Source organism: Streptomyces sp. YGL11-2 (assembly GCF_050054615.1).
Taxonomy (GTDB): domain Bacteria; phylum Actinomycetota; class Actinomycetes; order Streptomycetales; family Streptomycetaceae; genus Streptomyces.
The window spans coordinates 3,668-61,338 of the sequence record NZ_JBNHIN010000002.1; the positions used below are offsets into that span (position 1 = coordinate 3,668).

The following is a 57,671-nucleotide window of genomic DNA, read 5'->3' on the forward strand; positions in this document are numbered from 1 at the left end:
GTGGCCGCCGGGGCCCGCGGCGGCCACGCCGACCACCTCACCGTCACCGTCACCGGCTCCGGCTCGGCCCGGACGGACGGCGCCTTCGAGCTCTACTGCCACCCCGCTCGGGGCAACCACTTCGACGCGGCGCGGGCCTGCGCCAAGCTCGACAGGATGACGCGCTGGGGCCGCGACCCGTTCGCGCCCGTGCCGCAGGGCGCGCGGTGCACGATGATGTACGGCGGTCCCGCCAGAGCGCATGTCAGGGGGACCTGGGCGGGGCGCCCCGTCAACGCCGAGTTCCGGCGCACCGATGGGTGTGAGATCGAACGCTGGGGCCGCTTCGAACCCATGCTCCCGTCGACCGCTTTGTGACCCGGTTCGTGCCGCAGTAGCGCGCCAGGTCAGGACGAGGGGCACATGTCGGGCGTGCGGTGAGTCGCGCAGTGGCGCGGCATAACCTCCCCGTCATCCGCCTCCGCGTCGCGGGGAAGTGCCCGTAGACTCCATCCCAGCGACCCGCCCCGGCGAGTCGGCAAGGTGCGGTAACAGGGAGGAAGCGTCGTCGTGAGCAGCAGGCCATCCCGAGGCGCTGCTCGCCTCGCAGCCATACTCGACGCCCTCCCCGACGCGCTGTTGCTCGTCAACTGCAACGGCACGGTCGTCAACGCCAACACCATCGCGCTGGAGACCTTCCAGGCGCCGGGCACGGCCCTCGTCGGGCGCGGTCTGCTCGACCTCCTGCCGTCCTTCGACTCCAAGCGCATCCCCGGCTCCATGCGGCGCCGGGACGAGGAGGTCGAGGACCGGACCAAGCCGACGCGGATGGTGGCGCGGCGCACCGACGGGTCCGAGCTGCTGGTCGAGGTGACCAGCGCCAATCTGGAGGACGGCCGCACCCCGTACGAGTCCGCCTTCGAGGCGGCGTACGCCGACCACCGCAACGGCTACACCGGCGACGAGCTGCTGATGCTCGTCGTGCGGGACCTGACCGGGACGCTGGACACCGAGACCGAGCTGGCCCGCCAGCAGCGGCAGACCGAGATGATCCTGCGGGCCGCGGCGGAGGGTGTCGTCGGGGTCGACTCCGAGGGCAAGGTCGTGCTCGTCAACCCGTCCGCCGCGCAGATCCTGGGCTACCGGGCGAGCGAGCTGGGCGGCAAGGAACTGCACCCGCTGATCCACCACTCGCGGGGGGACGGCTCGGCGCTCCCGTGGGAGGACACGCCGCTCGCCGACACCCTCAAGTCCGGGCGCAAGCACCGGGTGCGCGGGCAGGCGCTGTGGGCCAAGGACGGCCGTTCGGTGTCCGTCGACCTGACGACGGCGCCGGTGCGGGACGGCGATCAGCTCGTGGGCGCCGTGATGACGTTCACCGACCGGCGGCCGTACGACGCGCTGGCGGCGCGGCACGCCCAGCTGCTGGCGGTGCTGGGGCAGTCGCTGCGCGGGCCGCTGGAGGAGCTGAGCGGTGAGCTGGGCACTCTCGCCTCCGACCCGGCGGGCCAGCTGTGGCCCGAGGCGAACCAGATCCTGCACCATCTCGCGGCCGGGCACGCCCGGATGACGACGCTGGTGGACAACGTCCTGAGCTACCAGCGGCTGGACTCCGGCAAGGAGAAGCTCGACCTCGTGAAGGTCTCGCTGGACGCGGTGGTCGCGGCCGGTGTGGAGGGCGCGGTCGAGCTGATCGGGCCCGGGCGGGCGCAGTTCGCGGTGCATGCGCCGCCGATAGCGGCGATGGTCGACCCGGAGCGGCTGGCGCAGGCGCTGTCGCATCTGATCGCCGACGTCGCGGGGGTGGACTCGACGGGGCGGATGCCGGTCGGTGCGGCGGCTGCCGGGGCCGGTGGCCGTACGGGGCAGGTCGCCGGTGACTCGACGATCGTGGTGGCGGCGGCCAAGCGCGGCGAGGTCGTACGGATCGAGGTGCGCGGGCCGTACAGCGGCGGCGATCCGGTCCATGAGCCGCTGGTGCGCGGGATCGTCCGGCTGCACGGCGGGCTGATGCAGACGCACGAAATGCCGGGGGCGCCGGGCGGTGCCGGGGCGGGTGGCAGCGCGTATGTGCTGGAGCTGCCGGTGCTGGTGGATGACGCGGCGCCGGACGGGCCGGCGGGCGGCAAGAGTGGCAAGAGCGGTAAGGACAGCAAGGGCGGTAAGGGCGGCAAGGACAAGGCGGCGGGCGGGGGCACCGGCGGCCCGGCGACCGCCGGGGGTGTGCCCGGGACGGACGGCCGCGGGCAGCGCGGCGGCACCGGCGGGGCCGGGGAGCCGCTCGCGGGCGCACCGGACGCCACGGGCGCGGCGCAGCCGACCGGGCGCCGGCGGGCCCGGCATTCGGGCGCGGAGCAGGCGCCGGGCAGCGGTACGGGCGGGGCTGCGCAGGGTCCGGCGGGAGACGGTACGCAGGGCGCGGGACTGCCGTCGGGCATGGCGGGGGCCGAGGCGGTACCGCCGAGCGGCCGGCGCCGGGCGCGGCCGGCGCCGGAGGGCCGGGCCGCGCTGCCCGCACTGCCGTCCGGGGCACCGGCGGCCGCCGGGCGTCCGGGGCAGGGCCCGGGTGCCGGTCCGGCACCCGCGCTGGAGCCCGCCGCTGCGCCGGGGCACGGGCTGACGCCGGCGCTCGGGCCGGTACCGCCGCAGGGACCGGCCCAGGGCCAACTTCCTGGGCAACCACAGGGTTTGGGACCGGTACAGACGGCGGGACGGCGGGCGCGCCGGGCGCTGGCCGAGGCACCGGGCCGGGCGGACGCCACGGCCGCGGTCCCGAACGCGCCGCAGCGGCCGGGCGGTCCCGCGGCGCAGCCGCCCGCCGGGCCGCGTACGCCGTTCGCGCTGCCGCCCGCCGCGGCGGACCAGAACCCGCAGGACCGGGCCGCGCAGCCGGTGCCGGCGCTGCCCGCGGCCGCCGGGCAGCCGGCCGGCCCGCAGGACGGTGCCGGTACGGGGCGCCGCCGGGCGCGCCGTGCGGTGGCCGGCGGACCGGAGCAGGCGCCCGGCGCGCAGCCCGGCGGCGAGCCGGCGACCGCCCCCGCCAACTCCCCTGAGACTCAAGGCGATTGGGCTGCCGAGCCGGCGGAGCCGACCGGCCGGCGCCGGGGGCGGCGGGCAGCGGCCGAGGAGCGCGCGGCGGCGGCGATGGCCGACGCCGAGGCGTCCGGCACGTTCGTGGCGGGCCCCGAGGGCCTTGTCGCGCAGCCCGCCGAAGGGGACGCACCGGCCGCGGCGACCGGTACGGCCACCGGCTCGGCGCCCGGCATCGCCCCCTCCCCGGACGGCGGCCCCGGCACCCCCGCCGGTCCCGCCCCCACGGGCCGCCGGCGCGGTCGCCCCAGCCCCGCCGAGGAGGCCGCGGGCCCGCCCGCACCGGGCGCCGCGCCCGTACCCCCGCAGGGTCCGCCCGCGGCCCACCCGCACCGGCAGCCGCTGCCGCCGGCCGAGGCGGACGCCTCCCAGGGCCGGGCCTTCAGCGTGCGCACGCTCGGCCAGGGTGTGCCGTTCGCCCAGCAGCTCGCCGAGCAGCAGCGTCCGGCACCGCAGCCCGGCGCCGCACCGGCGGGCGGTACGCCGCCCGGCGGCACCTCCGTTGGTTCCGGCCGGCGCCGCAAGCTCGCCGCGCCGCCGCGCGACGGCGAGCGCGGTACGCCCGCCGAGGGCACCGCGCGCGAGGCGCACCCGCCGGCCGGCGCCCAGCCGCCCCACCAGCCCGCCGGGCAGCAGCCGGCCGCCAAGCCGCAGGCGGGGCCGCAGCCGCATCTCATGGAAGCCGGCGAGGGCCGCGCCTTCGCCATCTCGGCACCCGACGAGGGCAGCGAGGGCCCCGAGCCGCTGGACGGCCCGAACGGTGCCATAGAGGTGATCGAGCGTCAGCAGCCGCCGATGGACGACGAGTTGCCGCCTGAGCCGCTGGACAACCCGCGCCGGCTGCTGGTCTGGCCGGCGCCGGACGTCTCCACCCAGCAGGCGCTGAGCGACCGCGGCTACCGCCCGGTGATCGTCAACTCCCGTGAGGAGGTGGACGCGCAGATCGCCGCGTATCCGGCGGCGCTCTTCGTCGACCCGCTGACCGGGCCGATCACCCGCACCGCGCTCCAGTCGCTGCGCCAGGCCGCGGGCGCGGCCGAGGTGCCGGTCCTGGTGACCGCCGGTCTGGGCCAGGCCACCCGCGAGGCCGCGTACGGTGCCGACCCGGCCGTCCTCCTCAAGGCGCTCGCCCCGCGCGACGGCGAGGAGGTTGCGCCGCGGGTGCTGTTGATCGAGCAGAACGACGCCATCGCGGGCGCCCTGACCGCGTCGCTGGAGCGGCGCGGGATGCAGGTCGCGCGGGCCGGCGCGGACGCCGACGCGGTCACGCTCGCGACGCAGATACGGCCGAATCTCGTCGTCATGGACCTGATGCAGGTGCGCCGCCGCCGGGCCGGGATCGTCGACTGGCTGCGCGCCAACGGGCTGCTCGACCGCACCCCGCTGGTCGTCTACACCTCCGCCGACATGGACCCGGCCCAGCTGCCGCGGCTCGCCGCCGGGGAGACGGTGCTCTTCCTGGCGGAGCGCTCCACCAGCGCCGAGGTGCAGGGCCGGATCGTGGACCTGCTGGCCAAGATCGGTACGAACTGACGGTGCGGGGACCGGGCGACCGGACCCCGCAGCGCCCCGGAGGACCGGCTCACGCCAGGTGGGTCACGTCCAGCTCGCCGTCCGCGTACTGCCGCCGCAGCACCTTCTTGTCGAACTTCCCCACGCTCGTCTTCGGCACCGACGGGATGACCGCCCACCGCTCGGGCAGCTGCCAGCGGGCGATCCGCTCGCCGAGGAACGCCCGCAGCTCCTCGTACGTGATCGCCGTACCGTCCGTCAACACCACCGTCGCCAGCGGCCGTTCACCCCACTTCTCATCCGGTACGGCCACCACGGCGGCCTCCGCGACCCCGGGGTGGGCCATCAGGTGGTTCTCCAGCTCCACCGACGAGATCCACTCGCCGCCCGACTTGATGACGTCCTTGGCCCGGTCGGTCAGCGTCAGATAGCCGTCCGGGGTGATCGTCCCGACGTCGCCGGTGCGCAGCCAGCCGTCCGGGCTGAACTTGTCCTCGGGGCGCAGCGGTTCCCCCTGCGCCCCGCCGTAGTACGCCCCCGCGATCCACGGCCCGCGCACCTCCAGCTCGCCGGCCGCGACGCCGTCCCGGGGCAGCTCCTCGCCGTTCGGGCCGATCAACCGGGCCTCGACGGAAGCCGGGAAGCGCCCCTGGGTGGCGCGGTAGGCCCACTCCTCCTCGCCGCTCACCCCGGCCGGCGGGTGCGAGACGCTGCCCAGCGGCGAGGTCTCGGTCATGCCCCAGGCGTGCACGACCCGGATCCCGTGCCGCTCCTCGAATCCGCGCATCAGGGCCGGCGGGCACGCCGATCCGCCGATGACGACGGTGTGCAGGCAGGCCACGTCCCGCTTGCGGGCGTCGAGTTCGGCCAGCAGGCCCTGCCAGATGGTCGGTACGGCGGCGCCGATGGTGGGCCGGACCCGCTCGATCATCTCGGCGAGCGGGGCGGGCTGGAGGAAGCGGTCCGGCATCAGGAGCGAGGCCCCGGCCATGAACGCGGCGTGCGGCAGCCCCCAGGCGTTCACATGGAACATCGGCACCACGGGCAGCGTGATGTCCCGCGAGCTGAGGGCGAACGCCTCGGCGGTGTTCACCTGCATCGAGTGCAGATACAGCGAACGGTGGCTGTACAGCACGCCCTTGGGGTCGCCGGTCGTCCCGGACGTGTAGCAGAGCGCCGCCGCCTCCCGCTCGTCGATCTCCGGCCAGTCGTAGCGCTCCGGCCGGCCGGCGATCAGCTCCTCGTAGTCGTGCACCCGGGCCGGGGATTCCGCGAGCAGCCCCCGGTCGCCGCCCCCGCCGACGACGACCACGTGCTCCACCCCGGGCAGTGCCGGCAGCAGCGGTGCCAGCAGCGGGATCAGCGTCCCGTTCACCAGCACGACCCGGTCCTCGGCATGGTGGACGATCCACGCCAACTGCTCGGCCGGCAGCCGCAGGTTGAGCGTGTGCAGCACCGCGCCCATGGCGGGGATCCCGAGGTACGCCTCCATGTGCTCGGCGTTGTTCCACATGAGCGTGGCGACCCGCTCCTCGGCGGCCACGCCGAGCTCGTCGCGCAGCGCGTGCGCCAGCTGGGCGGCCCGGCGGCCGATCTCGGCGAAGGTACGGCGGTGCGGCTCGGCCTCGCCGGTCCAGGTGATCACCTCGGCTGCGCCGTGGACCGTGGATCCGTGCGCGAGGATTCGCGAGACGGTGAGCGGTACGTCCTGCATCGTGCTGAGCACCGAGTTGCCTCCGCTTGTTACGGGCGGGTAGTGGTGCTGCGATTGTCGAGGCATACCGCTGGGTATGTCACGCCTCCGTGGCGTGTTCTTTACCCCGGCGGCCGGAAAACGGCCGGGTTCGTATCGCTCGAAAGGATGACACCGCCGACGGGGCGGCGGGCAGTGCGTCCGGGACCGGCGCCCTGCCTCCGGGTGCGCTCCCGGTCACACCCGGAGCGCCTCTTCCGAGCCCGTGGCCGGGTCCGCCTTCGGGGTCACCGCCTGGAGGACCAGGACCGAGAGGTCGTCCTCCACGGGTCCGGTGCCGAAGTCGTGGGCGGCCCGGCGGACGTGCTCCGCGAGGGCCTTGGCGCCCAGGCCGAAGCCGTCGCGCAGCACCTCGATCAGCCCGTCGTTGTCGTCCAACTGCCAGTTGCCACACCGGCGTTCGGTGACCCCGTCGGTGACGCAGAGCAGCGTCTCGCCGGGGGCGAGGGTGAAGGTGCTGGCGTGGTACTCGGTGCCCTCGTCGATGCCCAGGAGCATCTGCGGATCGGAGGCGGGCTCGACGGAGCCGTCGGCGAACAGGTGCAGCGGTGGCGGATGGCCGGCGCTGGCGACCGTGCAGCGGGCCCCGGGGACGCCGGAGTCGACGGCGAGTTCGCCGTACAGCAGGCTCAGGAAGCGGGAGCTGGCCTGCTCGCCGCCGACCTCCACCGCCTCGGCGCTCTCCTCGGCCATGGCCAGGTTCAACCGCCCGAGGACCGACTCCACCCCGTGGCCCTCGCGGGCCAGCAGGCGCACCAGGTGGCGGGCCAGCCCGGTCACCGACATCGCCTCGGGGTCCTTGCCCTGGACGTCCCCCAGGAGGAAGCACCAGCGGCACTCGCCCATCGGGAAGATGTCGTAGAAGTCGCCGCCGACGGTCTGCCCCTCGCCGTGCGGCTCGTAGACGATCGCGGTGTCCACGCCGACGATGCTGGCCAGCGAAGCGGGCAGCTGGCGGCGCTGGAGGGCCCGGCTGATGGTGGTCTGGCGGGTGTACTGGCGGGCGGTGTAGACGGCCTGGGCGACCCGGCGCGCGACGTCCTCCACCATCCGTACGACGGTGTCGGTCATCTTGAGCTGGCCCGCCCGGCCGAGCAGCAGCACGCCCTGCTCGGTGCCGCGGGCGACCAGCGGGAAGGCCAGCGCCGAGCCGCCGGAGGGGGCCGCGCCGGCGCATTCCGGCCAGGGCCAGGGGGTGCCGGCGGTACGGACGGTGTCGGTGGGCTGGTCGCGTTCCAGATCGGCGCGGAGCGGGGCGATCCGCCGCTCGTCGACGTGCCAGACGCGGGAGAGCTGCATCTGGCCGCCCTCGTCGCTCAGCCAGATCGCGCACCAGTCGGCGAGCCGCGGCACCAGCAGCTGGGCCGCGAGCGCGGTGACCATGTCCTGGTCGAGCTGGCCGGCGAGCAGTTCGCTGGTCTCGGCGAGGAAGGACGAGCCGCCGCGGTCGGCCCATTCGGAGGCGTGGCCGTGCCGGGGGCGCTCATGGCCGCGGGGCGCGCTCACCGGGGTCTCGGCCGCGTGCGGACGGGGCCCGGAGGTGACGTGCTCGATCCCGCGCACGCCCTCGGTGGCCTCCAGCCGGAACCACACCGTCTTGGTCGCCTTGCGGTACGTCACGCCCCAGGACTCGGCGAGCGCGCTGACGAGCTGGAGGCCGTAACCGGGCTCACCGCTGCGGGCGTCGACCCCGCCGCGTACGACGCGGGAGGGGTGCCGGTCGGAGACTTCGAGGACGATGGCGACGGTGGCCGGACCACGGGGCGCGCTCCCGTCGCCCTGCCCCCCTGCGGTGCCCGCGGCGGGCTTCTGCCCGTACTCCAGCCGGCAGGTCACGTCGATCTCGGTCCCGGCGTACATGACGGCGTTGGTGACCAGTTCGCTCACCAGGAGCACGGCCTGGTCGATGAGTTCCTGGCTGATGGCCGCGGCGCCCGGTGCGGCGTCCGGGGCAGCCGCCCGTTCGGTCAGCAGCGTGCGGACGAACCGGCGCGCCCCGGCGGCTGCCAGCTGGTTCGCCGGCAGCCCTTTGCGGGACACCGATTCGATGTCCTGAGGAGCCGTGGTGTGTGGGGACAGCGGTGCCACTGCGCCCCCTGGCGCGCTGGGGGAAGGTCCAATGACGAGGCGCTTTATACTATGACATATCTGCCCATTTGGATCAGTTCCGGCCAGCTCGAAGGCACCTCACAGGCGAAGGCTCCTCACAGGCTCTGGATCAGATCGATCTCGACCATGGGGGGATGGTGTGCCATGGCGCTCGACCCGACCCGCCCCGGGTCCACTGCTCCCCCGACTCCCCGCCCCGACGGAGAGTGGGTGCGGACGAGCGAGCTGCGCCCGCTGCTCGCGGCCATGCACGCCCTGCGGGACGGCGATTTCACCGCCCAGGTGGAGCGCCCCCAGGACGGCACCCCGACCGACGGCGTGCTCGCCGACATGACCGGCGTCTTCTCCCAGATCGTCGCGCGCAACGCGCATCTGGCCGCCGAGCTCCAGCGCGTACGCCACGAGGTCATCCGGCAGGGCAGGCTGGACGAACGGATCAGCGCGAGCCCCGGCCAGGGCGGCTGGACGACCAATGTCGAGGCGGCCAACACCGTGCTGGAAGCGCTGGTGGTCCCGGTCGCCAAGGCCACCCGGGTGCTGGACGCGGTCGCGGACGGCGATCTGACCCGGCATGTCGACCTGCACGACGGCAACCGCCAGCTCCGCGGCGATCTGCGCCGCCTGGGCAGCGGGGTGAACCGCATGGTCGACCAGCTCTCGCTGTTCACCGGCGAGGTCACCCGGGTCGCCCGGGAGGTCGGCACCGAGGGCCGGCTGGGCGGCCGGGCGAAGGTGCAGGGGCTGTCCGGCGACTGGCTGCACGTGACCGAGGCGGTCAACGCCATGGCGTCGCGGCTGACGGCGCAGGTGCGGGACATCGCGGTGGTGACGACGGCGGTGGCCCGCGGCGATCTGACCCAGCAGGTGACGGTCGAGGCCACCGGTGAGCTGCTGGAGCTGAAGCTCACCGTGAACACCATGGTCGACCAGCTGCGGGCCTTCGCCGACGAGGTGACCAGGGTGGCCCGCGAGGTCGGCACCGAGGGGCAGCTCGGCGGCCGGGCGCAGGTCCGGGGCGTGTCCGGGGTCTGGAAGGACCTCACCGACAACGTCAACCTCATGGCGTCCAACCTGACCTGGCAGGTCCGCAACATCGCCCAGGTGACCACCGCGGTGGCCAACGGCGACCTCAGCCAGAAGATCACCGTCGACGCGCAGGGCGAGATCCTGGAGCTGAAGTCGACGATCAACACCATGGTCGACCAGCTCTCCGCCTTCGCCGACGAGGTCACCCGGGTCGCCCGCGAGGTCGGCACGGAAGGCCGGCTGGGCGGCCGGGCGCAGGTCCGGGGCGTGTCCGGGGTCTGGAAGGACCTCACCGAGAGCGTCAACTTCATGGCGGACAACCTGACCTCCCAGGTCCGCAACATCGCCCAGGTCGCCACCGCCGTCGCGGAGGGCGACCTCGGCAAGACGATCACCGTCGAGGCCAAGGGCGAGATCCTGGAACTCAAGTCGACGATCAACACCATGGTCGACCAGCTCTCCGCCTTCGCCGACGAGGTCACCCGGGTCGCCCGCGAGGTCGGCACCGAGGGCAACCTAGGCGGCCAGGCTCAGGTCAGAGGCGTGTCCGGGGTCTGGAAGGAACTGACCGACAACGTCAACTCCATGGCGCTGAACCTGACCTCGCAGGTCCGCAACATCGCCCAGGTGACCACCGCGGTCGCCAACGGCGACCTGTCCAAGAAGATCGACGTCGACGCCCGCGGCGAGATCCTGGAGCTCAAGGACACCGTGAACACCATGGTCAAGCAGCTGCGGGCGTTCGCGGACGAGGTCACCAGGGTGGCCCGCGAGGTCGGCACCGAGGGCCGCCTGGGCGGGCGCGCCCAGGTCCACGGCGTGTCCGGGGTCTGGAAGAACCTCACCGACAACGTCAACTCCATGGCGGACAACCTGACCTCCCAGGTCCGCAACATCGCCCAGGTGGCCACCGCCGTCGCCCGCGGCGACCTGTCCAAGAAGATCGACGTCGACGCCCGCGGCGAGATCCTGGAGCTGAAGACCACCATCAACACGATGGTCGACACCCTCTCCTCGTTCGCCTCCGAGGTGACCCGGGTGGCGCGCGAGGTGGGCAGCGAGGGCCAGTTGGGCGGCCAGGCCCGGGTCGAGGGCGTCTACGGGACCTGGAAGCAGCTGACCACCAGCGTCAACGAGCTGGCGCTGAACCTGACGACGCAGGTGCGGGCGATCGCCGAGGTCGCCAGCGCGGTCACCCAGGGCGACATGTCCGGGTCGATCACCGTGGACGCGCAGGGCGAGGTCGCCGCCCTGAAGAACAACGTCAACCTGATGGTCGCCAACCTGCGCGAGACCACCCGCGCCAAGGACTGGCTGGAGTCCAACCTGACCCGTATCGCGGGTCTGATGCAGGGCCACCGCGATCTGGTCGAGGTCGCGGACCTGATCCTGCGCGAGCTGACACCGCTGGTGAACGCCCAGTTCGGCGCGTTCTTCCTGGCCGAGGCGGGGGCCGAGCCGGGCGAGGGGCTGGAGCTGATCGCCGGGTACGGGACCGGCCGTCCCGAGGGCCGGCGCGCGCTGCCGCGGCTGCGGATGGGCACCCCCGGCTGGGGCCTGATCACCCAGGCGGCGATGGAGAAGAAGCGCATCCTCGTCGAGGCGGTGCCCTCGGACTACATCACCATCAGCTCCGGGCTCGGCGCGTCGGCCCCGGCCAGCGTCGTCATCCTGCCGGTCCTCTTCGAGGACCAGGTGCTCGGCGTGATCGAGCTGGCCTCCTTCAGCCGCTTCAGCGAGGTGCACCTCGCCTTCATCGACCAGTTCGTGAACACCATCGGCGTCTCCATCAACACCATCATCGCCAACTCCCGTACCGAGTCCCTGCTGTCGGAGTCCCAGCGGCTGACCGCCGAGCTGCGCCAGCGCTCCGACGAACTCCAGCTCACCAACGCCGAGTTGGAGGAGAAGGCCGCACTGCTGGCGACCTCCTCCCAGTACAAGTCCGAATTCCTGGCGAACATGTCGCACGAGCTGCGCACCCCGCTCAACTCCCTGCTGGTCCTCTCCCGCCTCCTCGCCGACAACCCGGAGGGCCATCTCACCCCGCAGGAGGTGGAGTTCGCCGTCACCATCCACCGCGCCGGCTCCGACCTCCTCCAGCTCATCAACGACATCCTCGACCTGTCCAAGATCGAGGCGGGGCGGATGGACGTCCACCCCAAGGCCCTGCCGCTGAAGAAGCTGCTCGACTACGTCCGCGCGACCTTCCGCCCGCTCACCGTCGACCGCGGCCTCAGCTTCGACGTCAGGGTCGGCGACGACGTCCCCGAAGAACTCTTCTCCGACGAGCAGCGCCTCCAGCAGATCCTGCGCAACCTCCTCTCCAACGCGGTGAAGTTCACCTCCACCGGCGGCGTCGAACTGATCGTGGAACGCGTACCGGGCACCGACTTCGAGGAGGAGCCGCTGCGCACCGCCGACGCCGTGATCGCCATGTCCGTCAAGGACACCGGAATCGGCATTCCCCCGGAGAAACTCGACGGGATCTTCGAGGCGTTCCAGCAGTCCGACGGCACCACCAACCGCAAATACGGCGGCACCGGCCTCGGCCTCTCCATCAGCCGGGACATGGCCGCGCTGCTGGGCGGCCGGATCAAGGCCGAGAGCGAGGTGGACGTCGGATCGACCTTCACGCTCTATGTGCCCGCGCGCTACACCGGGCCGTTCCCGGCGCCCGGCCCGGCGTCCGCGCCCCGGCCGGCGGCGAGCGGCGCACAGCCGGGCGCGGGTGCCGTGGCGGCCGGCGGGGCCGACGCGGCGGGCGTGACCGGCAGGACGGCCGGGCCGGGCAACGGAACCGGAGCCCTGGGGCGCCCGGTGCTGGCCGAGCAGCTCACCGGCCCGCCGCCCGCCCTCGCCCCGCGGCACGGCGACGTCTTCCCCACCCAGGAGAGCCTCGCCCCCCGTACGACCGTCCGGCCCGCCGAGGGCGGCGACGTCACCTGGCCCGAGACCACCCGGCTCAAGGACTGGCTGAGCGGACGCGCCGGGCGCGTCCTGGCCGATCGCCGCATCCTCATCGTCGACGACGACATCCGTAACGTCTTCGCGCTGACGCACGTGCTCGGCCGGGTCGGCATCAGCGTGAAATACGCGGAGAACGGCCGCGAGGGCCTGGAGGTCCTCGACCGGGCACCCGATGTGTCGCTGGTCCTGATGGACATCATGATGCCGGAAATGGACGGCTACGAAATGATCCGGGCCATTCGCCGGACCCCCCGGTTCGCCGCCCTCCCCATTGTCGCGCTCACCGCCAAGGCCATGCCGGGCGACCGCGAGAAGGCCATCGAGAGCGGGGCCAACGACTACATCCCGAAACCGGTGGATGTGGACCGGCTGCTGTCGGTGATCTGCGGGCTGCTGGACCCGGCGAACGGCCCGTTCGCGGCTCCCCGGGCGGATTCCGACGTCACCGGTACGCCAACGTCCGGGACGGCAACGGCCGTTACGGCACCGTCCGGGACGACGGGGAACGGGACGACGGCGGACGACCCCGAGACCCGCGCGCCGGACGCCGCCACGCCGGGCGCCGCCGTGCCGGACGCCCCCGAGGTGGGCTCCGCCACGCACCCTCCGGAGAACAGCGAGCACCACCCCGAACCGCAATCCCCCTCCCCCTCCCCCTCCCCCTCCTCTGACACCGCCGCCGCAACCGACGACGGGGGAACGGCAGGGCAGCAGCCATGACACCACCGCAGGAGACAGCCAGCATTCTCATCGTCGACGACATGGAGGAAAACCTGGTCGCCCTCGAAGCCGTACTGGGCTCCCTCGCCCAGAAAGTCGTCCGCGCCCGCTCCGGCGAGGAAGCCCTCAAGGCCATGCTCCGCGAGGAGTTCGCGGTCGTGCTCATCGACGTGCTGATGCCGGGCATGAACGGATTCGAGACGGCGGCCAACATCAAGGGCCTGGATCAGACGAAGGACGTCCCCATCATCCTGCTCACCGGCGCCTCCGTGGACCCCAACTACGCCTACCGCGGCTATACGGTCGGCGCCGCCGATTTCCTCATCAAGCCCTTCGACCCCTGGCTGCTGCGCACCAAGGTCAACGTCTTCCTCGAACTGCACCGCAAGAACCGCCAACTCGCCGCCCAGGCCGATCAGTTGAAGCGCCTGCTGACGGCGTCCGGGGCACGCGCCGCAGAGCCGGCCGAGTCCGCGCTGCCGCCCACGGCGTCCCCCGCACCACCGCAGGAGCCCGCCCCGCCGGACGCCGCCCCGCTGCCGTCCCCTCCCGCCGACCAGGACGAATCCGCCCGCCTCGCCGAGATCGCCAGCCAGCTCGCCCAGATCGAACTCCTGCTGCGCGACGCGAAGGACGCCGAGCAGGCCGGCCTGGCCGACCGCATCACGGCCCTGGAGCAGGGGGTGGGCCGGCTGCTGGTGGGCCGCGGCCCGTAACGGCGGCGCCACGGCCGCCGGACCGGGCCGGCACCGCGGCGGTACCGCGGCGGAGGAACGGTTCGGCGAAACGGTTCGGCGAGGTCAGGACCCGATGAGGGCCAGCTCCGGGTCCTCCCGGAGCTTGGCCAGCGCGCGGGAGACCGCGCTCTTGACCGTGCCGACCGAGACCTCCATGACCTCGGCGGTCTGCGCCTCGCTGAGGTCCTCGTAATACCTCAGGACGACCATCGCCCGCTGCCGGGCGGGCAGCCGCATCACCGCACGCCACATCGCGTCCCGCAGCCCCTGGAGCTCGGCCGGGTCGGGCGCCGGCGTCGGGTCCGGCTCCGGCAGCTCGTCGCAGGCGAACTCCTCCACCTTGCGCTTGCGCCACTGGGAGGTGCGGGTGTTGATCAGCGCACGGCGGACATAGCCGTCCAGCGCGCGGTGGTCCTCGATGCGCTCCCAGGCCACGAAGGTCTTGGTGAGCGCGGTCTGGAGCAGGTCCTCCGCATCGTTCGGGTTCGAGGACAGGGACCGCGCGGCGCGCAGCAGAACCGGTCCCCGGGCCCGTACGTAGGAGGCGAACGACGGGAACACAGCGGGGGTCGAGGCGCTGGTGCACACAGACGTGGTCATGGGCTCAACGCTAGAAGCGAAGGCGGTCCCGATGGATCGGCCCCAGGTGCCGAAGCGGCGTCCCCCTCAAGTTGTACGGGTAGGGCCCGCCTCACCTCCTCAGGGGGGAGCGGAGGCGTCGTCCCCCTAGGGTCTGTCCCAGGGGTCGGCGTCGGAATGACCCCGGGAGCGCCGAGGGTACGGACGCCCCGGCGGGGGAGGCCGCGACCGGACCACCGGGATCGCCCACGGCGGGGGACGGCGGCCGCCCGCACTACGCCCGGCCCAGGACCAGCCCCGAGGTGGGGACGCCCGTACCGGCCGTGACCAGGGCGTGGGCTGGGGTGCCGGCCTGGTTCACGCTGGTGCCGCGGAGCTGGCGCACCGCCTCGGCGATGCCGTTCATCCCGTGCAGATACGCCTCGCCGAGCTGGCCGCCGTGGGTGTTGAGCGGGAGGCTGTCGGCGGCCACGAAGCCGGCCGCCTCCCCGGGGCCGCAGAAGCCGAACTCCTCCAGCTGCATCAGCACGAACGGGGTGAAGTGGTCGTAGAGGATGGCGACGTCGATGTCGGCGGGGGTGAGCCCGGACGTGCGCCAGAGCTGGCGGGCGACGACGTTCATCTCGGGCAGGCCGGTCAGGTCGTCGCGGTAGAAGCTGGTCATCTGCTCCTGGGCGCGGCCGGCTCCCTGCGCCGCCGCCGTGATCAGCGCGGGCGGGTGCGGGAGGTCGCGGGCCCGCTCCGCGGACGTCACCACGATCGCCTGCGCGCCGTCCGTCTCCTGGCAGCAGTCCAGCAGGCGCAGCGGCTCGACGATCCATCGGGAGGCGGCGTGGTCGGCGAGGGTGATGGGCTTCCCGTGGAAGTACGCGGCCGGGTTGCGGGCGGCGTGGCGGCGGTCGGTGACCGCGACATGGCCGAAGGCGTCCGGGGTCAGGCCGTAGGTGTGCAGATAGCGCTGGGCGGCCATGGCCACCCAGGAGGCGGGGGTGAGCAGTCCGAAGGGGAGGTTCCAGCCGAGCGCGGTGCCCTCGGCGGACGGTTCGCGCTGCTGGACGCCGGAGCCGAAGCGGCGGCCGGAGCGCTCGTTGAAGGCGCGGTAGCAGACCACGACCTCGGCGAGCCCGGTGGCGACCGCCAGGGCCGCCTGCAGGACGGTGGCGCAGGCCGCACCGCCTCCGTAGTGGACGCGGGAGAAGAACGACAGCTCACCCATGCCGGCCGCCTGGGCGACGGTGATCTCCGGATTGGTGTCCATGGTGAAGGTGACCAGGCCGTCGGCGTCGGCCGGGGTCAGCCCGGCGTCGTCGAGGGCGGCGTGCACGGCCTCGACGGCGAGCTTGAGCTCGCTGCGGCCGGAGTCCTTGGAGAACTCCGTCGCGCCGATGCCGGCGATGGCGGCCCGGCCGCCGAGCGCGTCGGGGCGGTGGAGGGTCATCGGGTGGCCGCCCGGCCCTCGGCGGCGGGGACACAGACGACGACGGTGCCGGTGACGTGGTGGCCGAGGCCGTTGGCGCCGGTGACCCGCACGTGGGCGGTGTCGCCGTCGACGGCGGTGACCGTACCGCGCAACACCATGGTGTCTCCCGGGTAGTTGGGCGCGCCGAGCCGGATGGCGACCTTGCGCAGGACGGACCGGGGGCCGAAGTGGTCGGTGATGTAGCGGCCGACCAGCCCGTTGGTGGTGAGGATGTTCATGAAGATGTCCGGGGAGCCCTTCTCCCTGGCCGCCTCGGCGTCGTGGTGCACGTCCTGGTAGTCCCGCGAGGCGATGGCCCCGGAGACGATCAGGGTGCGGGTGATGGGGAGCGTCAGGGGCGGCAGCTCGTCGCCCGGGGCAGCGACGGGTGCGCCCGTGCCATCGCTCGCAGGGAGGCTCACGCCTGTTCCTCCTTCGTCAGCAACTCGCCCATGTCTTGGAGGAGTTCGGCCCCCGACCCGAAGTACGCGGCCGGCTGCCGCCCCCAGAGGAAGGGCCGGTGTACGGGATGGTCGACGTCGGCGCCGATGCCGCCGTGCAGATGCTGACCGCTGTGCACCACGCGGGTACCCGCCTCGGACGCCCACCAGGCCGCGGTCAGCGCATGCGTCCCGGCGTCCCGCCCCGCGTCCCGCCGCCAGGCCGCCTCGTGGGCGGTGAGCCGGATCGCCTCGGTGTCCCTGTACGCGTCGGCGGCCCGCTGCTCCTCCGTGGCCGTGAAGTCCATCAGCCCTCGCCTCCCCCGGCGCTCCCCCCGGGCGGGTCCGCCCGGAACACCGGCAGCTCCCACTCCCCGTCCACCGTCAGGAACGCGAGCCGCACGGGCATCCCGATGCGCACCTCCTCGCACGGCACCCCGATGACGTTGCTGACCATCCGCACGCCCTCCGCCAGCTCGATCAGCCCCACCGCGTACGGCGGATCGAAGGCGGGGAAGGGCGGATGGTGCATCACCACGTACGAGTAGACGGTGCCGGTGCCGCACGCCTCGACCGTGTCCCACTCCGCCGCGCCGCAGGCGTTGCACCCGGGCAGCCAGGGGAACCGCAGCACCCCGCAGCCGCCGCAGCGCTGGATCAGCAGCCTGCCGGCGGCGACCCCGTCCCAGAACCCGACGTTGTCCCGGTTGACGACCGGCCGCGGGCGCTTCGCCTCGGACGGTCCGCCCCGGCCGCCCTCGGGCGCCGCCCCGGACCCCTCGGTGCGCTGCGTACGCCGCGCCGCCGGGGCGTACTTGAGGATGCGGAAGCGGTGCGTCCCGGCCGGTTCGCCGTTCGCGCGGACGTCCATCCGGGTCGTGACGAAGTAGCCGGTGCCCAGCTTCGTGGTCTTGCGCCCCGAGACCGACTCGATCAGCGCGTCGAAGGTGATCGCGTCCCCGGGGCGCAGCGGACGGAGGTACTCCTGCTCGCAGTCGGTGGCGACGATCGAGGTGCAGCCGGCACCGTCGAGCAGCGCGAACAGCTCGTCGTGCGCCGTGTTGTGCCCCTGGTGCCCGGAGAGCCCGCCCATCGTCCACGCCTGGAGCATGGTCGGCGGGGCGACGGCGCCGGGCCCCCGGTAGGCGGGGTGGGCGTCCCCCATCGCCTCGCACCAGTGGCGGATCATCGGCTCGTTGACGGGGTCCCTGCCCACTCCGGAGGTGGTGGTGCCCCGGCCCTCGTAGGACTTCAGCCGCTCCTCGAAGGCGGCCCGCTCCTGCGCGGCCACCCGGGCCGCCTCGTCCCCCGCACCCGCCTCGTCCACCGTACGCGTCTCCTCCCTCACCGCCGCCCCCTCCGCATCCCCCGTCGCATCGTGGCCACGATCTCCCGTTGGACCTCGCTCGCTCCGCCCCCGAAGGTGTGGGTCTGCGCCGCGCGGTCCATCCGCTCCGACTCGCCGCCCTCATAGGCGCCCGGGGGAGCCGGTCGGCGCCGAACCGGCGCAGTACCGCACGCTGCGCCGCGGGGGCCCTCTGCCGGCCCCTCCGGCATCAACTGCCGGAGGTACGCACGGAGTTCGGCACGCAACCGCTGCTGGCGCGGGGTGGGGGCGAGGTGCACGACGGCGGGTCTCCCCTTCTGGTGGCGGCCGTGCGCCAGAGGCGCTGACGCACCCCTGCGGCCCTCGGGGCCTCCCGGCGGCCCATGGGACCGTCCGGGCGCACGAACGAGCGAGCGGGTTTCTGACTGTCCGTCAGAAACCCGCTCGCTGTCAAGGTACGCGCGGCGAACCCCAGAGCAGCCCACCGTCCGCACACGCCGTACCCCGCATCACCCCCCGGTCGGCCGCCGCACCACGGCGCGGCGGGCCGGGGTCACCAGATCTGGTCGAAGTCGATGTCGTGGTTGCCCTGGTCGATGACCGTGACGCCGGAACCGTTCACGCTGGCCGTGTTGTTCCGGTTGGACGCCCCGGGGCCGTTGGCCACCTGCTGACCGGTCGTGGAGTTCCCGTCGTTGTCGTGACCGACACCGGTCCCCACCTGGTTCGTGACGGCCGCGCTCGACCCGTTGTTCGCGAAGCCACCGTTGTCGGCCTGCGCCACACCGGTGCAGAGCGCGGCGGCAAAAGGCAACGCGAGGGCGACAGCAATGACACGGGCGGTACGGGTGCTTGCCATGTCTCTTCCTTCCAAGGAACGCGATCTCTGGCTCTGAACTCTCTGAACTGCTGCTTCGAACTGCTACTGCGCTGCTGCGTCCGAACTACTGGTCCCGGTAACGGGATCCGGCCGCCGGGCCGTGCGCCGGAACCTGGATCCAACCTCCCGGATCCCGCCCCGAACACGGGCCACGATCGCCCCCCTTTAGTCCGAACTCCGTTTGCGCACCGGGTAGTTGGCCGACCACCGCGGTACCTGCCTCGACGTCGCGACCTCAGAATTGCCCACCGAATCCCCGGCGAACCCACCGGCAACGGGCGATTCCCTCGCAAGCATGAGGAACCCCGGGTAAACCCCGACGCCCCCACTTACACCCTCTGAATGCCCCCACGACCCACTACCGGCCGTCCACCCCAAGGGAACAGCACGCCCCCGGCTCCCCGGCCCCCGGCGCACTCCCCGATCACCTCGCACGCCCTCCGATTCCCCCTTCCCTTCATCGAACATCCGTACGAAAATAGATCTATGGCCCAGCCCCGACGCCATACCGCACCGAGCACCGGAACACCGGCCGCGGCCGAGGTCCCGGAAGACCTCCCCGCCGACCTCGGCCCCTCCCCGGGCGACACCCCCGCCACCGGGCGGGCGGACGCGCACCACACCGCCCTCGCGCACGCCCTCCTGGCCGCCGAGCGCGGCTACGCCGTCATCCCCCTGACCCGCACCAAGCTCCCCGCCATCCGGTCCCCGCACCGTGACGGCCACGACCGGCCCCGCACCCCGCCCTGCCGCGGTGCCTGCGGCCGGCTCGGGCACGGCGTGCACGACGCGAGCACCGATCCGCTCACCGTCCGCCGCATGTTCGCCGCCGCCCCCTGGGCCACCGGCTACGGCATCGCCTGCGGCCGGCCCCCGCACCACCTCATCGGCGTCGACCTCGACACCAAGAACGGCGCCGACGGCCTCACCGCCCTCCACTTCGTCGCCGAGGCACACGCCTTCCCGCTCCCGCCGACCGTCACCGTCCTCACCCCGAGCGGCGGCCGGCACCTCTGGTTCACCGGCCCGCCGGTGCCACCCGTCGGCAACTCCGCCGGGCGGCTCGCCCCCGGCATCGACATCCGCGGCACCGGCGGCTATCTGGTCGGGCCCGGCTCCCTGACCACCCGCGGGCGGTATGTGCTCGCGCCGGGGACACCGCGCCGCCCGGCCCCCGTACCGCGGGCCCTGCTCGCCCTGCTCACGCCCCCGCCCGGCGCCTCCCGCCGCACACCCCCGCGCTCCGGCCCGTACGCGGACCCCGGCTCCGGCCCGCAGCAGGCCGCCGCCCTCGTACGCTTCGTCCGCGCCTCCCCCAGAGGGCAGCGCAACGCCCGCCTCTTCTGGGCCGCCTGCCGCGCCTGGGAGTCCGGACTCGGCCCGGAACTCGCCGAACGACTGCTCGCGGCGGCCCGCCACACCGGACTGCCGGACGACGAGGCCCGCGCAACCCTCGCGTCGGCGGCGTGGCACTAGGTGTGCTGTCCGGGGACGTCAGCAACGTGCGTGCGCTCTCCGCCCTACGCCCCCGGCTTCCGCGCCTCGATCAGAAACCGCGTCGTATGCGCCACGAAGGCGCCCTCGCGCCGGATCAGGGCGTCCAACTCCCGCAGCCGGTCGCGGTAGTGGTCGACCGCGAAGCCCGGCACCATCCACACCACCTTCCGCAGGAAATACACGACCGCCCCGATGTCGAAGAACTCGGTCCGCAGCGACTCCGCCCGCACCTCGACCACGTCCAGCCCCGCCGCCTGCGCATCCCGCCGCGCACTGTCGGGGTGACGGGCCCGGCGCACCTCTTCCGGCTGCGGCCCCAGGAAGTACTCCACCAGCTCGAACACGCTGGCCGGGCCGACCTGTTGGGAGAAGTACGTACCGCCCGGCCGCAGCACCCGGGCGATCTCGTCCCACCACACGGTCACCGGATGGCGGCTGGTCACCAGATCGAACGCCGCGTCCCCGAACGGCAGCGGCGGCTCGTCCTCATCGGCCACCACCACCGCGCCGAGCGGATGCAGCAAGGCCGTCGCCCTGGCGATATTCGGCGGCCAGGACTCCGTGGCCGCCATCACCCGCGGGAACGCGCCCGCCCCGGCGAGCACTTCCCCGCCCCCGGTCTGGATGTCGAGCGCGGCGGACGCCCGCGCCAGCCGCTCCCCGAGCTGCCGCTGATAACCCCACGAAGGCCGCTGCTCCGTGGCCCGCCCGGCCAGCCAGGAAAAGTCCCAGCCCGCCACCGAGACCGCGTCGGCCTCCGCCACCAATTCCTCGAACGATCGCGCCATACCCGTACGATCTCCCGCAGAACGACCCCACCGCCAGCGAATTGCGCGCCGTGCGTTCCGGTCAGGACATCAGCCGCCGCTCAGGTCGACTCCACCGACGGCTCCGGCTCCCCCCAGAACTCCGACTCCCCCGAGAACTCCGGCTCCACCGGAAGCGAAAGCTCCGGCCGGTCCCAGGCCACCGCCGGCGGATACGCCGGCACCGTCCCGATACGCCGTGCCCCCACACTCCGGTAGAAGCCCTCGGCCGGCGGATGCGAAACGATCCGCACCCGGCCGGCACCGGCCCGCCGCGCCTCGCCCCGCAGATGCTCGATCAGCAGTCGGCCGATCCCCAGCCCCTGCGCCCGGTCCGCCACGAACAGCAGATCCAGCTCCGCGGGCCCGACCGGATCCACCATCAGCGCGTAGAAACCGAGCACCTCGCCGTCGCCGCACTCGCCCCCGACGGCCACGAAGACGCGGTGCGCGGAGATGTAGTCGGGCCCCACCCGATACCCGTCCACCATTGCCGCATAAGGCCCCTCGTACGCCCCCGACGTACGCACCATCCGCGTCAGCCGCCCGGCGTCCCGCTCCTCGGCCCGCCGTATGACGACGGCGCCGCCCCGGGCCCCGCCCCGTATCCCGGACCTCCGCGAACCCATCGCCAGCACTTCCCGTCCTCAGCACCACATCGTCGACGCAGCGCCTTCGGCCGCCCGAACGCCCGCCCCGTACCTCACCCCGGGCGCCGCCGCTCCCCCACGGTATCGCCCGGCACTTCCCACACCACGCCGAGAGCCCGGGGGCAGCGAACCGGGGAGCAGCGACCACGTAGAGAGGGGAGAGGGCAGGAGGGAGAGGGGAGAGGGGCAGGAAACCCGGAGAAGAGGAAGAGGAGAGGGACAGGGAGCCCAGAGAAGAAAGGAGGGGCAGAGAACCCCGGAGCGAACCCCGCCGCCACGTGCGCGCCCGGCACCCGCCACCCTTCCGAGATTCGAACGGGTGAGCGGTATTCTTCGACTGTGGCTGACAAGCAGAAGACCCATGACTTCCCCCAGGACCTGCGGGAAGCCCAGTTGGAGCTGCACCAGGTCCAGGTCGCGCTCGCCGCCCTCTACAAGCGGCTGCCGTGGTCGGTCGTACCGCTGCCCGGCTGGACCCACACCAAGGACAACGGTCGCTTCCACGAGACCGAGCGGGCCGATTCCCCCGGCTGGAACGACGAGGAGCGGGCCGAGGTCGACGCGTTGCGCGCTCGCCAACTCGACCTGTCGGAACGCGTGGTCACCCACGACTTCTGGACCACCTGCGACGACGCCCCCAATGCCCGCGCCGCCCTCAAGCACCTCCACGACGCCGACGCGCCCGCACCCCGGGAGTAGCAGGGGCAGCAGGGTCTTCGGGCTGCTGTCCTGGTTGGCTCATGGATGAGGCGAACCATGGGCCTGCGCTGCTTCGTGCACACGATCTGGCCACGGACTTCCGGAGCCGTCGTGTGCTTTCCGGAGTCTCCCTGGAACTGCTCCCGGGCACGGTGACCGGCTTTCTGGGCGCGAACGGGGCGGGCAGGACCACAGCCATCCGCAAGATGCCCGGGTTGTTGCCGGAGGCCGGTGAAACCCTCTTCATGGGGCGGCCGTTGGCCGCATCACGACGGCAACGGCCCCCGACCGGGAGTTTCCTGGGAGTTCCCCGGTCAGGGGCCTTTTCGCTGCACTGAACTGCGGGGCCTGTGGGATGTGAACCCACGGTGGCGGCACCGCCACGACGGATTCCAAAGGAAGGCCCCCGGGCGGTATCGCATCTAGCGGGCGAACAGATCCCGTAGCGAGCCGGAGGTGCGGGGCGAGCAGGTGTTCTCCAGGCAGCCGAGGTGCCACATGTGCTCAAGCGTGGCGAGCACGGTGTAGTGGTCGGCGGGAACGTTGGAGTCCTTGTGCGGGCCGCCGTGGGAGTTGATCACGATCAGCGGCGCGTCCCCGCCGCCGAGCACGGCACCGTTCGCCCCCACCGGGCTGCCCGGCCCTCCGGAGTAGCCGGAGTAGTCGTTCTCGTCCCAGTTGATGACGATGCTGGAGTTACTCGACTTCCACGTCGGGGAGTTCATGATCTTGGTGACCGTGTCGCGGAGGAACTGGTCGCCGAGCCGGATCGCCCCATGGTCGAGGCCGGAGCTGGGGGTACCGCAGTCGGGGAGACCGACGATCGCCGCGGCGGCCGGGGATATCCCGTGCATGTCGTGGCACTGGTCCGGGCTGATCCAGGAGAAGTCCGGAACCGCGCCCGAGGCCAGGTCCGCATCGAAGTTCTTCTCCAACGGCACAACCCGCTTCAGCCGGGGGTTGCCCGGAGAGTTGATGTCCGAGAAGTACATGAACGGGTTGTGCTTCTGCGCGTACAGCTTCACCGTGGTGCCGTTGACGTTGCCCGGCGCGTACTCGCCCTCGAAGCCCGCCTGCGGCATGGACTGCATGTACGCCTTCCAAGTCCGCCCCTTCGCCTCCAGCTGGTCGACGAGGTTACGGCCGGAGAACATGTGCGGCGTCTTGCTCGCGCTGGCCACCTGTGCGGGCGTCAGTGAAGCGGAGTCGGTCGCGTCGCCCGAACCCGGGACGAACTCCTCCGGGGAACAGGTCACCGCCGCTCCCGCCTTGCAGTCGTCCCAGATGCCCTGGAACGACCCGGAGAAGGCGGACAGGTAGTTGGGCAGGCTGGGGTGGGTGACCCCATGAAAATTCGACGCGGTGTTGTATTTATCGGCGAGCTGGTTGATATAGGGCGCATCGGCGTTATTGCCGATGATCTGGGACTTCCCGTGATTCTCCATCATGATGTAGAAGACGTGCTGTGGCACACCCTCACCCTGCCGCGGCTCGGCAGGCGACGCGGCGGCCACCCCCATGAAGGCGCCCCCCATCACCAGCGCCGCCGCAGCAGCGCCCGCCGTGGTCTGCTTCCAACCGAAGGCCGTTTTGCGCATGCTCCACACTCCAGTCACCGAACGTTGTCGGCAGGCAGACTGGCAGCACGCGCCGAACCGTTCGAGACACGCCCCGTGAACACTGCGCGAAGCACACACGAACAGGGTCCGAAACCAGTGGACACGTCGCTGGGCTGGCACGTCTGCCCCGGGGCGCCGTAGTCCAGCCCCGTTAACCGCCCTGACGCGCCAGTGCGCCGACTCGACTGACAAGGACGCGGGGTGATGGATCGTCAAGAACTCCACCCCCTAACGGCGCTGAGATGCCAGAGGGACCCGCGCATCCCATCCTCCGCTTCAACTCGGATCTCGCTTCCCGCAGTTGCCCGAGTTCCGCGCGTTCGGCGGTGCTCAACCGGTCATCCCGCCCACCGCGGTCGGCCAGTTGCGAGTGGTAGACGCCCGCAACTTGTTCTTTCGGAGGCCCAAGTCCGGGCTCAACGCGTCCGCAGGGGGAAGAGCGTCAGATCGGAACCGAAGGGCGTCACATCGGAACCGAGTCGGAACCGATGTTTCAGGGTCCGCTCCTCAGCGGAGGAGCGAACCCTCTACATGCACCAAAGGCATGAATAGGACCTATGCCCATTTGGCATGTAGAAAAGGATCTCGGCAGCGCGGGCTGGACCGCCCAGCTGCCGACGACCAGCCCTGTACAGCGGGGCTTCCTTCTACAAGGGGGTATCGACCCATGCGCAGACACCTTCTGCGTGGCGCATTCATATCGCTGCTCACCGCGTCCGCCGTGGCGGGCCTGGTTCCGACGGCCACCGCCGCACCTGCCGAGGCCACGGAAACGGTCAACTGCGAGCCGCTCCAGGACGCGGGCGTGACCATGCTGGGCACCGGCCGGAAACTCGCGTCCGGAGACAGCCTGACCAGTCGCAGCAAGACCACCAGACTGGTGATGCAACCCGACGGCAATCTGGTCCTCTACGCGGTGACCACTCCGGGCGGTCCCAAGCACCCCCTCTGGAACAGCAAGACGTGGGGCAACCCCGGTGCGTATGCGGTGATGCAGACCGACGGCAACTTCGTGGTCTACCGCAAGGGCGGCGGTGCGAAGACCGGCGGCGCCCTCTGGAGCAGCAAGACCTACCGTGCCACCGACGCCAAGCTGCGCCTGGAGTCCGACGGCAATCTGTCCGTCTGGGGTGATGAAGGCGCGTGGATCAAGTGGTCCTCCAGCACACGTGAGCTCTCCCCCACGCGGTGCGCGCCCTACCCGTCGGCCCCGTACCAGAGCATGTGGGGCGGGGACTGGGCTCAGTCGGCCACGGTCTGGCTGGTGTTCCAGGAGGACGGCAACCTCGTCATCTACCGCAAGCGCGACGGCAAGGCCATCTGGAACAGCGGGACGTACGGCAAGGACGCCTGGACCTTTGACGTGGCCGCCAACGGTGACGTCGGGATCCATCCCCGAGATGTCTCCACGTGGCTGTGGCACACCGGCACCGCGGGCAACTACGGCGCTTACGCCCTGCTTCAGGACGACGGCAACTTCGTGGTCTACCGCAAGGGCGGCGGACCGAAGACGGGTGGCGCTCTCTGGGCCACCGGCACGTGGAAGAACGTCTGACGGATCCCCGCACGATTCCCGCACGACCAGGCATGGGCGTGGCTCGCCTGGTGAGGGTGACGGCAACCCTGACGCCAACAGCCGCGCACGGGAGCCGATCGCAGCGGACGGTGGCACGTGCATACCTCGGGCGGCCAGGTGGAGGCGCCGCACAGTCCTGCCCCAAGCTACGGATCACAAGGTCGCGGACTCGCCCCTGAAGCACAGGGCTGAGTCAGAACCTCTGAACGTGCCAGATCCGTGCCAGACGCGGCGGTAGAACGCGGTCGGGAACGGTCACCCACGGATGCACGGCGATCGGGAAAGCAGCAGGCCCCCGACCGAAGTTACTGGTCAGGGGCCACTTCTCAGTGCTTCACCTGCGGAGGCTGTGGGATTTGAACCCACGGTGACGTTGCCGCCACGACAGTTTTCAAGACTGTTCCCTTAGGCCGCTCGGGCAAGCCTCCCCGCGGCACCGGAGTGCGGTGTCGCGGGGTTCAGACTAGCGCGTCACTTGTCGCCCGTGCGCTGCCCCAGGGTGACCTGGGCGGTGTGCTCCTTGCCGCCGCGCTTGTAGGTGAGGGTGACGTGGTCGCCGGGCTTGTGCTGCCAGATCTCGCTGATGAGGGTCGGGCCGCTGTCGATGATGGTGCTGTCGAGCTTGGTGATGGTGTCGCCGGGCTGGAGCCCCGCCTTGGCCGCCGGGCCGTTCGGGGTGACCGAGTCGGAGCCGGTGTTGCCGGTCTGGGCGATGGTCGCGCCGTCGCCGCTCTCCTTCATGCCGACCTGGACACCTATCTGCGGATAGACCGGCTGGCCCGTCCTGATCAGGTCCTCGGCGACCCGCCTGGCCTGGTCGATGGGGATCGCGAAGCCCAGGCCGATGCTGCCGGACTGCTGATCGCCGCCCAGGCCGCCGCCGTTGCCGGCCGACTGGATGGCGGAGTTGATGCCGATGACGTTGCCGCCGGCGTCCAGCAGCGGGCCGCCGGAGTTGCCGGGGTTTATCGAGGCGTCGGTCTGGAGGGCGCTCATGTACGAGGCGCTGGTGCCGCCGCCGTCGCTGGAGGCCACCGGGCGGTCCTTGGCGCTGATGATGCCGGTGGTGACCGTGCCGGACAGGCCGAACGGTGCGCCGATCGCGATCGTGGCGTCGCCGACCTGCACATTGGCGGACTTGCCGAGCGGGAGCGGGTTGAGCGTGGCGCCCGAGGCGTTCTTGAGCTTGATGACGGCGACGTCGTAGCCCTGGGCGTGGCCGATGACCTCGGCGTCGTACTTCTTGCCGTTGGAGAACGTCGCGGTCAGCCGGCCGCCGTCGGCCGCGCTGGCGACGACGTGGTTGTTGGTGAGGATGTGGCCCTGCTTGTCGTAGACGAAGCCGGTGCCGGTGCCGCCGTCGCCGCTGGCGCCCTGCGCTTCGATGGTGACGACGCTGGGCAGCGCCCGCTGCGCTATCCCGGAGACGGAGGTGGGCTTGCGGTTCAGCGCCCCGGGGTCACCGGACGCGGAGACCGTCGTCGAGGAGCTGTCGTTGCGGCCCGCGGCCCAGTAGCCCACACCGCCGCCGACGCCGCCCGCGACCAGCGCGGCGACCAGCAGGGTGGCGACGAAGCCGCCGTTGCGCTTCGGGGCCGCCGGGTACGCGCCGGGCACGGCCCACGGGTCGCCGCCGTGCGGGGGCGCTCCCCAGCCGCCGCCCGCCGCACCGTGCCCGGCCGCGGCGTACGGGGTGGGGGGCGGCGGCAGCGGCGAGCCCTGGGCGCCGGGCGGCTGCGGCGGCTGGTGGGGCTGCGCCGGGGTGCCGTCGGCAGGCATCGGCGGCAGCTGCTGCGTACGGTCCTGGTCGGCCGGACCGGCGCCCTCGCGCCCGCCGGCCTGCGGGGCGAAGTCCGGCGGCGGGGGTGCCGCGGGGGGCGTGGCGGGGGCGGGCGGGGCGTCCTGAGTCCGGTCGCCGGAGGCGGACGCGGGGGCGCTGTCCGACTGCGGCCCGGTCGGCGGCTTCGCCTCCGACGGGACGCCGGCTCCCTCGTTCTCGGTGCTCACAGCTCTCTCCTCAGTCAGCTCGCTTCACGGTCTTGCCGGCCCGGGGGGCGGAGCCCGGTACTCCAGCATCCGGGATCCCGCCGCTCCGGGCGAGTCCCGGCCGTCTCGGCCGGTCCGCCCCGACGTTTCCGGCCACCGCACGCGGAAGGGGATCCGGGACCCGGGCCGGGCCCCGATCGCGGCCCGCTCCCCGTCACGGCGGCGCCGGAACAGCGCTCCGACCAGCACAGCCGAGTCTCCGCCCCAGCCTTTCCCATCGCCCGTCAGAGCACCGTAAGCCGAGCCTGTGACTTGTCTCCCCACCCTTTACGCCAGACGTACCGAATCTCCGGCATTGCCCGCATCAGCGACATAGCTGATATTGCGTGCATTGTCGACATCAGCGACATCAGCGGCATCGGCGGTTTTGGCGAAATCAGCGGACCGGCGATACCGGCGACATCCGATGCAAAAGTACCTGCGGTCGCGTACGGGCAGGCCAGGACCCCTGCGGCGGCCAGGCCCGGCGCGGCGGATGGCACGATAACGCGGTGACCTATGCACGCCCCGCCCAGGACGCCCGTCCGGGTCGTCCCGCTATTTCCGTCATCGCCCATCGCGGCGCCTCCGAAGACGCGCCGGAGCACACCCTGGCCGCCTACCGCAAGGCCATCGAGGACGGTGCGGACGCCCTGGAGTGCGATGTCCGGCTGACCGCCGACGGCCACCTGGTCTGCGTGCACGACCGGCGGGTGAACCGGACGTCCAACGGGCGCGGCGCGGTCTCCGCGCTGGAGCTGGCCGATCTCGCGGCGCTCGACTTCGGGTCCTGGAAGGACGACCTGGCGGCGGCGGGCCGGCCCGTGGACCCGTCGGAGGAGCCGGACCGGCAGACCGACGACCCCGAGCGGACGTCCGTACTGACGCTGGAGCGGCTGCTGGAACTGGTCGCGGACGCGGACCGGCGGGTCGAGTTGGCCATCGAGACCAAGCACCCGACGCGCTGGGCCGGGCAGGTGGAGGAGCGGCTGGTCGAGCTGCTCGCCCGCTTCGGCCACACCAAACCGGGCACCGGTGCCGACTGGACCTCCCCGGTCCGGGTCATGAGCTTCTCGGCGCGCTCGCTGCACCGCGTACGGGCCGCGGCGCCGGACATCCCCGGCGTCTACCTGATGCAGTTCCTCACCCCGCGCCACCGCGACGGCCGGCTGCCGCCCGGTGTGGGCATCGCGGGCCCCGGCGTCCGCATCCTGCGCGCGCACCCCGAATACGTCGCCAGGGCCCACCGGGCGGGCCACCAGGTCCACGTCTGGACGGTCAACGACCCGTCCGATGTCGAGCTGTGCCAGGAGTTGGGCGTGGACGCGGTCATTACGAACCGGCCCAAAGAGGTACGAAGGCAACTCGGCCTTGGGTAAGGCCCGTCACAGGGTGTGCCCCGGCGCATTCGGCACGTATGCGCCGGTGTCGAGTGCGTCACCACGTGCCGATTGGCCGGTTTCCGGTCCAGTCCATTGGGGCATTCATCCCGTGGCGTGGGGCAAAGGAGGTCTCGGGGGTGGCGTTGGTGGTGGCACAAGAGGTGCCGACGTCGTCGATCATGGCCGTACCTCATGGTCCAGCGGGTGTGGGCACGGCCAGGCGACGCATGCGAGAAGAGCTGTTGGCAAGTGGAGTTCAGGACACCGTCGTCGATGACGCGGTGCTGGTCCTTTCGGAACTGCTGAGCAATTCCTGCCGACATGCACGTCCGATAGACGAAGACCGGTCGCCATACGCGGACCGGTCACCGGAGTCCGTTCCGGACGCCGCGCGGGAACGGTCCCAGGGCGCACCGTCCGCCTGCATCCGCGCCTCCTGGCGCATCGACGGCCAGGGCCGGCTGATCGTCGCGGTCACCGACGGCGGCGGTCCGACCCGCCCGGTTCCGGCCACTCCTTCGGTCACCGCGCACGGCGGCCGGGGACTGGCGATCATCCGCTCGCTCGCCAAGGACTGGGGCGTCCGCGACACCACGCCCGGCGAGGTGACGGTCTGGGCCGCACTGTCCCTTCAGGGCGCTTTCGCTACGCGCGTGGACCTGACGGCCGATCTCCCGCTCTCGCTCCGGAAGAACGGGACGAACCGGACCGGCCACAACAGCCTGCCGCCGCACCGGACTCCGGGCCTGGCGTTCCCGGACTTCGACGATCTGACGTGACGGCGATCCGGCCCGCCGCCCGGCCGGCATGACGGGGTGACGGGCTCCCGCGAGGGGCCGACGCGGCGGCGGGACCGCCGCGGTCGCGGCACGCCGCACCCGGTCGGCGCCTGTGCCACACCTGCGTACGCGATCCTCTAGGCTCGCGCCGAAACGCGTCCGTACGTCCGGATCGACCAGGAGAGACACCGTCGCCATGGCCAAGAAACGCCGTCCCCAGCCCCAGGCCGCCGCAGCACAGTTCAAGGGCGGCGAGGTGCCCGTGGTCGGCGCCCGGGAACCCTGCCCGTGTGGTTCCGGCCGCCGTTACAAGGCATGTCACGGGCGGCTGGCGGCACATGCCGCCACCGAGCTCGTCCAGCGGCCGTTCGAGGGCCTGCCCGGCGAGTGCGACTGGGTGGCGCTGCGCGAGCTGGTGCCCGCCGCCACCGCCGAGTTGACGCTGAAGGGCGGGCTCCCGGAGGGCGTGCCCTCGGTGACGCTGGCGACCGTGCTCCCGATGGCCTGGCCGGCGCTGCGCCGGGACAACGGCGCGGTGCTGCTCGGCCTCCAGAACGACACCGCGTCGGGGGACATCAGCCGGGATCTCGCCGACACCCTCCAGCGCGCGCTGACCACCGAGCCGGGCAATCCGGTCGCCGCCGGGCGGCCCGCCGCCGACGGGCCGCGGCTCCAGGATCTGCTCGACCTGGACGCACCTTTTGAGCCGATCGTCCACACCGGCTTCGAGTTCTGGGTGGAGAACGCCGAGAACGCCACCGGCGAGGTCGCCGCCTCTCTGGAACGAGCCAACGCCGCGGCCATCCCGACCTCCCGGATCCCCGGCCTGGAGGGCGCGTACTGGTGCGAGGCCCCGGAGAAGAACCACCTGCGCTGGGTCACCTCGCACCCGGAGGAGAAGCTGCTCGACGCCCTCGCCCGGCTGCACGCGGCCGGCGCCGCCTCGCTGGGCGAAGGCACCCGGCTGGTCGGCTCGTTCCGGGCCCACGGCCTGGTCGTGCCGGTCTGGGACCTGCCGTCCTCCATGGGCGCCGAGGACGTCGCCGGACCGGCCGCGGCCTTCGAGGAGAGGCTGGCCAAGGCACTCGCCACGGACACCCCGCTGACCCCGGAGGAGCGCCGCTCGCGCGGTGGGCTCACCAACCGTCAGGTCACCCTGAGCTGACAGTGACGCGGCGATGACGACGAAGCGATCATGGAAGTGACGCCTGTCACAGCTCTCGGCGCAACTCCCGGTACCTTCCGGTAAATCGGCGTCCGGAATTCCACGATCGAATTTGCGAACCGCCGATCTCTTGTTACGGTTCTAGAAGCCCGGTCGCTGGTGCATCCCCCGTCGCCAGCGACCGGGCGCTTCCATGCCCGGCGCCGGACGCTCCTCCTGGGCGCCGGCCGGGGCCGTCAGTGCCCCGTGCCCTTCCCGCCCGGCCCCGAATCCCCGCCGCCCGGCGCCGAGTTGCCGCCGGAGCGCAGCAGCAGCCGCTCCCCCGCCGCGTCGGAGACCTCCGCCACCGCGCCGTACAGAAGCCCGGCCTTGCGGACGGTCGTGCCGCTCGGCGTCTCGCAGACACCCGGCTCGTCGCCCGCCGGTACGTCGCAGTTCACCTGGACCGTCCGGCCGTCCGGACGCAGCAGCGTCAACACGGTGCGCAGTGGTTCACCCGTCGTGTTCCGGTAGTACGTGCGCCCCCAGGTCCGCCCGTTCTCGGCGAGGACGCAGGTCTGGGCCGTGACGCCCTGCGGGGCGGTGAGTTCGGGGCCGCAGTGGGTGGTGCGGGCACCGGCGAAGAGCGGGAGGCCGAGCTCGGCGAGCGGGTCGGCGGCGCTCCGGGGCGCGCCGGTCCGCCGGACGGCCTTGTCATGGTCCGCTCCGCCGGCGGTCGACACGGCCTTCGCGGCGGGGCGTTCCGCGGATGCGTCCGGCGCGCCGGAGGTGAACAACGTATCCACCGGGCCCGCCGTCGCGGCGGCCAGAGGAACGACGAGGGCGAGCACGGCGGTGCCGGCGAGCCCGGTGAGGCGGAGAATCCGCGCACGCTGCATGGGACCCACTTGCGAGAGATACGAGGGATGCGGTGAACGCACAGGACGGCGAGGCAGGTGAAGAAAGTGAAGAAAGTGCCGTCGGCACTGCCGGACGGTGCGCCGAACCTATCGGGCCGCGGGGGTGGCACCGGGTGCCCGCACACCCATTTTCCGTAGTCGGACGGGCCCCTCACACCCGTACGGATGAATCGGGCGCGTGCGCCTCCCGGCCACCCGTCCTCCCCCCGTACGGCCTCCGCTCAGTACGCGAGCCGGCTGCCGCCGTCCGGCGTGCCGGTGCTCGCCGTGACCAGCGCGTCGACGATCGTGGCCACCTTCGGCAGCCAGGGCGCGGCCGGGGTGGCGGCCGGCGGGCGCTCCCAGCGGACCTTCCCGGCGCCGGTCGGGGAGGGCGGGAGCACCAGATAGCCGCCCTCGCCGTGGAAGCGCAGCGAGCTGGGCACCCAGTCCTGGGAGTGCAGCAGCTCGCCCAACTCCGGTAGCCCGTACGGCGATACGAGCAGCGACCAGCGGGTGGGGGTGGCCACCACCGGGCCGGTGCGCACGCCGAAGTGGTCCAGGGCGGCCAGTGCGCGGGCCCCGGCGACGGCCGGGAGGCTGACCGCGCACGGCGCGCGGCCCCCGGTGGCGAGGACGACCGGGGCATCGGGGCGGTTGGCCCACCACCAGCGCACCATCCGGGCGTCGGTGGTGGCCGCCAGCAGGCCGGGGTCGAAGGGGTGCGCGCCGGGCACCACGCAGTCCGGGTCGGGGCAGCTGCACCGGCGGGCGGCCCGCTCGCCGAGGCCGAGCCGGGCGCCGCCCGACGGGCGGGCGGGAGGCCGGAGTCCCACGCCCGGGAGTACGGGCCATTGCCACTCGGTGGCGCAGTGGAGCGCCGCGCCGAGCAGCGCCGACCTGCCGCTGCGCCGGAACAGGGGCTTGCGTCGCCTTCCGAGGATCTCGCGCATGAGCGCTCGTTCCTTTCCGTAAACGCCGAGGGCTGGTCCATCGCACTGCATGCCGGTGCCTGGGCACCGTCGCGCATGCCGTTCACATGCCGTTGTGCTGCGTCAGGCCAGTACGTCGTGGTGCTGCGGCCTGGGTCATGCGGTTCGGTCGGCCGACCTGGTTGTGCGACCCGGAGGTCGTTCGCGCATCGATCACCACACGTGGATCTCTGGTCACCCCGTGTACGAGGCAGCGCATCACGCCGTACGCCGAGCGTGGAACGTGGCGGAGGGTGGCGCGCGCATGGCGCTTGCGCTTCCTGAGTGCCATCCCGCCACTGGGGAGTGCGTCGCGGTCGTCGCCGTATAGGACGCCGGTGCCCGCCGGAGAGTTCCGGTCCGGCCCCAACTGGCCCGGCACCTATCCGAGTACGTACCCGCCACGGTGGATATGACGCGCTGTTGATCGCCGTCAGTCGACCTCAAATTGACGCACGGGGGGCTGTTTTCAGGCCAATCTACAGACCTCGTTGACACCACAAACCCCATCGGGACAATGCTGGACATCGCATCACTGGTGCGTGTACATGTGGAGGCATTGATAGCGGAGCAGCATGACATGGGGGTTTGCGATGCTATTGAGGAAATTGAGCGGCCGAACGTACCGCACAACATCACTCAACGAATTGCCGCACTCCCTACGAATCTGCGGCCTGACCTGGGGTTTTGCCTGGCACGACGTGGGTTGTCGGCCATGAGCGCCCCACACGTACCGAAAGTGGCTGGAATCGAACCAGCTCTCCCCGCTCCCACGCACACTAACGGCCCGCGCGTGACGAAGTCCCCTGCCGATGCCTCTGCCGACAGCTCTTCTGACAGCCCGTCCGACGCCTCCGCGCCCACCCCCCAGGACGGCTCCCCCGACCTCTCCCCCGCCGACCGGATCGCCGCCGTACAGGACCGGCTGGCCGGCTGGATCTCCGACCTCAGCACCCTGCACGACCTCACCGAACGGCTCGCCCGCACCCGCACCTTGGAGGACGCCCTCCACGAACTCCTGCGGGCCGGCGCCTCGCTCGTCGGCGCCCGCCGCGGACTGGTCGTGCTGGCGCCGGCCGACGGGCTCGGCCCCGAAACCACCGTCGGCCTCGGCCTGGGCCACGCCGACATCGGCCACATCGAGACCGTGCCGCGCCGCGCGCTGTCGTACGCGCGGATACTGGACGGCCTCCCCGAGCCCGGCGACGACACCGGGACCGACGCCTGTACCGAGATCGCCGAACCGGACATCCCCGGCGAGAAGGACCTCGACCCCCGCCTCCGCGAGGTCGCCGCGCGCCTCGGCTACGCCGCCAGCTACGCCGTACCGCTCATCGCCGACCCCGTCGGCCGGACCGGCGCCGCGGTCTGGCTCTACGACGAACCCGCCGAACCCAGCGCCCGCCAACGCCATCTCGTCGGCCTCTACCGCGCCCACGCCTCCGAGCACCTCGCCCGGCTCCTGGAGCTCCACCGCAGCCGGCGGGCCGCCCGCACCCTGCACGAGGAGTTGCTGCCCAGCCGGCTGCCGCGGATCCCCGGCGTACGGCTGGCGGTGCGGCACGGCACCGGGCCGCGCGGCGGCGGCGACTGGTACGACGCGCTGCCGCTGCCGGACGGCGCGCTGGGCCTGGCCATCGGCTCGGTCACCGGTTCCGGGCCCAGCGCGGTGGCCGCGATGGGACGGCTGCGGGCGTCGCTGCGCGCCTACGCCGTCATGGAGGGCGAGGACCCGGTCGCGGTGCTCTCCGACCTCGAACTGCTGATGCGGCTGACCGAGCCCGCCCGCAGCGCCACCGCGCTGTTCGCGTTCAGTGAGCCGCCGGGCGCGGCGCCCGCGGCCCCGATGCCGGCCGGGGGCGAGAGCGTCGGGGGGCCCGCTCCCCGCAAGCTGCTGCTGGCCGGGGCCGGGCACTGCCCGCCGCTGATCCTCGGCGATCTGCGGACCGAGTTCGTGGAGACCTCGCTGTCCGCGCCGCTGGGGATGCTGGCCTGCTGGGAGGCGCCCAGCGTGGAGATCGAACCGGCCCGCGGCGAGACCCTGCTCCTCTACAGCGACGGGCTGCTGCACCGCACCGGCGAGCCCATGGACCGCGCCTTCGCCCGGCTGCACTCCGCGGCCGCCGGCGTGCCCCGGGCGGTCCGGCACGACCCCGAGGCGGTCGTCGACCACGTGCTGCGGGTGATGCTGCCCCAGGGGCTCGACGAACCCTCCTCGGAGGAGGACGTGGTGCTGCTGGCGGCGCATTTCGAGGAGTAGCGGCGCCGCGGCCGGGCATCCCATGGCCGCGGCGCCGGAGAAGTCACACCTTCATGCCTCTGGACGGTTTTCCGTGCGCACTTACGATGGAACGCGGTTCAGTCTTAAAAGCCTTAAAAGGAGGCATGGTGACCGACGAGCTCACACCGGAGACCCCGGACGAGGAAGAGCAGCCGATCAAGCAGCGCAAGAACGGCCTGTACCCGGGCGTATCGGACGAGCTCACCGCGAACATGAAGAGCGGCTGGGCCGACACCGAGCTGCACGACCTCCGGCCGATCGAGCAGGCGCCGAACGCCGCCCGCCGCCGCGCGGCGCTGTCCGCCCGCTTCCCCGGCGAGCGCCTGGTGATCCCGGCGGGCAACCTCAAGACCCGCTCCAACGACACCGAGTACTCCTTCCGCGCCTCGACGGAGTACGTCTACCTCACCGGCGACCAGACCGACGACAGCGTCCTCGTCCTGGAGCCCCGCGACGGGGCCGACGGCCACGACGCGACGATCTACCGCCTTCCCCGCTCGAACCGCGAGAACGGCGAGTTCTGGCTGAACGGGATGGGCGAGCTGTGGGTGGGCCGCCGGCACAGCCTGAGCGAGTCCGCGGCGCTGCTGGGCGTCGCCTGCAAGGACGTCCGGGAGCTGACCGGTGCGCTCAAGGAGGCCACCGGCCCGGTCCGGGTCGTCCGCGGCCATGACGCCGGGGTCCAGGAGGCGCTGCGCGACAAGGTGACCGCGGAGCGCGACGAAGAGCTGCGGGTGTACCTCTCCGAAGCCCGGGCGATCAAGGACGAGTTCGAGATCGGCGAGCTGCAGAAGGCCGTGGACTCGACCGTGCGCGGCTTCGAGGACGTCGTCAAGGTCCTGGACAAGGCCGAGGCGACCAGCGAGCGCTACATCGAAGGCACCTTCTTCCTGCGCGCCCGCGTCGAGGGCAACGACATCGGCTACGGCTCCATCTGCGCCGCCGGGCCGCACGCCACCACCCTGCACTGGGTCCGCAACGACGGCGCGGTCCGCTCCGGCGAGCTGCTGCTGCTGGACGCGGGCGTGGAGACCACCACCCTCTACACCGCGGACGTCACCCGCACCCTGCCGATCAACGGCCGGTACACCGACCTCCAGCGCAAGATCTACGACGCGGTGTACGAAGCCCAGGAGGCGGGCATCGCGGCCGTCAAGCCGGGCGCCGCCTACCGCGACTTCCACGACGCGGCGCAGCGGGTGCTGACCGAGAAGCTGGTCGAGTGGGGCCTGGTCGAGGGCCCGGTCGAGCGCGTCCTGGAGCTGGGCCTGCAGCGCCGCTGGACCCTGCACGGCACCGGCCACATGCTCGGCCTGGACGTCCACGACTGCGCCGCGGCCCGCACCGAGGCGTACGTCAACGGCACGCTGGAGCCCGGCATGGTGCTGACCGTCGAGCCCGGTCTGTACTTCCAGGCGGACGACCTGACCGTCCCCGAGGAGTACCGCGGCATCGGCGTCCGGATCGAGGACGACTTCCTGGTGACGGAGGACGGCAACCGCAACCTGTCGGCGGCGCTGCCGCGCCGGTCGGACGAGGTCGAGGCGTGGATGGCCGGGCTGCTCGGCAAGTAGGCCCGCCATACGGCGCGTAGCGGTGATGGCCCGCCGCTACGCGCCGTTCGTCTTCCTGCGGTACGCGCCCGCCTGTGCCGCCGTCCAGGCGGCGGTGGCCGCGGACTCCGCGAGGTCGGGGTCCACGGGGTCGCGTTCGATCAGGATCCGGTAGTAGAAGGGCGCGCCCAGGGCCGCCATCACGGCCTTCGGGTCGGTGTCCGCCGGCAGTTCACCGCGGGCGATGCCGCGCTCCACCATCGCGCCGGCCAGCACCAGCCGCTCGTCGAAGAAGGTCCGCAGCGCGGTGGCCGCCTGCGGGTCGCGGGCCCCGGCGGCGACCACCGCCTCGATCAGGCTGCGCATCCGGGGATCCCCGTAGAACGCCGCGATCGCGCGGCCCAGTGCGTGCAGATCGCCGGGGAGGGTGCCGGTGTCCGGCAGCGGCACGCTCCCGCTCAGATCGGTGAGCAGCTCGCAGACCAGTCCCTCGATGCCGCGCCACCGGCGGTAGAGCGTCGCGAGGTGGACCCCCGAGCGCTGGGCGACCCGCTCCATGGTGAGCGTGGCGAAGCCGCCCTCGCCCAACTCCGCGAAGACGGCGGCGAGTACGGCCTGGCGGGTGCGGGCCGTCCGGCCTCCGGGGCGGGTCTCGCCCGGGGGGTGGTGCGCGGTCGTCACGGCGGCTCCGTTGTGCGGTGCGTAGTGCGGTCCGTAGTGCAGATTGCAGTGCGGGTTCTGGCCAAGTATTGTCCGACAAAGATAAACGCGAGCAAGTTCGCGTTAATCCTGGTGCGCGCTGGTCTCGCTGGGCAAGGGGACGCCGCGGGGGAGGTCCTCCCACCACGAGACCGCGCTGCCCACCAGCTTTCAAGGGCGATTTCCCGCCACTCCCGGTGATCTTCCGAGTTGCCGATGTCCGGCCGCCCTGGCAGGGGCGACGGACGCGGCACCCGGTGTCGTCAGCGCAGCCCGTGCCGCCGCGCCACCATCCGCTCCACCGCCCCGTCGGACAGCAGCCGGCGGAGCAGGAAGACCACGGGGGCGTTGCTGCCGACCGCGTAGTGCGGCTTCGGGCGGGCGGCCTCGATCGCCTTGACGACGGTCGCGGCGACCGTGGCCGGGGAGATCCCGTTCGCCTCGTTGGCGTTCAGGGCGGCCACCATCGTGCGGTAGCCGTCCGCGAACGGCGAGTCGGCGGCGAGGTACTGGGTCCGCCGCTCGCTGATGCCGGTGGCGATCGACCCCGGTTCGACGGTGGTGACGGCCACGCCGTACGGGGCGACCTCGCGGCGGGCGGCGCTCGCGAAGCCCTTGACGGCGGCCTTCGACGCCACGTACGAGGAGCGGTAGGCGAGCGGGAAGCTGGCCAGCATCGAGCCGACCATGACCACCCGGCCGAAGCCGCGCTCCCGCATGCCCGGCAGCACGAGCTGGCTGAGCCGCACCGCGCCGAAGACGTTCAGCTCGAAGAGCCGCCGCACCGCGTCCATGGGCAGTTCCTCGAAGGGGCCGCTCTGGCTCTCCCCGGCGTTGTTGACCAGTACGTCGACCGGGCCCGCGGCGGCGGCGCACGCCTCGATGCCGGCCTCGTCGGTGAGGTCCAGCGCGAGGTAGGAGACGCCGGGGACAGGCGCGCGGACCGCCGACGGGTCGCGGCTGGTCCCCAGCACGCGGTAGCCGCGGGCGACCAGCGCCGCCGCCACCGCCGCCCCGATCCCGGAGGAGGCGCCCGTCACCAGGGCGGTCCGGCCGGCCGCCGGCGCCCCGGTCACGCCAGGCTCCGGGCCAGCGCGCGCCCCGCCGCCCGGCCGGAGAAGATGCAGCCGCCCAGGAAGGTGCCCTCCAGCGCGTTGTAGCCGTGCACCCCGCCGCCGCCGAATCCGGCGACCTCGCCCGCCGCGTACAGCCCGTCGAAGACCGACCCGTCCGGGCGCACCACCTGCGAGTCGAGGGTGGTCTCCAGCCCGCCCAGCGTCTTGCGGGTCAGCAGATGCAGCCGTACCGCGATCAGCGGGCCGTGCGCCGGATCGAGCAGACGGTGCGGTTTGGCGACCCGGGTGAGCCGGTCCGGCCAGTACTCCCGCGCGTTGTGCACCGCCATCAGCTGGAGGTCCTTGGAGAAGGCGTGCCCCACCTCCCGGTCCCGCGCCGTCACCTCCCGCTCAACCCGCGCGAAATCCAGGGGCGTTGCGGGCTCCAGCGCGTTCATCCCGGCGACCAGCTCCCGCAGGGTCCGCCGTACGACGAAGTCCTCGCCCCGGTCGAGGAACGCCTGGACGGGGCCCGGCGCCCCCTTCCTCACCCGCGACAGCGCGAGCTTGAGGTCCTTTCCCGTGATGTCCGGGTTCTGCTCGGAGCCCGACAGCGCGAACTCCTTCTCCACGATCGCCCGGGTCAGCACGAACCAGGTGTGGTCGTGCCCGGTGTGCACGATGTGGCGCAGGGTGGCGAGCGTGTCGTGCCCGGGGAAGAGGGGGGCGGGCAGCCGCCGCCCGGTCGCGTCCAGCCACAGGGGCGACGGCCCGGGGATGATCCGGATGGCGTGGTCGGGCCAGACCGGGTCCCAGTTCTTGATGCCCTCGGTGTAGTGCCACATCCGGTCGCGGTTGACGATCGAGCCGCCGGCGCCCTCGGTGATCTCCAGCATCCGCCCGTCCACGTAGGCCGGCACCCCGGTGATCATCGACCGGGGCACCGGGCCGATCCGGTCCACCGGCCAGTTCTTGCGGACCAGTTCGTGATTGCCGCCGATGCCGCCGGAGGTGACCACCACCGCCTGCGCCCGGAACGCGAACTCCCCCGCCGCCTCGCGCGAGGACGCCACCCCGCGCGGCTCGGCCGACGGCACCAGCGTCGTCCCGCGCACCCCGACGGCGGCCCCGTCCTCCACGATCAGCTCGTCGACCCGGTGCCGGTGCCGGAAGACCACCAGCCCGCGCTCGGCCGCCGCCCGCACCGGCTCGGCGAACACCCGGACGACCTCGGGCCCGGTCCCCCAGGTGAGGTGGAAGCGGGGGACGGAGTTGCCGTGCCCGGTCGCGGTGCCGGCCCCGCGCTCGGCCCAGCCGACGGTCGGCGTCACCCGCAGCCCGAGCCGGTAGAGGTAGTCGCGCTTCTCCCCGGCGGCGAAGTCCACGTAGGCATGGGCCCATTGGCGCGGCCAGTGGTCCTCGCGCTCGCGGTCGAAGCCCGCCGAGTCCAGCCAGTCGGCCAGCGCCAGCTCCCGGGAGTCGCGGATGCCCACCCGCCGCTGCTCCGGGCTGTCGACCAGGAACAGCCCGCCCAGCGACCAGAACGCCTGGCCGCCGAGGTTGGCCTCGCTCTCCTGGTCGACGACGATCACCCGGCGCCCCGCGCGGGTCAGTTCGTACGTCGCGACCAGGCCGGCGAGCCCGGCTCCTACGACGATGACATCAGCGTCGTCGCTCATGGCGGCTCCTCATGACGGCTCCTCAGGACGGTGACGGCGGTTGCGCGGTGGGCGGCCGGTCGGGCGGTGCGGGGGTGCTGTAGGCGTCCAGCACGTTCAGGAAGAGCGCGGCACGGCGCTCGCGGACACGGTCCTCGTCCGGCTCCATCAGGACCTGTACGGCGGTCCCGTCGTGGACGGCGACCAGGGCGTGGCCGAGCGCGGCCGGATCGGCGACCCGGCGGCCGGCCCGCTCCAGCGCGGCCACCACGACCGGCAGGACGGTGTCCTGGATGGCCTGTTCGCGGGCGACCACGACATGGCGGAGGGACGGATTCCGCAGCGCGTGCGCGGTGAACTCCGCCGAGACCCGGAACCAGGCGTCCTCGACGGGTATCGCCTCCAGCGCCGCCCGCACCGCTTCCCGCGGCGTCGCCGCCGGGGCGTCCGCCAGCGCGGCCCGCAGGTCGTCGAGCAGCCGCGCCGAACGCTCCTCCCACATGGCGAGGAACAGCTCGTCCAGCGAGACGAAGTTGGAGTAGAACGCACCGCGCGTGAAGCCCGCCCGCTCGCAGACCTGCTCGACGGTGGACCGCCCGAAGCCGGTCTCGGCGAACACCTCCAGCGCGGCGTCCAGCAGCCGCCGCCGGGTCCGGCCCCGGCGGGCGGTGACGCGCTGCGGCGCGGCCTGCCGCGCGCTCGTCTGCTCAGGGGTAGTCGGCATCGGGACCCGTCCTCGACCGTCGTTCGATACATGAACGTATCCGATGCATGGATGTATCGACAAGGGACGCACGGGGCCAGAGGGAGGCGGGAGTGCCACAAGGACGTGCCGGGCGGGACGGGACAGGTCGGGGCGCGCGCACCCGCACACGGGACGCCGCCCGCGGAGCACCCGCGGGCGGCGTCCTCACGACTCCGGTTGATCAGTTCCGACGGCGGCGGTGTTGGCCGTACGGACCGTGACGATCGTGGGCGCGCCACTCTTCGTCGTAGAGGTCCCGGTCTCCGCTCTCTTCTTTCCCTCCGGCCGCGGCGATCGCCTCACCCCGGCGGGCCTTCTTCAGCAACGAGTCGAGCGGGTCGGGCTGCTCATCGCCGCAGCGGTCGGGATCACGCAGCGGTCCGGGGCCGGGCGGCTTGAGGGCTATCCGCTTCACCTCGGAACGCTTCGGTGCGGCGCCGCGCTTGGCACCGGACGCCTTGCGGTCCTCCGGAGGCCGACTCGGCCGAGCCCGCTCCCGCTCCCTGGACTCGGGAACTCCGTCCGCTCCGCTTTCCGGATGCGCCGATGACGTACCACCCATGTGCCGGCCCCCGCCCGTCGAGTCGTCTCAACCACCGGCAATTCTACCGAAAAAGCCGAGAGGAAGCGGTGCGACCTCGCACGTCGGACACCCCAACTTCCCTTTTTCCGGGGCGAGTTCAGGGGGGCCTCGCCCTCGGCACCCGTTCGGCACCCACGATCGCGGGACCACGGTTCTCGGTACGGGCTCCTTCTCGACCGGCTACGACGCCATCGGAAGCGCCGCGCCCTCGCGCCACTTGAGGATCAAATGGGGTGGGGTGAGGGCTGACCTGCTGTTTTGCCGCGAAAACCCTGCAGACCAGGGGAAACTGCGCTCGGTAGTTCTCACTGGTCCGCAGGGTTTTTCGGTGCGTTGTGCCCTGGGTGTGCCCGCGGGCAGCACATACGGACAGCCGGGCCTGCCCCGCTGCGGTACGCCCTCGGCGGGACAGTCAGCTGTCGAGGGAGATCGCGTTCTTGGCTCGTTCGATGGACTCTTCGGACGCCATACCGCCAGGATTCTCTGTGGCGAGTGCCTGGTTGAGCTCGACGAATGGGCGCAGACGTTCCTCGTATCGCGGAAGCGCGGTGCGGTGGTCGCCGTCCGCCCTGTCGAGTTCATCGGCAAGCACGTAGGCACCCACCAGAGCCAGGCTGGTGCCCTGCCCGGACAGCGGCGATGGGCAATAGCCCGCATCACCGATCAGCACTGTCCTGTCGTCCGACCAGCGATCCATGTGGATCTGAGCCATCGCGTCGAAGTAGAAGTCGGGCGCCGTCCACATGGCCTTCAGAAGCCTCGGGGTGTCGCCACCCAGATGCGACATCCGCTCGGCGAGAAGCGACTTCTGCCGCTCGGTGTCGCGGTGGTCATAGTCGAGGGGCTCCGACACGAAGCCGAGCGTCGCCCTGATCTCGGTGTTGTCGCGTACCGGGTAGACGCAGTAGCTGGCGGTGTCGTCCTGGAGCCACACCTGCCAGTTGTCGAGGTTCAAGAAGTTGTCCGTGCTGAAGACGGCCAGGTGAGGGCCGAGATGGCGGATGAACTGACGCTCCTCGCCGAAGGCCAGTTGCCGCACCTTCGAGTGGAGGCCGTCCGCCCCGACCACGAGGTCGAAAGTCCGGGGCCGGCCGCGCTCGAAGCTGACGTTGACGCCGTGCGTGCCTTGATCGAGGGCGACCAGGGAGTCATTGAAGAGGTATTCAACGCCGTCCAGCGTCTGCCGGTACAGGAGTTGCGCGAGGTCCTCCCGCAACAGCTCGATGTCTTCACTGTCGAGCCGGCCGCTGCTGAACGTCATCTCGGTAGAGCGCCAGAGCTCGTTGCCGTCGCTGTCGTGCATCGACATTCCGCGCATTTGGGTGCGTGCACGCTGCGCCTCCGTCAAGAGGCCCATCCGTTCGAGAACGCCGAGTGCCACGCCGCGGACGTCGATCGCATGGCCGCCCGGACGTATGCCGGGAGCGCGTTCGATGACGGTCGGCGCGTAGCCCCTACGCCGCAGCCAGTAGGCGACGGTAAGTCCAGCGACGCTCGCACCGGAGATGAGCACGGTCTTCACGAAACCCCCTTCGTATGGTGTACGCGCCTGAATGTACGCCGTACGCGCAAGCGTGCCAACCGGCAATTCAGCGGCCCTGTACTAGGGCAGAAAGCGTCTCACCATCGCCTTCCCTGCTAGCCTCTGTACTAGTACAGGGAGAAGGGGAAAACTCGTGGCCGCAAAACTCATCCCGCCCTATCTGCGTGTCGCCGCCGAGATCCGGCGACGCATCACCGCCGGTGAACTCGCTCCCGGCGACCGGGTTCCTTCGACACGCCAGATCGCGAAGGAATGGAACGTCGCACTGGCCACCGCCACGAAAGCGCTCACCGCTCTGCGCCAAGAGGGGCTGGTACGGGCAAAACCGCGCGTAGGCACTGTGGTGGCAGCTCCTCAGCGGCGCCCCGTTACAGCTCGCCCCCGAAACGCCCACGCACCGGAGCGTGAGCTGACTCGTGAGCGCATCGTGCACACCGCCATAGAGATCGCCGACGCTGAAGGACTGGCCGCTGTCTCCATGCGGAGCGTCGCGGCACGGCTGAACGCCGCCACCATGTCGCCCTACCGCTATGTGAACAGCAAGGACGACCTCGTGCTCCTCATGGCCGACGCCGTTCTGGGCGAGCTCTGCCTTCCCTCTGAAGCACCCTCCTACTGGAGGGCCCGGCTGGAGTTGGGTGCCCGCGCACTCTGGGCGCTGCACCGCGCACATCCCTGGCTGGCGCAGATCGGCCCGCTCACCCGTCCGTTGATCCTGCCCAACCTGATGGTCTACTCCGAGTGGATGCTGAAAGCCCTCGACGGTCACGGACTCGACGCGACGACCATGCTCAACCTGAACGTGCTCTTCTACAGCCACGTGCAGGGCATTGCTATCCAGCTGGAACGGGAAGCCCAAGCCGCAAACGTGACGGGCCTGTCGGAGGAGCAGTGGCTGGACACCCAGGCTCCCGCCCTCGCAGCGATCACCGCGTCCGGCGACTACCCGACATTCGCCCATGTCATCGAAGCCGTCGGAGAATCCGGTTACGACCTGAACCTCGACGAGCTGTTCGAGATCGGCCTCCGCTCAATGCTTGACGGCGTGGCCGCGCTCATCGAGGGACGGCCCCACCGGCCGAGTCCGGGTCTAAGGATGCAGTCCGGCGGACGCGGCGAGAGGCGACCCGCCGGGCAGCCCTAGCTCCACCCGTCGAGGGAGACGTGAGGGCCGTCAGCCAGGTACCGGAGGCGGCGCAGCTCGTCCGTCCATGGCATGGATCGTGCTGGAAGAGTCCGCACCGGCGTCCAGTGCTGTCAGGCGCCGTCATAGACCCAATCGCGGCCGGTCTGCCGGTATTTCTCCACGGGGATCGGCTCGACGCCGGTTCGCATGCGGGTGGTGTACAGCAGCCCGTCGAGGTGGTCGATCTCGTGATGGACGAGGCGGGCGAGTCCGCGTTCGTACACGGTGGCCACCGTTTCGCCGGTCAGGGCCGTGGTCTCCACCGTGATCTTCAAGGGGCGAGGGACGAGACCCCGCACGTCGAAGAACGAAAGGCAGCCCTCGTACTGCTCGTCCATCTCGTCAGAGCCGGTGGTGATCCGCGGGTTGAGCAGGATGATGGCGGGTGTGTCGCCAGGCGGCTGGACGATGGCGGCGGCGCGTCCAATGCCGATTTGCGGGGCCGCAAGACCCATGCCCTTGGCGAAGGGGTGGACCTGGCCGATTCGCTCCATGGCTGCGAACAGTTCGTCTGTGATGCGGTCGGCCTCGTTGCGCTCGACGGGGAGGTCAAAAGCGCGGGCCGGTTCGGCGAGGATGCCGGCGCCGCGCTGGACGACCCCGAGGTCTCGCATCTGCTGGCTGGGCCGCACGTCAATCACCTGAACTCCCCTTGGTTTGTGTGGGTTTCGAGCCGTGCCGGGATCGCCATTCCAGACGGTACGGAGCGGGCAGGGCAGATATGGCAGTGACCGCGACGATCCTCTACATGGACCGCTATAGGGGAGCCGTCCTTAGTCAGGCCAGGTACGTCTTCTGCCACTCGATCGACGACATGTTCAGCGCGGCCTCGGCAAGGGCCTGGGCGGAGGCAGTCTTGAGCTTGGCCACGCTGGTGTCGATCCAGTTCTGGACGTTGGCGCAGCCCTGTTCGCGGTATTCGACGGCCTGGACGAGGCATTCGAGCTTGTCGGCGTCGTGGGCGACGACGACTTCGAGGGAGTCGCCGTTCTCGTACTCCTCGACCACTCGCTGGACGCCGGCCGCGACCGCCGGGTGGGCGGCGGAGACCTGGTCGGTGGTGACCTTCTCGTTGGAGGCGGCTTCGACGTAGCGGCGGCCGATGTGGGGGATATCGCCGACGCGGGTCTCCTGGGTGTCGTGGAAAAGGCACATCAGGGCGACCTTCGCAGGGTCGGCGCCTTCCATCATCGCCAGGACAGCGCCGATGATGCCGACGCGGAAACTGTGCTCGGCGATGCTCTCGGGGTCCTTGACACCGGCGATCCACCAGCCGGTGCGCTTGGCACGCTTGAGCATGCCCATCTCCAGGAGGTACCCCGCCGTGCCCCGCGCGTTGATCGTCTCGTCCGCCATGGTGCCCTCCGGTGTCAGTGCGGTTGATCGCGTAGAACGTAGTGCACGGCGCCGAGTTCGCGCCGGGATCGTGGGGAGATCACGCCAGCGTCGAGTATCCGCGCCACCCGTCCGGCGAGGGAGCGGGCCAGCGCCGGCGACGCCTGCGGCAGCCAGGTGTGCGCGGTCAGCAGTGCCCACAGGGAGTGGGCGTACAGGTCGACATAGCCGGGTGACTCCTCGAAGCCGCGGGCGAGGCCGCGCAGGAGGGTGACCGGGTCCCAGCCGGTCAGTGCGCGGTCGGCCATGAAGTGGTCGTTGGCCTGGGGCTCTCGGAGAGCGCCCACCCAGTACGCCCAGTAGTTGAGGTTGGCGGCCTCGGCAGCGTCGTCGTCGGCCATGGAGCGGTCGATGAAGTCCAGCAGCGGGATCGGATCGCCTCGACGGGCGAGGGCGGTTGCGGTGTATCGGGCTTCGGCCCAGCGGGGTGAGCCGCCTTGGGCCGTGGCGATCGCTCGACGGATGTGGAGAGCATGGGCGGCCCAGGTGTTGGCTTCGGGACTGCGGTCGTACGAAGTGAGATAGAGCGCCTGTCGGCGGAGGAGAGCCTGGCTGTCCCCGCCCTGGGCGGCGGCTTCGACCGCGTCCCCCAGGTTTGCGAAGAAGGAGTCGCGGGCTTGGGCGCCCATCAGTGGTGCCGGCGCTACGGGTCCGCGTCGGGACGGACTCCGGCCGCGTAACGCCGGTGGCGGGGTGCCGTTCACGGCCCACGCGATCATGTGGGCGGTGTCGCGTGTGTGGACCCACTCGGCGAGAGGGTGCGGATCGGACCTCTCCGGTGGGGCGAGGGTGGCCTCGATGATTCGGTCGGCGTCCATGGCGGCGTCCAGGAGAGCCAGGGCCGTGTGATTCGCGCCGAGGGCCAGAAGCCGGCGCTTCAGGTCAAGGAAGGCGCCGGCTTTCATCTTGGCCAGGGGCCGGCGGCCGGACTCCCGTCCCTGCACGGTTCCGAGATCGACGCCCAGAGCTTCGGCCATCACTGTCTGCGTGAGCGGGATGGATTCCCTGGTCAGGCGCAGCACGAAGCCGGCGACAATACCTGTAGCTGCGGGTTTTCGGCTGGATGGTCTGGCAGTCATGAGGCCCCCGGGCGCGCTCTGACACCTAACACGTACTGGTAGTCAGTCCTACCGCACTCACCGCGACCCTACGTTCGGGATGTGACAACTTCCAGGCTGCTTGCCGGCCTTGGGAGTTGATCTCCACCGGGTCGGCCGCAATCCGCATGCGCCCCGATCGGTGTACTGCCCTGGCCGCCGCTATCCCCCGAGAGGGGTGGCCAGGGCTCCCAACCCCTCGTGAGGAGATGCGCTGTGAATGCTCTTCCTCGTGCGGTCGGACCGCGCGATGCCGCGGGACCGCGCTCTCTCGCCAGATCGCCTGGGGGCACGTCAGCCGCCTCGGGAGCAGCCAGGGCAGCACGGCCAACCGTTCGTGTCTTCCGCGCCGACCGGTACGGCCGTCTCTACGTGAGCGAAGAGCTGGCCGAAGCGCCCCGCCCACCAGCGGACGAGGCAGGAGGCATGGTGCGGGCCTCTCCTTCCGCCGAACGCGGGAGATACGAACGTGGTGCCCTGCTCCTGCGCACCGTCTACGCGGCCACGCCCGCGCACGTCAGGGCGGCCCGGAACAACGTCTCCCGAAGGCTGCAGCAGTACGGAATCACGGCACGCGACTTCGACGCCCGGCTGCTGGTCAGCGAACTCGTCACCAACGCCCTCCGGCACTCCCGTAGCCCCAGCGTTATCGTCACTGCTCGCTCCGAGCGCCGACGGCTGGTCATCGCGGTCGGCGACGAGTGCCCGGTTCCACCGCTGTGCCGCCGACCGACAGCCGAAGACGAGTGCGGTCGCGGCTTCGTCCTGCTCGATCTCCTGGCCGACGACTGGGGAGTCGACATCACGGACCAGGGAACCAAGATCGTCTGGTACTGCCTCGACCTCACGGAGCCAGCGCACCCCCTGCCAGGCCAGGAGGCCGCGCAATGAGCGCTGTTCACCCGGCCCAGCCACAGATAGCCCTGACCCTGCTGGTCCTCAAGAGACGACATCAGCAGGCGCGAGCCCTTGCCGACCTCTACGGCGACGAGGCATCCGAATCCGCGGTGCAGGAGATCGAGGTCTCCGCCACCGAGACACTCCGCCTGATCGTTGCGGTGCATGGCTGGCCCGGCCACTCCCTGGTGGGCGAGGCCGGCGCCAACGCGGCCTGGTGGGTTGCTCATCACGCTCCTGACCACGCCTTCCAGCAGCATGCACTGGTCCTGCTGGAAGCAGCCGTAGCGGCAGGTGAGGCCACCCGCAGGCAACTCGCGTTCCTCACCGACCGATGTCGCGTCATGGCCGGCCGTCCCCAGCTCTACGGAACCCAGTTCAGGTACCACCTGGCCGACCTCCACCCGTACCCGGTCGAGGATCCTGACCGCCTCGACGGGCGCCGTGCCGAAGTAGGGCTCGAACCCTTTGGCGCCTTCGACAAGTTGGTCCGCGTCTTCTACCCGCCATTCACCTCCCCTTCTCCTCCCGATCCCGATGCCGGCTGACACACTCACCTAGCCACAGGGAGACACACGGTGACCTCACATCCGATCTCACCCAACACCGTCCTCGCCAACGCCTTGAACAGCACCGAGGACATCCTCACGCCCCGCCTGACCACCAACCCACCGGACCGCGTCGTGTTCGTCGTCGGCACCCAGATCAACGGCGCACCACACCTGGGCACGTCACTCGTGCAGTCCCTGGCTTTCGCCAGCGCGGCCCGCATCCGCCAACGCTTCGGCCTACCGGTGTCGGTCGCCTTCAACGCACTGGACAACGCACCGTACGAGATCGTCACCGACCCGGCGACCGAACACCGCTACCAGCGGACCTATGCACAGTCGCTCGGCGAGCAGGCTCTCGTCGACCTGATCGACTCCCTCTACCGGCCGTTATTCGCCGCGCTCTCGGAGCAGCTGCAGGTCCCGTACTCCATCGAGACGTACTCCCAGCAGCAGGCCACCGAACGCTTCCGCCACACTTGGCTGCACCTGCTGCTACACATGGACGGCCCGGTCCGCTGGTGGCTCGCCCCCTCCTCCGGCACCCCTCACCTTCGCGTGCCCTGCCCGGCGCCCGGCTGTGGATGGGCAGAGAAGTACGCCGAACGCACCCGCGTACACCGCACCAGCCCCGAACAGGCCGACGTACGGGCCGTGTGCCTCCATCACGGCCCGTACGAGGTGACCATCACCCCGGCCAGCACGGGCTACCTCGACCTCGCCACGCTGTACCGCAACCTCGTCAAAGAACTCACCGCCGGCAGCACGCACGGACCACTGTCCGTCATGATTAAGGGCAGTGACTGGGTCTTCGGCTCCCAGCTCGTCGACGGCGCCATGCAAGCCATCGGACTCACCCCCGAACAGCTCCCTGCCCGCATGTTCTGCCCGCAGGTGGTCACCGACACCGGCGCCAAGCTGTCCAAGTCCCTCATCCGGCGAGGGCAGACAGCTTTGCCCGAAGGCGCCGAGCCCTGGATGCTCGACACCCGAAAGTGGCCCGGTTCGTTGTCCGAGTACGTCGAGCGCCTGCTCGGCCTGGCCGGGGTTCTGCTCTCCGATCCGCGGCACTTCTTCCGCTCGTACTCGGCCGCAGAGATCGGCCGCATGATGACCGCGCCACAGACGAGGAACCTTCCCACCCCATGACGCACAGCACCCCTCGCCACCGCGAACTGAACCTCTACCGCCAGTACTTCGAACTCGTCGCCGCCGGCACCAAGACGATCGAGGTCCGGGTCAAATACCCCCACCTCGCCGGCCTCGCCGCAGACGACACGATCCGCTTCCGGATCAAGGGCACCGAGGAGACCTGCGACGTCCGCGTGAAGCGCGTCACCGAGTACCCGGACTTCGAGGCCCTGCTCGACGGTGAGGGGCCGGCCAACATCAACCCAACAGCCAGCCGCGAACAGCAGCTCGCCAATATCCGCACCATCTACGGGCCCGAGAAGGAAGCTCTTGGCACGCTCGCCATCGAGATCGGGCTCCCGGCACTCTGAAAGCGCGCGATCACGACGCCATCGGAAGCGCCGCGCCCTCCCGCCATTTGAGGATCTTGTCGAAGCTGACCACGGCGCCGCGTCGGCCGGTGCGGTTGCGGTACTGGACGTGGTCGGTGAGGGCTTCGATCAGAAAAAGCCCCCGGCCGTCCTCGGCGAATGCGGGGGCCTGCGCGGGGGTGGGGACGGGAGCCGGCGTCAGCGCGCGGTCCGTCGCGGTATGGGAAACGGTATGGGGAGGGGCGGCGCGGCGGAAGCCCGGTCCGGAGTCGGTGACTTCGATGCGGCAGGTGTCGCCGTCGATGTAGGCGGTGACGCGGTAGTCGTCGGTGGCGGCGTCGCCGCCGTGCTCGACGGCGTTCGCACAGGCTTCGGAGAGGGCGACCGACAGGTCGTAGCAGATGTCCGGGTCGACGCCGGCCGTCTCCATCGTGCCCAGCAGCAGACGACGGGCGAGCGGCACACTCGCGGCCTCACGCCGCAGATGGAGGGTCCACCAGATGCTCATCGCTCCAGCCTCCTGGCCACGGCTCGACATACCGATACCTATTGCCGTGCCGCAAGGTCCGTAAGCATGTCCGGGACGTGATACCGCTCATTCGGCGGATGCGAAAGGTGAGCGCATAGGTGTAGGCGAGGCGCCGCGTGCGCGCCGTCGCGCGCCCTGGCGGACGCCCTCGACGCCCCGGCGGGCGCCCCCATGAGCGGTGCCCGTGCCGTAGGTGGTGAAACCCTGCCGTAGGCGGTGGATAAGGGCAGTGGGATGATGGCGCCCGCCATGACTGCCCCGCCCGCCCCCACCGCGCGCGCTGCCGCCGATCTGCGGCTGCTGAGGGCCGCGGTGTTCACCGCGGTCTGCGTCGTGCTGTCCGCCGCCGGGCACATGGCCGCCTCGTTCGCCGCCGTTCCGCTGTGGACGCTGGGCCTGGCCTGCGCCGCGGTGTTCGCGGTGGCGGCGCCGCTGGCCGGGCGGGAACGCTCACTGCCGGGGATCGCGGCCGGACTCGCGGTGGGCCAGCTGGCGCTGCACGCGCTGTTCGCGATGGGGCAGCACCGTATGGCGGCGCGACCCCCCGGTGTCTCCGACGAGACGGCCGTCGCGCTGGCCCGGCACCTGACGTGCGGGCTCGACGGCGTACGGCTGGACGGCGGCCAGGCGCGGCGGCTGCTCGGCCCCGGCGGCATCGACCTGGCCGCGTCGGCCGGGCTGACGGGCTCCGGCGGACATGCCATGGGCGGTGGCGCGGACGGCGGGTGGACGATGTCGCACTGCCTGGCGCCGTCGCTGCCCATGCTGCTGGGGCATCTGCTCGCCGCGCTCGCGCTCGGCTGGCTGCTGCGGCGGGGCGAGTCCGCGCTGTGGCGGCTGGTGCGGCTGTCGGCCCCGGCGGCGCGGGAGGCCGCGGCGCAGGCGCTGGTCGGCGCGCTGCGCTGGGCGCTCACCCTCGTACGGGCGCTGCTGGCCGGGCTCGGCGCGGCGCACGGCGACGTGCCGCGCGCCCCCGTTTCGTACGGGGATGACAAACCCGGCCCGTGTGATGCCGCGCTCCACCACAGTGTCGTCAGGCGAGGGCCGCCCGCCCCGGCCTGCCTGGCCCTCGCGGCCTGACGCCACGCGCAGCACGCTCCCAAAGGACCGGGGAGGACGGGCCGGCGCGGCGTCGGCGCGCGCCGGCCGGACGCCGACCGTCCCCTTCCCCTCCTGTTTTCGTGGAGTGTTTCGTCATGTCCGAGAACCAGTCGTCGCGGCGATTCGTCCGCCGGCTCCCCGTCGTCGGCACGATCGCCGCCGGCTCCGTCCTGCTGCTCGCCGGCCCGGCGTTCGCGCATGTCACCGTGCAGCCGGGCACCGCCCCCAAGGGCGGCTTCGCCACCGTCGCCATCAAGGTGCCCAACGAGAAGGACGACGCCTCGACCGTCAAGGTCGAGGTCTCGCTGCCGACCGACCACCCGCTGGCGTCCGTGATGCCGGAGCCGGTGCCCGGCTGGAAGGTCGACGTCACCAAGTCCAAGCTCGCCAAGCCGATCGAGATGGAGGGCGAGAAGATCAACGAGGCGCCCTCGAAGATCACTTGGACCGCGGACGGCAAGGGCATCGAGCCCGGCCAGTTCCAGCAGTTCCCGCTCTCCGTGGGACAGCTGCCGAACGACGCCGACCAGCTGGTCTTCAAGGCCCTCCAGACGTACGACAACAAGGAGGTCGTGCGCTGGATCGAGCCCGCGAAGCCGGGCGGCCCGGAGCCGGAGAACCCGGCGCCGGTGCTCAAGCTCACCGCGGCCGGCGCCGACGGCACCGGCCAGGGTGCGGACGACGGCAAGGACGGTGCCAAGAGCGACCCCGCCAAGAACGCCGCGGAGGCGTCCCCCAGTGACACCACCGCGCGGGTGCTGGCCGTCGCCGGCATCGTCGTCGGCATCGTCGGGGTCGCGTTCGGCGTGCTGGCCGGCCGGCGCCGCAACGCCTGACCCGGGCACCGCGCCCCACCGGGTGTCGGACCGGCGGCCGAGCCACGCCGGCCCGGCGCACCCGCCGACAGCCACCCGGATGCAGAAGCGCCGGGAACACAGAAGTAGCAGAAGCAGTAGAAGCAACGGACTTAACGAATCAACTGGAACCAACGGGATATATCTGTAATGCGTACCTCAACTGCGACGCGCAGAAGGACCCTGCTGCTGTCCGCCCTCGGGGCGACCGCCGCGCTCACCCTGACCGCCTGCGGCGGCGACGCGGAAAAGCCCGCCGCCGTCGTCTCCGGCGGCACGACGGCGAAGCCGATCCTCACCCTCGACTCCCCGATGGAGAAGCCGGACCTCACCCTGACCGACACCGACGGCAAGCCGTACGACCTGCTGGAGAAGACCAAGGGTCATCCCACGCTGATCTACTTCGGCTACACCAACTGCCCGGACGTCTGCCCGACGACGATGGCCAACATCGCGGTCGCGGTGAAGCAGCTGCCGCAGGCCGAACAGAGCGATCTGCGGGTGGTCTTCGTGACCTCCGACCCGGAGCGCGACACCCCGGCCCAGCTCAAGAAGTGGCTCGGCGGCATCGACAAGGACTTCGTCGGTCTGACCGGGAAGTTCGACACCATCCAGAAGGCCGCCCGGAGCGTGAACATCGGGATCGAGAAGCCGGTCACGAAGAAGAACGGCGATGTCGTCTCCACGCACGGCGCGCAGGTCCTGCTGAGTTCCCCCAAGGACGACAAGGTCCACTGGATGGGCATGCAGGAAGCCACCTCCGACAACTACACCACCGCACTGCCGAAGATCATCAAGGGACAGAACCCGTGAACCGCCGCACCACCCCCGTGAACCGCCGCATAGCCCTGACCGCCGCCCTCACCCTCACCGCCGGCCTGGCGCTGACGGCGTGCGGCGGCGGGACCACCGGGAACGCCGGGAACACAGCACCCCGGCTCAAGGTCAGCGACCCGTACATGCCGCAGCCGGTCACCCAGAGCATGGCCGGCGCGTACTTCGTCATAAAGAACAGCGGCGGCACCGCCGACAAGCTCACCTCGGTCACCAGCGACCTGTCCAAGGACATCACGATCCACAAGACGGTCGGCAACAAGATGGAGCAGGTCGACTCCCTGCCGGTGCCGGCCAACGGAGAGCTCACACTCGGCCCCGGCGGCAACCACCTGATGTTCATGGGCCTGGCGAAGAAGCCCGCCGAGGGCCAGACGGTCACCGTCGAGCTGCACTTCGCCACCGCCGCCCCGATCACGGTCCAGGTCCCGGTGAAGGCCACCAGTTACCTGCCGAAGCACTGATACGCAGGAGCACCCAGGAGAAGGGAACGAGCGCTATGGCTCTCACCGGCTTCCGGCCTCGACCGCAGCCGGCCGCCCGGCCGCGGTCCGGGCCGCGGTCCGGGCCGCGGTCCGCGGGGACGCTGCGGCTGCTGGTCGTCGTGGCGGCGCTGTTCGGCGCGCTGTTCGCGGGCGCCGCACCGGCGTCCGCGCATGCCGCGCTGACCGGCAGCGACCCCGCGCAGGGGTCGGTGGTGGACCGCGCCCCCGAGCAGGTCTCGGTCACCTTCTCCGAAGGCGTCGCGATGGGCGACGACTCCCTCCGCGTACTGGATCCGCAGGGCAAGCGGGTGGACCGCGGCAAGCTGCGCAACCTGTGCAGCGGCAGCACGGTCAAGTACGGGGCGGGGCTGCCGCCGGGACTCGCCAACGGGACGTACACCGTCGCCTGGCAGGCGGTCTCGGCGGACAGCCACCCGGTCTCCGGCGCCTTCACCTTCTCCATCGGCGCACCGTCCAGGACCAGCGCCCCGGTGCCCCAACAGGAGGCCGGCGGCGGCCTGGTGGGCGCGCTGTACGGCATCGCCCGCTACCTCGCCTACGCCGGGTTCGTGCTGCTGGCCGGCGGCTCGGCCTTCGTGGTGGCCTGCCGGCCGGCCGCCGCCCGGGTGCGCTCCGTCCAGCGGCTGGTCGTCCAGGGGTGGGCGCTGCTGACCGGCACCACCATCGCGCTGCTGCTGCTGCTGCGCACCCCGTACACCGGGTCCGGCAAGCTGGCCGACGTCTTCGACTTCGCCGGCCTCCAGCAGGTCCTGCTGACCAAGCCGGGCGCCGCGCTGGTCTCCCGACTGCTGCTGCTCGCCGCCGCCGCGCTGTTCGTGGCGGTCCTCTTCGGCTCGTACGCCAGGGTCCACGCGCCGGACGGCGAGGACGACGGAGGCGAGCGCGGCGACGGCGACGGCGACGGCGACGGCGACGGCGACGGCGACGAGGGTGCGGCCGCGCCCTCCGGGGGCACCGAGGACCTCAAGGGACCCGAGGGCACCAAGGCGGCTCCCCGGGGCCCCGACAGCAGCGACAGCAGCGACAGCAGCGACAGCAGCGAGGATCTCGCCAAGCGGCGGAGGGACCTGACGCTGGGGCTCTCCCTCGGCGGGGTGTTGGTCGCCGCCGGGCTCGCCACGACCTGGGCGATGGCCGAGCACGCCTCGACCGGTCTCCAGCCCGCCGTCGCGATGCCCGTCGACGTCCTGCACCTGCTCGCGGTCGCCGCCTGGCTCGGCGGGCTGGCCACCCTGGTCGTGTCCCTCTACTGGGGCCCGGCCGTAGAACGGAACGCGGTGATCCGCTTCTCCCGGGTCGCCTTCGGCTCCGTGGTGGTGCTGGTGGCCACCGGCGTCTACCAGTCCTGGCGCCAGGTCGGCTCCTGGCGCGCGCTGACCGACACCTCGTACGGGCAACTGCTGCTGGTCAAGGTGGGCCTGGTCGCGGTGCTCGTCGCCGTCGCGGCGGTGTCGCGGCGGTGGACGGCGCGGCTGGGCGAGGTCCGGGAGGCGGCACGGCCCGCCGGTCCCGAGGCCGAGGCGGAAACCGAAGCCGAGGCGGAGGCCGCGAGCGGCGCCGAGGCCGAGGCGGTGCCCGTCGCCGTCGCCGCTCCGGCCGCTCCGGCCGCGGCGCCCGCGCCGGGTACGCCGGCCGACCCCGCCCGCGCCGCCCAACTGGCGCGCCAGCAGACCGCGTTGGCGACCGCCCGGACGAAGCGCATCCGCGACGCGGACCCGGTGCGGCTGGGGCTGCGCCGCTCCGTGCTCGCCGAAGCCTCGATCGCGGTCGTCCTGCTCGGCGTCACCACCGTTCTGACCACCACCGAACCGGGCCGTACGGCGGAGGCGGTGAAGGCCGCGTCCGCCGGGCAGTCCGCCGACGCCAACCAGCCGCGCGTACTGACCGTCCCCTTCGACACCGGCGGCTCGCAGGGCAAGGGCAGCGCCCGCCTCGACCTCGACCCCGGACGCAGCGGCAGCGGCAACGAACTGCGGCTGCGGATCGCCGACCCGTCGGGCAGGACCAGGGACGTCCCCGAGGTGAAGGTCTCCTTCACCCTCGGCGCCAAGAAGCTGGGGCCGCTCCCGGTCGTCCTCCGCCACGTCAGTACGGGCCACTGGACCGCGAGCGGCGTCCAGTTGCCGGTCCCGGGGCAGTGGCAGCTCTCGCTGCTCGTCCGGACCTCCGACATCGACCAGGTGACCGAGACCAGGAACGTGAAGATCGACTGATGAGCAAGCAGACGAACGCCAAGAAGGCCGCCGGGCCGCGCAAGCCCGGCAAGCAGCCCGCCGGCACGAAGGCCGGGGCGTCCGCGGACACCAAGGCCGTGGGCAAGCAGCGGGACGGCCGGCACGAGACCGGGCCCGCCGCCCCCGCGGACGGCGCCACGCCCTCCCCGGAGCTCTCGCGCCGCCGCCTCCTGGGGACGGTCGGCGCGGCGGGCGCGGCCGGACTGGTCGTCGGCGGGGCCGGCGGCGCCATCGGGGTCGCGACGGCCACCGGGGACGCCCCGGCCGCGCTGACCACCATCGGCTCGACCGAGGTCGCGTTCCGCACGGACGGCACCAGGCAGCAGGCGGGGATCACCACCCCCCTCCAGGCCAGCGGGCACCTGCTCGCCTTCGACCTGGCACCGGGGGCCGGTCGCAAGGAGGCCGCCGCACTGCTGCGCCGCTGGTCGCGGACGGCAGAGGGGCTGATGGCCGGGCGCACCCCGGACGCCGACACCGGGGTGGCGCTGGACGCCGGCCCGTCCTCGCTGACCGTCACCTTCGGCCTCGGCCACAGCTTCTTCGACCGTACGGGCCTGGCCGGCCGGCGCCCCGTACAGCTCGACCCGCTGCCCGACTTCTCCGCCGACGCGCTGGACCCGAAGCGCAGCGACGGCGACCTGTGGATCCAGATCGGCGCCGACGACGCGCTGGTCGCCTTCCACGCGCTGCGCGCGCTCCAGAAGGACGCGGCCGGGTCGGCGCGGCTGCGCTGGCAGATGAACGGCTTCAACCGCACCCCGGGCGCCACCGCGCACCCCATGACCGCCCGCAACCTGATGGGCCAGGTAGACGGCACCAACAACCCCAAGCCGTCGGACGCGACCTTCGACGAGCGGATCTTCGTGGGGCGGGACGCCGCACAGGAGTGGATGCGCGGCGGCTCGTACGCCGTGGTGCGCCGGATCCGGATGCTGCTCGACGACTGGGAGAAGCGCTCCCGCGGCGAACAGGAGCGGGTCATCGGGCGCCGCAAGGACACCGGCGCCCCGCTGACCGGCGGCACCGAGACCACTCCGATGAAGCTGGACGCGAACGGCGCCGACGGGCTGCCGGTCATCCCCGCCAACGCGCACGCCCGGATCGCCGCCCCGGCCTCCAACCAGGGCGCGGCGATGCTGCGCCGCCCGTTCTCGTACCACGACGGGTTCCGCGACGACGGCGCCCCGGACGCCGGGCTGCTCTTCGTCTGCTGGCAGGCCGATCCGCTGCGCTCCTTCACCCAGATCCAGCGGAAGCTGGACCGCGGGGACGCGCTCTCGCCGTTCCTGCGGCACGAGGCGAGCGGCCTGTACGCGGTGCCGCCGGCGCCGGAGGCGGGCGCCTACGTGGCGCAGCCGCTGCTGGAGGGCTGAGCGGACCACCTGACGGAACGGGGACGCCGGCCACCGGGGCGGTCGGTATCGTGACAGGGCAGGGAGAAGATCGGCGGGTTGCCCCCGCAGTGACGCGAGGGAGTCCTCCAGCCATGTCGGCCAGTCGCTACACCTATCTCGGCCCCGCGGGCACCTTCACCGAGGCCGCGCTGCGCACCCTTCCCGAGGCGGCGACCCGGGAGCTGGTGCCGATGGTGTCGGTGCCGGCCGCCCTGGACGCGGTGCGCGCCGGCGAGGCCGCGGCGGCGCTGGTGCCGATCGAGAACTCCGTCGAGGGCGGGGTGACCACCACCCTCGACGAACTTGCCGCCGGCGAACCGCTGATGATCTACCGCGAGGTGCTGCTCCCGATCGCCTTCGCCCTCCTCGTGCGCCCCGGTACGGCGCTGGCCGACGTGAAGACGGTGACCGGGCACCCGGTGGCCCAGCCCCAGGTCCGCAGGTGGCTGGCCGCCCAACTCCCGGAATCCGTCTGGGAGTCGGCCGCCTCCAACGCCGACGGCGCCCGGCTGGTGCAGGAGGGCCGCTACGACGGCGCGTTCGCCGGTGAGTTCGCGGCGGCGACGTACGGGCTGGAGCCGCTGGTCACCGGCATCCACGACGCGGAGAACGCCGCCACCCGCTTCGTCCTGGTCGGCCGCCCGGCGCGCCCGGCGGCGCCCACCGGCGCGGACAAGACCTCGGTCGTGCTGTGGCTGGCCGAGGACCACCCCGGCGCGCTGCTGGAGCTGCTCCAGGAGTACGCGGTCCGCGGGGTCAACATGATGCGGATCGAGTCCCGGCCGACCGGCGAGGGCATCGGCCGCTACTGCTTCTCCGTGGACTGCGAGGGCCATATCACCGACC

48 protein-coding genes, 1 tRNA gene and 2 pseudogenes (1 of these 51 cut by a window edge) are annotated in these 57,671 nt (G+C 71.9%); 25 read left to right on the plus strand and 26 right to left on the minus strand.

What is annotated here, in order from left to right:
• Together ACO1BR_RS02355 and ACO1BR_RS02360 are read left to right on the plus strand one after the other, a co-directional pair.
• Window positions 1–357: SSI family serine proteinase inhibitor (locus ACO1BR_RS02355; protein ID WP_426793346.1), on the plus strand; the 357-nt coding region annotated here is incomplete at its 5' end.
• A 192-nt stretch (window positions 358–549) separates the two neighbouring features.
• Entirely contained in the window at window positions 550–4,602 is a 4,053-nt protein-coding gene (locus ACO1BR_RS02360) for a PAS domain-containing protein (RefSeq protein WP_426793347.1), read from the plus strand.
• A gap of 49 nt (window positions 4,603–4,651) precedes the next feature.
• Here the strand turns inward: ACO1BR_RS02360 and ACO1BR_RS02365 are convergent, their stop codons facing one another.
• Together ACO1BR_RS02365 and ACO1BR_RS02370 are read right to left on the minus strand one after the other, a co-directional pair.
• Window positions 4,652–6,307, minus strand: coding sequence for a long-chain fatty acid--CoA ligase (locus ACO1BR_RS02365; protein WP_426793348.1), 1,656 nt, complete (start codon window positions 6,305–6,307; stop codon window positions 4,652–4,654).
• Between the two features lie 204 nt (window positions 6,308–6,511).
• Entirely contained in the window at window positions 6,512–8,422 is a 1,911-nt protein-coding gene (locus ACO1BR_RS02370; protein ID WP_426793349.1) for a SpoIIE family protein phosphatase, read from the minus strand.
• A 165-nt stretch (window positions 8,423–8,587) separates the two neighbouring features.
• Here ACO1BR_RS02370 and ACO1BR_RS02375 point away from each other — a divergent pair, with 165 nt between their 5' ends.
• The gene (locus tag ACO1BR_RS02375) at window positions 8,588–13,159 is read left to right on the plus strand and encodes a HAMP domain-containing protein (RefSeq protein ID WP_426793350.1); all 4,572 of its coding nucleotides are present in this window, start codon (window positions 8,588–8,590) and stop codon (window positions 13,157–13,159) included.
• The gene (locus ACO1BR_RS02380; protein WP_426793351.1) at window positions 13,156–13,875 is read left to right on the plus strand and encodes a response regulator; all 720 of its coding nucleotides are present in this window, start codon (window positions 13,156–13,158) and stop codon (window positions 13,873–13,875) included. The genes ACO1BR_RS02375 and ACO1BR_RS02380 overlap by 4 nt, the downstream gene beginning before the upstream one ends.
• A gap of 84 nt (window positions 13,876–13,959) precedes the next feature.
• Here ACO1BR_RS02380 and ACO1BR_RS02385 read toward each other — a convergent pair whose 3' ends face one another.
• The 7 genes and pseudogenes from ACO1BR_RS02385 to ACO1BR_RS02415 all read right to left on the minus strand — a co-directional run bounded on the left by ACO1BR_RS02385 (window position 13,960) and on the right by ACO1BR_RS02415 (window position 18,560).
• On the minus strand, window positions 13,960–14,496 hold the full coding sequence (locus tag ACO1BR_RS02385) for a SigE family RNA polymerase sigma factor (protein WP_159509340.1): 537 nt from the start codon (window positions 14,494–14,496) through the stop codon (window positions 13,960–13,962).
• A 253-nt stretch (window positions 14,497–14,749) separates the two neighbouring features.
• Window positions 14,750–15,913: a lipid-transfer protein gene (locus ACO1BR_RS02390; RefSeq protein ID WP_426793352.1), complete on the minus strand. Its 1,164-nt coding sequence runs from the start codon at window positions 15,911–15,913 to the stop codon at window positions 14,750–14,752.
• Window positions 15,910–16,356, minus strand: coding sequence for a MaoC family dehydratase (locus ACO1BR_RS02395; protein WP_426793353.1), 447 nt, complete (start codon window positions 16,354–16,356; stop codon window positions 15,910–15,912). The genes ACO1BR_RS02390 and ACO1BR_RS02395 overlap by 4 nt, the downstream gene beginning before the upstream one ends.
• Window positions 16,353–16,655: pseudogene (locus ACO1BR_RS02400) on the minus strand (acyl-CoA dehydrogenase family protein); the annotation flags it as partial. The pseudogene ACO1BR_RS02400 and the gene ACO1BR_RS02395, both read right to left, overlap by 4 nt.
• Before the next feature lie 26 nt (window positions 16,656–16,681).
• Entirely contained in the window at window positions 16,682–17,665 is a 984-nt protein-coding gene (locus tag ACO1BR_RS02405) for a bifunctional MaoC family dehydratase N-terminal/OB-fold nucleic acid binding domain-containing protein (RefSeq protein ID WP_426793710.1), read from the minus strand.
• 53 nt (window positions 17,666–17,718) lie between these two features.
• Window positions 17,719–17,853: pseudogene (locus ACO1BR_RS02410) on the minus strand (acyl-CoA dehydrogenase); the annotation flags it as partial.
• A gap of 401 nt (window positions 17,854–18,254) precedes the next feature.
• The gene (locus tag ACO1BR_RS02415) at window positions 18,255–18,560 is read right to left on the minus strand and encodes a hypothetical protein (RefSeq protein ID WP_426793354.1); all 306 of its coding nucleotides are present in this window, start codon (window positions 18,558–18,560) and stop codon (window positions 18,255–18,257) included.
• Between the two features lie 507 nt (window positions 18,561–19,067).
• Here ACO1BR_RS02415 and ACO1BR_RS02420 point away from each other — a divergent pair.
• Complete coding sequence (locus ACO1BR_RS02420) at window positions 19,068–20,057, plus strand: bifunctional DNA primase/polymerase (RefSeq protein WP_426793355.1); 990 nt, start codon at window positions 19,068–19,070, stop codon at window positions 20,055–20,057.
• 44 nt (window positions 20,058–20,101) lie between these two features.
• Here ACO1BR_RS02420 and ACO1BR_RS02425 read toward each other — a convergent pair whose 3' ends face one another.
• Together ACO1BR_RS02425 and ACO1BR_RS02430 are read right to left on the minus strand one after the other, a co-directional pair.
• Window positions 20,102–20,866, minus strand: a complete 765-nt coding sequence (locus tag ACO1BR_RS02425) for a methyltransferase domain-containing protein (protein ID WP_426793356.1) — start codon at window positions 20,864–20,866, stop codon at window positions 20,102–20,104.
• 80 nt (window positions 20,867–20,946) lie between these two features.
• Window positions 20,947–21,513, minus strand: coding sequence for a GNAT family N-acetyltransferase (locus ACO1BR_RS02430; RefSeq protein WP_426793357.1), 567 nt, complete (start codon window positions 21,511–21,513; stop codon window positions 20,947–20,949).
• A gap of 360 nt (window positions 21,514–21,873) precedes the next feature.
• On the opposite strand from ACO1BR_RS02430, the gene ACO1BR_RS02435 reads away from it, so the two are divergent.
• Window positions 21,874–22,233, plus strand: a complete 360-nt coding sequence (locus ACO1BR_RS02435; protein WP_426793358.1) for a hypothetical protein — start codon at window positions 21,874–21,876, stop codon at window positions 22,231–22,233.
• 41 nt (window positions 22,234–22,274) lie between these two features.
• Window positions 22,275–22,571 carry an ATP-binding cassette domain-containing protein gene (locus ACO1BR_RS02440; RefSeq protein WP_426793359.1) on the plus strand — a complete coding sequence of 99 codons (297 nt, stop codon included), beginning with the start codon at window positions 22,275–22,277 and terminating at the stop codon, window positions 22,569–22,571.
• Window positions 22,572–22,655: 84 nt separating this feature from the next.
• On the opposite strand, the gene ACO1BR_RS02445 is transcribed toward ACO1BR_RS02440, so the two are convergent.
• A complete protein-coding gene (locus ACO1BR_RS02445; RefSeq protein WP_426793360.1) occupies window positions 22,656–23,831 on the minus strand; it encodes an alkaline phosphatase family protein in 1,176 nt (391 codons plus the stop codon).
• A gap of 688 nt (window positions 23,832–24,519) precedes the next feature.
• Between ACO1BR_RS02445 and ACO1BR_RS02450 the strand changes: the two genes are divergently transcribed.
• A complete protein-coding gene (locus ACO1BR_RS02450; RefSeq protein WP_426793361.1) occupies window positions 24,520–25,407 on the plus strand; it encodes a hypothetical protein in 888 nt (295 codons plus the stop codon).
• Between the two features lie 362 nt (window positions 25,408–25,769).
• On the opposite strand, the gene ACO1BR_RS02455 is transcribed toward ACO1BR_RS02450, so the two are convergent.
• Both ACO1BR_RS02455 and ACO1BR_RS02460 read right to left on the minus strand, forming a co-directional pair.
• Window positions 25,770–25,856 (minus strand) — tRNA-Ser (locus ACO1BR_RS02455).
• A 43-nt stretch (window positions 25,857–25,899) separates the two neighbouring features.
• Window positions 25,900–27,435: a S1C family serine protease gene (locus tag ACO1BR_RS02460; protein WP_426793362.1), complete on the minus strand. Its 1,536-nt coding sequence runs from the start codon at window positions 27,433–27,435 to the stop codon at window positions 25,900–25,902.
• A gap of 530 nt (window positions 27,436–27,965) precedes the next feature.
• Here ACO1BR_RS02460 and ACO1BR_RS02465 point away from each other — a divergent pair.
• The 3 genes from ACO1BR_RS02465 (at window position 27,966) to ACO1BR_RS02475 (ending at window position 30,779) form a co-directional block, all read left to right on the plus strand.
• Window positions 27,966–28,832 carry a glycerophosphodiester phosphodiesterase family protein gene (locus ACO1BR_RS02465; RefSeq protein ID WP_426793363.1) on the plus strand — a complete coding sequence of 289 codons (867 nt, stop codon included), beginning with the start codon at window positions 27,966–27,968 and terminating at the stop codon, window positions 28,830–28,832.
• A gap of 230 nt (window positions 28,833–29,062) precedes the next feature.
• Window positions 29,063–29,614 (plus strand): ATP-binding protein, encoded by a 552-nt coding sequence (locus tag ACO1BR_RS02470; protein WP_426793364.1) that lies wholly within the window; start codon window positions 29,063–29,065, stop codon window positions 29,612–29,614.
• 196 nt (window positions 29,615–29,810) lie between these two features.
• Window positions 29,811–30,779: a DUF5926 family protein gene (locus tag ACO1BR_RS02475; protein ID WP_426793365.1), complete on the plus strand. Its 969-nt coding sequence runs from the start codon at window positions 29,811–29,813 to the stop codon at window positions 30,777–30,779.
• Between the two features lie 236 nt (window positions 30,780–31,015).
• Here the strand turns inward: ACO1BR_RS02475 and ACO1BR_RS02480 are convergent, their stop codons facing one another.
• Window positions 31,016–31,657, minus strand: coding sequence for a hypothetical protein (locus ACO1BR_RS02480; protein WP_426793366.1), 642 nt, complete (start codon window positions 31,655–31,657; stop codon window positions 31,016–31,018).
• A 242-nt stretch (window positions 31,658–31,899) separates the two neighbouring features.
• The gene (locus tag ACO1BR_RS02485) at window positions 31,900–32,610 is read right to left on the minus strand and encodes a bifunctional DNA primase/polymerase (RefSeq protein WP_426793367.1); all 711 of its coding nucleotides are present in this window, start codon (window positions 32,608–32,610) and stop codon (window positions 31,900–31,902) included.
• Window positions 32,611–33,145: 535 nt separating this feature from the next.
• Here ACO1BR_RS02485 and ACO1BR_RS02490 point away from each other — a divergent pair.
• Both ACO1BR_RS02490 and ACO1BR_RS02495 read left to right on the plus strand, forming a co-directional pair.
• A complete protein-coding gene (locus ACO1BR_RS02490; protein WP_426793368.1) occupies window positions 33,146–34,888 on the plus strand; it encodes a PP2C family protein-serine/threonine phosphatase in 1,743 nt (580 codons plus the stop codon).
• Between the two features lie 128 nt (window positions 34,889–35,016).
• Complete coding sequence (locus ACO1BR_RS02495; protein ID WP_426793711.1) at window positions 35,017–36,483, plus strand: aminopeptidase P family protein; 1,467 nt, start codon at window positions 35,017–35,019, stop codon at window positions 36,481–36,483.
• 36 nt (window positions 36,484–36,519) lie between these two features.
• Here ACO1BR_RS02495 and ACO1BR_RS02500 read toward each other — a convergent pair whose 3' ends face one another.
• The 6 genes from ACO1BR_RS02500 to ACO1BR_RS02525 all read right to left on the minus strand — a co-directional run bounded on the left by ACO1BR_RS02500 (window position 36,520) and on the right by ACO1BR_RS02525 (window position 42,724).
• A complete protein-coding gene (locus tag ACO1BR_RS02500; protein WP_426793369.1) occupies window positions 36,520–37,143 on the minus strand; it encodes a TetR/AcrR family transcriptional regulator in 624 nt (207 codons plus the stop codon).
• A gap of 281 nt (window positions 37,144–37,424) precedes the next feature.
• Entirely contained in the window at window positions 37,425–38,237 is an 813-nt protein-coding gene (locus ACO1BR_RS02505) for an SDR family oxidoreductase (RefSeq protein WP_426793370.1), read from the minus strand.
• Window positions 38,234–39,895, minus strand: coding sequence for an FAD-binding dehydrogenase (locus ACO1BR_RS02510; protein WP_426793371.1), 1,662 nt, complete (start codon window positions 39,893–39,895; stop codon window positions 38,234–38,236). Before ACO1BR_RS02510 ends, ACO1BR_RS02505 begins: the two co-directional genes overlap by 4 nt.
• Before the next feature lie 22 nt (window positions 39,896–39,917).
• Window positions 39,918–40,598: a TetR/AcrR family transcriptional regulator gene (locus ACO1BR_RS02515; RefSeq protein WP_426793372.1), complete on the minus strand. Its 681-nt coding sequence runs from the start codon at window positions 40,596–40,598 to the stop codon at window positions 39,918–39,920.
• 202 nt (window positions 40,599–40,800) lie between these two features.
• Window positions 40,801–41,034, minus strand: coding sequence for a hypothetical protein (locus tag ACO1BR_RS02520; protein ID WP_426793373.1), 234 nt, complete (start codon window positions 41,032–41,034; stop codon window positions 40,801–40,803).
• Between the two features lie 580 nt (window positions 41,035–41,614).
• Entirely contained in the window at window positions 41,615–42,724 is a 1,110-nt protein-coding gene (locus ACO1BR_RS02525; protein ID WP_426793374.1) for an FAD-dependent monooxygenase, read from the minus strand.
• 154 nt (window positions 42,725–42,878) lie between these two features.
• On the opposite strand from ACO1BR_RS02525, the gene ACO1BR_RS02530 reads away from it, so the two are divergent.
• Complete coding sequence (locus ACO1BR_RS02530; RefSeq protein WP_426793375.1) at window positions 42,879–43,889, plus strand: TetR/AcrR family transcriptional regulator C-terminal domain-containing protein; 1,011 nt, start codon at window positions 42,879–42,881, stop codon at window positions 43,887–43,889.
• Window positions 43,890–44,002: 113 nt separating this feature from the next.
• On the opposite strand, the gene ACO1BR_RS02535 is transcribed toward ACO1BR_RS02530, so the two are convergent.
• The 3 genes from ACO1BR_RS02535 to ACO1BR_RS02545 form a co-directional block, all read right to left on the minus strand.
• Window positions 44,003–44,572, minus strand: a complete 570-nt coding sequence (locus ACO1BR_RS02535) for a peptide deformylase (protein ID WP_426793376.1) — start codon at window positions 44,570–44,572, stop codon at window positions 44,003–44,005.
• Window positions 44,573–44,708: 136 nt separating this feature from the next.
• A complete protein-coding gene (locus ACO1BR_RS02540) occupies window positions 44,709–45,287 on the minus strand; it encodes an HD domain-containing protein (protein WP_426793377.1) in 579 nt (192 codons plus the stop codon).
• A gap of 14 nt (window positions 45,288–45,301) precedes the next feature.
• Window positions 45,302–46,303 (minus strand): XRE family transcriptional regulator, encoded by a 1,002-nt coding sequence (locus ACO1BR_RS02545; RefSeq protein WP_426793378.1) that lies wholly within the window; start codon window positions 46,301–46,303, stop codon window positions 45,302–45,304.
• A 492-nt stretch (window positions 46,304–46,795) separates the two neighbouring features.
• On the opposite strand from ACO1BR_RS02545, the gene ACO1BR_RS02550 reads away from it, so the two are divergent.
• The 4 genes from ACO1BR_RS02550 to ACO1BR_RS02565 are packed head-to-tail and all read left to right on the plus strand — an operon-like array spanning window position 46,796 to window position 49,370.
• Window positions 46,796–47,314 (plus strand): ATP-binding protein, encoded by a 519-nt coding sequence (locus ACO1BR_RS02550; protein ID WP_426793379.1) that lies wholly within the window; start codon window positions 46,796–46,798, stop codon window positions 47,312–47,314.
• On the plus strand, window positions 47,311–47,868 hold the full coding sequence (locus ACO1BR_RS02555) for a DUF6624 domain-containing protein (protein WP_426793380.1): 558 nt from the start codon (window positions 47,311–47,313) through the stop codon (window positions 47,866–47,868). Before ACO1BR_RS02550 ends, ACO1BR_RS02555 begins: the two co-directional genes overlap by 4 nt.
• Before the next feature lie 30 nt (window positions 47,869–47,898).
• Window positions 47,899–49,017: a hypothetical protein gene (locus ACO1BR_RS02560; protein WP_426793381.1), complete on the plus strand. Its 1,119-nt coding sequence runs from the start codon at window positions 47,899–47,901 to the stop codon at window positions 49,015–49,017.
• Window positions 49,014–49,370 carry an ASCH domain-containing protein gene (locus tag ACO1BR_RS02565; protein WP_426793382.1) on the plus strand — a complete coding sequence of 119 codons (357 nt, stop codon included), beginning with the start codon at window positions 49,014–49,016 and terminating at the stop codon, window positions 49,368–49,370. Before ACO1BR_RS02560 ends, ACO1BR_RS02565 begins: the two co-directional genes overlap by 4 nt.
• A gap of 10 nt (window positions 49,371–49,380) precedes the next feature.
• Here ACO1BR_RS02565 and ACO1BR_RS02570 read toward each other — a convergent pair whose 3' ends face one another.
• On the minus strand, window positions 49,381–49,878 hold the full coding sequence (locus tag ACO1BR_RS02570) for an ATP-binding protein (protein ID WP_426793383.1): 498 nt from the start codon (window positions 49,876–49,878) through the stop codon (window positions 49,381–49,383).
• A gap of 270 nt (window positions 49,879–50,148) precedes the next feature.
• On the opposite strand from ACO1BR_RS02570, the gene ACO1BR_RS02575 reads away from it, so the two are divergent.
• From ACO1BR_RS02575 to pheA, 7 genes are all read left to right on the plus strand, one after another.
• Window positions 50,149–50,979, plus strand: a complete 831-nt coding sequence (locus ACO1BR_RS02575; RefSeq protein ID WP_426793384.1) for a hypothetical protein — start codon at window positions 50,149–50,151, stop codon at window positions 50,977–50,979.
• A 116-nt stretch (window positions 50,980–51,095) separates the two neighbouring features.
• The gene (locus ACO1BR_RS02580) at window positions 51,096–51,836 is read left to right on the plus strand and encodes a YcnI family protein (RefSeq protein WP_426793385.1); all 741 of its coding nucleotides are present in this window, start codon (window positions 51,096–51,098) and stop codon (window positions 51,834–51,836) included.
• 168 nt (window positions 51,837–52,004) lie between these two features.
• The gene (locus tag ACO1BR_RS02585; protein WP_426793386.1) at window positions 52,005–52,667 is read left to right on the plus strand and encodes an SCO family protein; all 663 of its coding nucleotides are present in this window, start codon (window positions 52,005–52,007) and stop codon (window positions 52,665–52,667) included.
• A complete protein-coding gene (locus ACO1BR_RS02590) occupies window positions 52,664–53,152 on the plus strand; it encodes a copper chaperone PCu(A)C (RefSeq protein WP_426793387.1) in 489 nt (162 codons plus the stop codon). Before ACO1BR_RS02585 ends, ACO1BR_RS02590 begins: the two co-directional genes overlap by 4 nt.
• Window positions 53,153–53,187: 35 nt before the next feature.
• Entirely contained in the window at window positions 53,188–55,407 is a 2,220-nt protein-coding gene (locus tag ACO1BR_RS02595; protein ID WP_426793388.1) for a copper resistance CopC/CopD family protein, read from the plus strand.
• A 98-nt stretch (window positions 55,408–55,505) separates the two neighbouring features.
• Window positions 55,506–56,804, plus strand: coding sequence for an iron uptake transporter deferrochelatase/peroxidase subunit (gene efeB / locus ACO1BR_RS02600; protein ID WP_426793712.1), 1,299 nt, complete (start codon window positions 55,506–55,508; stop codon window positions 56,802–56,804).
• A 113-nt stretch (window positions 56,805–56,917) separates the two neighbouring features.
• Window positions 56,918–57,671, plus strand: partial view of a prephenate dehydratase gene (pheA, locus tag ACO1BR_RS02605; protein WP_159509403.1) — the 5' portion only. It continues 173 nt past the right edge of the window; the window shows 754 of its 927 coding nt (coding positions 1–754); its start codon is at window positions 56,918–56,920; its stop codon lies off the right edge, out of view.

Bases quoted from the DNA above. Each gene is read 5' to 3' on its own strand.
- ACO1BR_RS02375 (WP_426793350.1), top strand. From the start codon at position 8,588: ATGGCGCTCGACCCGACCCGCCCCGGGTCCACTGCTCCCCCGACTCCC.
- ACO1BR_RS02380 (WP_426793351.1), top strand. From the start codon at position 13,156: ATGACACCACCGCAGGAGACAGCCAGCATTCTCATCGTCGACGACATG.
- ACO1BR_RS02385 (WP_159509340.1), bottom strand. From the start codon at position 14,496: ATGACCACGTCTGTGTGCACCAGCGCCTCGACCCCCGCTGTGTTCCCG.
- ACO1BR_RS02390 (WP_426793352.1), bottom strand. From the start codon at position 15,913: ATGACCCTCCACCGCCCCGACGCGCTCGGCGGCCGGGCCGCCATCGCC.
- ACO1BR_RS02415 (WP_426793354.1), bottom strand. From the start codon at position 18,560: ATGGCAAGCACCCGTACCGCCCGTGTCATTGCTGTCGCCCTCGCGTTG.
- ACO1BR_RS02420 (WP_426793355.1), top strand. From the start codon at position 19,068: ATGGCCCAGCCCCGACGCCATACCGCACCGAGCACCGGAACACCGGCC.
- ACO1BR_RS02425 (WP_426793356.1), bottom strand. From the start codon at position 20,866: ATGGCGCGATCGTTCGAGGAATTGGTGGCGGAGGCCGACGCGGTCTCG.
- ACO1BR_RS02430 (WP_426793357.1), bottom strand. From the start codon at position 21,513: ATGGGTTCGCGGAGGTCCGGGATACGGGGCGGGGCCCGGGGCGGCGCC.
- ACO1BR_RS02440 (WP_426793359.1), top strand. From the start codon at position 22,275: ATGGATGAGGCGAACCATGGGCCTGCGCTGCTTCGTGCACACGATCTG.
- ACO1BR_RS02445 (WP_426793360.1), bottom strand. From the start codon at position 23,831: ATGCGCAAAACGGCCTTCGGTTGGAAGCAGACCACGGCGGGCGCTGCT.
- ACO1BR_RS02450 (WP_426793361.1), top strand. From the start codon at position 24,520: ATGCGCAGACACCTTCTGCGTGGCGCATTCATATCGCTGCTCACCGCG.
- ACO1BR_RS02470 (WP_426793364.1), top strand. From the start codon at position 29,063: ATGCGAGAAGAGCTGTTGGCAAGTGGAGTTCAGGACACCGTCGTCGAT.
- ACO1BR_RS02475 (WP_426793365.1), top strand. From the start codon at position 29,811: ATGGCCAAGAAACGCCGTCCCCAGCCCCAGGCCGCCGCAGCACAGTTC.
- ACO1BR_RS02480 (WP_426793366.1), bottom strand. From the start codon at position 31,657: ATGCAGCGTGCGCGGATTCTCCGCCTCACCGGGCTCGCCGGCACCGCC.
- ACO1BR_RS02485 (WP_426793367.1), bottom strand. From the start codon at position 32,610: ATGCGCGAGATCCTCGGAAGGCGACGCAAGCCCCTGTTCCGGCGCAGC.
- ACO1BR_RS02490 (WP_426793368.1), top strand. From the start codon at position 33,146: ATGCTGGACATCGCATCACTGGTGCGTGTACATGTGGAGGCATTGATA.
- ACO1BR_RS02510 (WP_426793371.1), bottom strand. From the start codon at position 39,895: ATGAGCGACGACGCTGATGTCATCGTCGTAGGAGCCGGGCTCGCCGGC.
- ACO1BR_RS02515 (WP_426793372.1), bottom strand. From the start codon at position 40,598: ATGCCGACTACCCCTGAGCAGACGAGCGCGCGGCAGGCCGCGCCGCAG.
- ACO1BR_RS02540 (WP_426793377.1), bottom strand. From the start codon at position 45,287: ATGGCGGACGAGACGATCAACGCGCGGGGCACGGCGGGGTACCTCCTG.
- ACO1BR_RS02545 (WP_426793378.1), bottom strand. From the start codon at position 46,303: ATGGCCGAAGCTCTGGGCGTCGATCTCGGAACCGTGCAGGGACGGGAG.
- ACO1BR_RS02555 (WP_426793380.1), top strand. From the start codon at position 47,311: ATGAGCGCTGTTCACCCGGCCCAGCCACAGATAGCCCTGACCCTGCTG.
- ACO1BR_RS02565 (WP_426793382.1), top strand. From the start codon at position 49,014: ATGACGCACAGCACCCCTCGCCACCGCGAACTGAACCTCTACCGCCAG.
- ACO1BR_RS02570 (WP_426793383.1), bottom strand. From the start codon at position 49,878: ATGAGCATCTGGTGGACCCTCCATCTGCGGCGTGAGGCCGCGAGTGTG.
- ACO1BR_RS02575 (WP_426793384.1), top strand. From the start codon at position 50,149: ATGACTGCCCCGCCCGCCCCCACCGCGCGCGCTGCCGCCGATCTGCGG.
- ACO1BR_RS02580 (WP_426793385.1), top strand. From the start codon at position 51,096: ATGTCCGAGAACCAGTCGTCGCGGCGATTCGTCCGCCGGCTCCCCGTC.
- ACO1BR_RS02585 (WP_426793386.1), top strand. From the start codon at position 52,005: ATGCGTACCTCAACTGCGACGCGCAGAAGGACCCTGCTGCTGTCCGCC.
- ACO1BR_RS02595 (WP_426793388.1), top strand. From the start codon at position 53,188: ATGGCTCTCACCGGCTTCCGGCCTCGACCGCAGCCGGCCGCCCGGCCG.